Annotated in this window: 31 protein-coding genes and 1 pseudogene; 16 read left to right on the top strand and 16 right to left on the bottom strand. The window is 37.1% G+C overall.

Annotation, left to right across the window (positions count from 1 at the left end; translation table 11 throughout):
- The first annotated feature begins 710 nt into the window (after positions 1 to 710).
- The 3 genes from ptsN (at position 711) to rlmN (ending at position 4,749) form a co-directional block, all read left to right on the top strand.
- A complete protein-coding gene (ptsN, locus tag ACFIK8_RS00595; RefSeq protein WP_012754449.1) occupies positions 711 to 1,175 on the top strand; it encodes a PTS IIA-like nitrogen regulatory protein PtsN in 465 nt (154 codons plus the stop codon).
- Between the two features lie 1,801 nt (positions 1,176 to 2,976).
- On the top strand, positions 2,977 to 3,480 hold the full coding sequence (locus ACFIK8_RS00590; RefSeq protein WP_026500150.1) for an invasion associated locus B family protein: 504 nt from the start codon (positions 2,977 to 2,979) through the stop codon (positions 3,478 to 3,480).
- Positions 3,481 to 3,522: 42 nt separating this feature from the next.
- Positions 3,523 to 4,749 (top strand): 23S rRNA (adenine(2503)-C(2))-methyltransferase RlmN, encoded by a 1,227-nt coding sequence (gene rlmN / locus ACFIK8_RS00585; RefSeq protein ID WP_012754451.1) that lies wholly within the window; start codon positions 3,523 to 3,525, stop codon positions 4,747 to 4,749.
- Between the two features lie 497 nt (positions 4,750 to 5,246).
- On the opposite strand, the gene ACFIK8_RS00580 is transcribed toward rlmN, so the two are convergent.
- Positions 5,247 to 5,894: a LysE family translocator gene (locus tag ACFIK8_RS00580; protein WP_375635368.1), complete on the bottom strand. Its 648-nt coding sequence runs from the start codon at positions 5,892 to 5,894 to the stop codon at positions 5,247 to 5,249.
- Positions 5,895 to 6,064: 170 nt separating this feature from the next.
- On the opposite strand from ACFIK8_RS00580, the gene ACFIK8_RS00575 reads away from it, so the two are divergent.
- The 6 genes from ACFIK8_RS00575 (at position 6,065) to trxA (ending at position 18,748) form a co-directional block, all read left to right on the top strand.
- Positions 6,065 to 7,312, top strand: a complete 1,248-nt coding sequence (locus tag ACFIK8_RS00575; protein WP_375635369.1) for an argininosuccinate synthase — start codon at positions 6,065 to 6,067, stop codon at positions 7,310 to 7,312.
- A gap of 364 nt (positions 7,313 to 7,676) precedes the next feature.
- Positions 7,677 to 9,338, top strand: a complete 1,662-nt coding sequence (locus ACFIK8_RS00570) for a lysine--tRNA ligase (protein WP_375635370.1) — start codon at positions 7,677 to 7,679, stop codon at positions 9,336 to 9,338.
- Positions 9,338 to 10,912 carry a peptide chain release factor 3 gene (locus tag ACFIK8_RS00565; protein ID WP_208438469.1) on the top strand — a complete coding sequence of 525 codons (1,575 nt, stop codon included), beginning with the start codon at positions 9,338 to 9,340 and terminating at the stop codon, positions 10,910 to 10,912. The genes ACFIK8_RS00570 and ACFIK8_RS00565 overlap by 1 nt, the downstream gene beginning before the upstream one ends.
- A 730-nt stretch (positions 10,913 to 11,642) precedes the next feature.
- Positions 11,643 to 14,762: a double-strand break repair protein AddB gene (gene addB / locus ACFIK8_RS00560; protein ID WP_375668846.1), complete on the top strand. Its 3,120-nt coding sequence runs from the start codon at positions 11,643 to 11,645 to the stop codon at positions 14,760 to 14,762.
- A 2-nt stretch (positions 14,763 to 14,764) separates the two neighbouring features.
- Positions 14,765 to 18,241 carry a double-strand break repair helicase AddA gene (addA, locus tag ACFIK8_RS00555; protein ID WP_375668845.1) on the top strand — a complete coding sequence of 1,159 codons (3,477 nt, stop codon included), beginning with the start codon at positions 14,765 to 14,767 and terminating at the stop codon, positions 18,239 to 18,241.
- A gap of 183 nt (positions 18,242 to 18,424) precedes the next feature.
- Positions 18,425 to 18,748, top strand: a complete 324-nt coding sequence (gene trxA, locus ACFIK8_RS00550) for a thioredoxin (RefSeq protein WP_375635373.1) — start codon at positions 18,425 to 18,427, stop codon at positions 18,746 to 18,748.
- Between the two features lie 738 nt (positions 18,749 to 19,486).
- Here trxA and tsaE read toward each other — a convergent pair.
- From tsaE to gyrB, 11 genes are all read right to left on the bottom strand, one after another.
- Positions 19,487 to 19,957, bottom strand: a complete 471-nt coding sequence (gene tsaE, locus ACFIK8_RS00545; protein WP_375668844.1) for a tRNA (adenosine(37)-N6)-threonylcarbamoyltransferase complex ATPase subunit type 1 TsaE — start codon at positions 19,955 to 19,957, stop codon at positions 19,487 to 19,489.
- A 51-nt stretch (positions 19,958 to 20,008) separates the two neighbouring features.
- Positions 20,009 to 22,474 (bottom strand): PAS-domain containing protein, encoded by a 2,466-nt coding sequence (locus ACFIK8_RS00540; RefSeq protein WP_375668842.1) that lies wholly within the window; start codon positions 22,472 to 22,474, stop codon positions 20,009 to 20,011.
- 33 nt (positions 22,475 to 22,507) lie between these two features.
- Positions 22,508 to 23,905, bottom strand: coding sequence for an adenosylhomocysteinase (ahcY, locus tag ACFIK8_RS00535; protein WP_375668840.1), 1,398 nt, complete (start codon positions 23,903 to 23,905; stop codon positions 22,508 to 22,510).
- Positions 23,906 to 24,623: 718 nt separating this feature from the next.
- A complete protein-coding gene (locus ACFIK8_RS00530) occupies positions 24,624 to 25,622 on the bottom strand; it encodes a complex I NDUFA9 subunit family protein (RefSeq protein ID WP_375646948.1) in 999 nt (332 codons plus the stop codon).
- Positions 25,623 to 25,664: 42 nt separating this feature from the next.
- Positions 25,665 to 26,984 (bottom strand): bifunctional folylpolyglutamate synthase/dihydrofolate synthase, encoded by a 1,320-nt coding sequence (locus ACFIK8_RS00525; RefSeq protein ID WP_375668838.1) that lies wholly within the window; start codon positions 26,982 to 26,984, stop codon positions 25,665 to 25,667.
- 4 nt (positions 26,985 to 26,988) lie between these two features.
- Positions 26,989 to 27,909 (bottom strand): acetyl-CoA carboxylase, carboxyltransferase subunit beta, encoded by a 921-nt coding sequence (accD, locus tag ACFIK8_RS00520; RefSeq protein ID WP_375635378.1) that lies wholly within the window; start codon positions 27,907 to 27,909, stop codon positions 26,989 to 26,991.
- A 906-nt stretch (positions 27,910 to 28,815) separates the two neighbouring features.
- Positions 28,816 to 29,535, bottom strand: coding sequence for a sulfate transporter family protein (locus ACFIK8_RS00515; protein WP_375635379.1), 720 nt, complete (start codon positions 29,533 to 29,535; stop codon positions 28,816 to 28,818).
- A gap of 1,883 nt (positions 29,536 to 31,418) precedes the next feature.
- Complete coding sequence (coaBC, locus tag ACFIK8_RS00510) at positions 31,419 to 32,840, bottom strand: bifunctional phosphopantothenoylcysteine decarboxylase/phosphopantothenate--cysteine ligase CoaBC (protein WP_375635380.1); 1,422 nt, start codon at positions 32,838 to 32,840, stop codon at positions 31,419 to 31,421.
- A gap of 68 nt (positions 32,841 to 32,908) precedes the next feature.
- On the bottom strand, positions 32,909 to 34,495 hold the full coding sequence (gene ubiB / locus ACFIK8_RS00505) for a 2-polyprenylphenol 6-hydroxylase (protein ID WP_375644366.1): 1,587 nt from the start codon (positions 34,493 to 34,495) through the stop codon (positions 32,909 to 32,911).
- Positions 34,496 to 34,497: 2 nt separating this feature from the next.
- A complete protein-coding gene (gene ubiE, locus ACFIK8_RS00500) occupies positions 34,498 to 35,280 on the bottom strand; it encodes a bifunctional demethylmenaquinone methyltransferase/2-methoxy-6-polyprenyl-1,4-benzoquinol methylase UbiE (protein WP_375635382.1) in 783 nt (260 codons plus the stop codon).
- A gap of 118 nt (positions 35,281 to 35,398) precedes the next feature.
- A complete protein-coding gene (gene gyrB / locus ACFIK8_RS00495) occupies positions 35,399 to 37,831 on the bottom strand; it encodes a DNA topoisomerase (ATP-hydrolyzing) subunit B (RefSeq protein ID WP_375655576.1) in 2,433 nt (810 codons plus the stop codon).
- A gap of 1,412 nt (positions 37,832 to 39,243) precedes the next feature.
- On the opposite strand from gyrB, the gene ACFIK8_RS00490 reads away from it, so the two are divergent.
- Entirely contained in the window at positions 39,244 to 40,164 is a 921-nt protein-coding gene (locus tag ACFIK8_RS00490; RefSeq protein ID WP_375635384.1) for a transporter substrate-binding domain-containing protein, read from the top strand.
- Positions 40,165 to 40,175: 11 nt separating this feature from the next.
- On the opposite strand, the gene ACFIK8_RS00485 is transcribed toward ACFIK8_RS00490, so the two are convergent.
- Positions 40,176 to 41,708, bottom strand: a complete 1,533-nt coding sequence (locus ACFIK8_RS00485) for a YifB family Mg chelatase-like AAA ATPase (RefSeq protein WP_375668836.1) — start codon at positions 41,706 to 41,708, stop codon at positions 40,176 to 40,178.
- Between the two features lie 406 nt (positions 41,709 to 42,114).
- Between ACFIK8_RS00485 and ACFIK8_RS00480 the strand changes: the two genes are divergently transcribed.
- The 3 genes and pseudogenes from ACFIK8_RS00480 to ACFIK8_RS00470 form a co-directional block, all read left to right on the top strand.
- Positions 42,115 to 44,079: an autotransporter assembly complex family protein gene (locus ACFIK8_RS00480; protein ID WP_375668834.1), complete on the top strand. Its 1,965-nt coding sequence runs from the start codon at positions 42,115 to 42,117 to the stop codon at positions 44,077 to 44,079.
- A complete protein-coding gene (locus ACFIK8_RS00475; protein WP_375668832.1) occupies positions 44,079 to 48,737 on the top strand; it encodes a translocation/assembly module TamB domain-containing protein in 4,659 nt (1,552 codons plus the stop codon). Before ACFIK8_RS00480 ends, ACFIK8_RS00475 begins: the two co-directional genes overlap by 1 nt.
- 307 nt (positions 48,738 to 49,044) lie before the next feature.
- Positions 49,045 to 49,324 (top strand): annotated as a pseudogene (locus tag ACFIK8_RS00470) (integrase arm-type DNA-binding domain-containing protein); the annotation flags it as partial.
- A gap of 1,524 nt (positions 49,325 to 50,848) precedes the next feature.
- Here ACFIK8_RS00470 and ACFIK8_RS00465 read toward each other — a convergent pair.
- The 3 genes from ACFIK8_RS00465 to infC all read right to left on the bottom strand — a co-directional run bounded on the left by ACFIK8_RS00465 (position 50,849) and on the right by infC (position 53,735).
- On the bottom strand, positions 50,849 to 52,621 hold the full coding sequence (locus ACFIK8_RS00465) for an ABC transporter ATP-binding protein (protein WP_375635388.1): 1,773 nt from the start codon (positions 52,619 to 52,621) through the stop codon (positions 50,849 to 50,851).
- Positions 52,622 to 52,685: 64 nt separating this feature from the next.
- A complete protein-coding gene (locus ACFIK8_RS00460) occupies positions 52,686 to 52,871 on the bottom strand; it encodes a hypothetical protein (protein ID WP_375635389.1) in 186 nt (61 codons plus the stop codon).
- Positions 52,872 to 53,216: 345 nt separating this feature from the next.
- On the bottom strand, positions 53,217 to 53,735 hold the full coding sequence (gene infC / locus ACFIK8_RS00455) for a translation initiation factor IF-3 (protein ID WP_026500140.1): 519 nt from the start codon (positions 53,733 to 53,735) through the stop codon (positions 53,217 to 53,219).
- A gap of 195 nt (positions 53,736 to 53,930) precedes the next feature.
- Between infC and ACFIK8_RS00450 the strand changes: the two genes are divergently transcribed.
- The 3 genes from ACFIK8_RS00450 (at position 53,931) to dapE (ending at position 56,885) form a co-directional block, all read left to right on the top strand.
- The gene (locus ACFIK8_RS00450; protein ID WP_375635390.1) at positions 53,931 to 54,710 is read left to right on the top strand and encodes an alpha/beta hydrolase; all 780 of its coding nucleotides are present in this window, start codon (positions 53,931 to 53,933) and stop codon (positions 54,708 to 54,710) included.
- A gap of 31 nt (positions 54,711 to 54,741) precedes the next feature.
- On the top strand, positions 54,742 to 55,488 hold the full coding sequence (locus ACFIK8_RS00445; RefSeq protein WP_375635391.1) for a M48 family metallopeptidase: 747 nt from the start codon (positions 54,742 to 54,744) through the stop codon (positions 55,486 to 55,488).
- 224 nt (positions 55,489 to 55,712) lie between these two features.
- Positions 55,713 to 56,885 carry a succinyl-diaminopimelate desuccinylase gene (dapE, locus tag ACFIK8_RS00440; RefSeq protein ID WP_375635392.1) on the top strand — a complete coding sequence of 391 codons (1,173 nt, stop codon included), beginning with the start codon at positions 55,713 to 55,715 and terminating at the stop codon, positions 56,883 to 56,885.
- Positions 56,886 to 57,671: the final 786 nt, after the last annotated feature.

The raw sequence follows: 57,671 nt of genomic DNA, 5'->3' as shown, positions 1-57,671 counted from the left end.
GATTAACTTGATAATGAGTGATAAACGAAGCTCTCAATAAATGCGTGTGTTATTGAAAGGTAAGAGATATTTATCATATTTTTCTCTGTCGAATCAAATAATATATCGATGATGCTGTTTTAGGTATTTTGATGGGAGCACCGGTTATATATTGCGGTTATTCAATAGGAGTTGTCGTATTTTATTGGTTTATATGGCCTATTTGAAAATAGGAGCTCGGCTAAAGATATCAGGATAAATCTATAAACCTTTCAAAATAATCATTAAATCTCTAAAAACCTTTATATTCTTGTTATAAGGCGATGTTCAAGCTATACAGTAATTTTCAAAGTAAAGGTCCATTTTGCTCAGTATGCTTTTCATCTTAATTTAAGGGCTCATTTTTAAAGAAAGAAAAACTCTGATGGCGAATTATACATCAACTCTTATGACAAGTTTAATAAATTTATGAATAATGACCTTTTCTAGAGTCGTGAGGAAATTAACTTTATGAACAACTTCATTTCTTTGGTTTCTCATGCCGTTAATGATGATCCGAATACTATTTATTGTTGTGTTAGAAGTGATATGAGATGTATTGAGCCATCACCCATTATAAATTGAAAAGTAAAAACACATGCGATGTTGCGAAAAGTGAAAGAACATTAAGTATCTATACCGTTTATAGGTTTATTGATGAGCATTTTAGCGTGTAAGAGGAAAATTAAAGTATGAATTTGAGTGAGTTAATAGCACCGGAAGCGATCATTCCGGCTCTTAAGGCTAATTCGAAAAAACAGGTTCTGCAAATTTTAGCCGAAAAAGCTTCCAAGCTAACAGGTCTTAGTGAGCATGTGATTTTTGATGTTGTTTTACAACGCGAGAAGCTTGGTTCAACGGGTTTGGGTGGAGGTATTGCGATTCCTCATGGAAAATTACCTGATATTAATCGGATCATTGGTATATTTGCACGTCTTGAAAGTCCTGTTGATTTTGAAGCTCTTGATGACGAACCTATAGATCTCGTTTTTCTCCTTTTAGCACCTGAAAATGCTGGTGCAGATCACTTAAAAGCTTTATCACAGATCGCACGTGTTTTGCGTCACACTGATGTTGTGCAAAAATTGCGCAATACGCATAATGCTAATGCGCTTTATGCTTTACTGATTCAAACTTCAGAATCAAATGCAGCTTAGAAGATATTATGAGTGTATAAGTTGCAAGGTATACACCACGGAACGTAGAAAATAATATAATTTTTATCTTAAAAGACTGATAACAAAAGGTTATGTCATGCAATTTTGAGAAATCGTTTCTAAGCGAACCTTCTTTTTAAAGAGCAAGTAACAAAAACGAAGTACTTGTTTTTGTTACTTGCTCTTGTATATTAAAGCATCTAATCATTATGCTTCGTGGGTTAATTTATCCTGTTGTACTGTAAAAAGCCATCATTTGAGGTGTGGAGAGATAAGGCATGTAAGTCTTCTTAATACATTAAATGCTTTTAGAATGTGTGGTAAATATTCTTAAGCAGGACTTGTTTGTAGAGCTTTTGGTTAGGTAAATCACATAAGTGGGAAGACAAGAGGAGACCGCTCGACAAGAATCCAAACTTTTTCAGTCCAGATTGGATTAAGAATCTTTGTCCTTTGAAAGCGGGAAAGAAATCAACAGAAAAATTTATTTGTGCATCGAATTTTTTCGTAAATTGAGTTTGAGTGTTTAGGGATAATATTTTAATGCTCAAGAAGAAATAAGAGTGTATCCTCAGTATAGCAAGATATTGATTTATAAATATAATTCACTATTTTGCATGTTGTAAATGGAATTAGCGTGTGGATAAAAACTGTACAAGAAAGGGTAAAAATGCTTCCTATGAATCGTCTCAAGTATCGAGGGTTGTAGCAAAACATTGGGAGCTGGAAAATAGTGTTATGGTGCCGGTTTGCTTCTTCACAAGTGGAGAGGTAAACTATTTTATAGATATGATTTAGATGTCAGCTGTTTTATAGAGCCCATGCTAAAAAACAATTTTGTACGGTAAAAATGAAAGTTATAGCTTTAGGTTGGGTGAAACAGCTTTGTGCATGGGAAGATTTATTCAGATCCACTTTAATTGATTAAAATGTTGTTAAAAAACGATAAGGTTAAAATTGCTGTAGAAAAAGATTTTATATTTTTGTTGATAAATTACTTAGAAATAAGAGAAGGAAACTTTTCAAAAGAATTCTTAGGAAGTTTTTTATAACAGAAAGGAAAATGTCGTCTAACATATTAAAATAATATGATTAAGCTATTATAAGCTACTAAAATCATTTTAGAAATTAATAATTGGAGATAAAATATATAGGGAAATAAGATCAAAAGAAACAAAGTGGTATGTGATTATTGAGATAGAATCTGAATTCTTTATGTTTTATTATTAATATATTGATAATATTTTATTATTTTTACAAGATATTTTGAAGATTGAGAAAAAGTGTTATCGGGACGATATTGAATACGAAGTATGAATGCACTATAATGGGTGAAAGATGGAGTATTTTGTGAACATAAATGTATTGAATGCATAAAGTCGAGAAGTGATATCCGTAAGGCGATTAAGCTTTTTTGCGGGGAGTATGGGGTGTATTTTCAAAATTTTGCATCAGATTGCTTGTGACATAAAGAGTATGGTTTATTTCTTAACAGAGTGATGGTATATTTTCATCTCGTTTTGAAGTTCTATAGCTTAAAGAAATCGTTTTTTATACAAAAACGAAATGAGTAGCATAAAATGAAGATGTTATTTTTTAATGTGGTTATTGAATAAGAAGTTTATGTTTTGGTAACGATTAAAAGGTCACAATGGAACGTGGAAATCTATTCTGGTTAGTGTGAAAATATTTCGCTTATTGAAGGAATTAAGACAATAACACATGGATATCGAGGAGTTTTTGTTGAATTTTTCCAATGAAGAGAATCTTGTTAGAGACTAAAGAAGTGAGCTAAATGAAGATGTTTGAAAAGACTGTTATTGCTGCATCTGTAATGGTTTTTGTTACAGCGGGCGTGGCATATGCACAAACGCCAAGCCGTTTAAATCAATTTGAAGCGTGGGGAGCCTATTCTTATAAATCGCCCAAAAATACGATTTGCTATGTGTTATCGGTACCTTTGAAGGCTCTTCCAACGACAGTTAATCATGGTGATAACTTTTTCTTGGTTACCAAGCGTTCTCATTCACCTATTTCGTTTGAACCGCAGTTTATGGCTGGTTATACCCTTCAAGAAGGGTCGAGAGTGACAGTGACCATTGGAGGTAAGGACTTTGATTTTTTCACGAAAGATTCCTCAGCTTGGTTGGCTTCATCAGAGCTAGAAAAGCAGCTTGTTTCTGCTATGCGTGCAGGAAGCAATATGACAGTGAAAGCGATATCAAAACGAGGAACGCATACCACTTATACTTATTCCTTAAAAGGGGTTACTGCTGCATTAAATGCAGCTCAAAAGTGCCATTAAGGTTTCGATAATTTCTAAAATAGTGATGTGAATTGGAAAGCAATGGCCATTTCCTATGACCTTAGACCAGTTGGTTCATGTTTTGCGCGAGAAACAGATAATGTGGTCGTGAAGGAGAGTTCTAAGCTCTCTTTAATTGGTTTGTCGCAAGATGAGATGGTGCAGGCTTTAAAGACAGTTGGTGTACCAGAGCATCAAACGCGTATGCGTGTGCGTCAGCTTTGGCATTGGCTTTATGTGCGTGGCGTTTCAAATTTTGATGAGATGCTGAATATTTCTAAAGCAATGCAAGAAACACTTAAGTGTCATTTCTCCATTGCGCGCCCAGAAATTGTTGGAGAACAAATATCAAAAGATGGTACGCGTAAATGGCTCTTACGTTTTCCTGCACGTGGAGCTGGAAGGCCTGTTGAAATTGAAACGGTTTATATCCCTGAAGAAGGACGTGGTACTTTATGTCTTTCATCGCAAGTAGGGTGTACGTTAACTTGCTCTTTTTGCCATACGGGAACGCAGATGCTTGTTCGCAATCTGACTGCGGAAGAAATTTTGGCACAATTATTGGTTGCACGTGATTGTTTGGGTGATTTTCCTGATAAAAATACCCCTGATGGGGCAATAGTTCCCATTGAAGGTCGCAAAATTACCAATATTGTTATGATGGGGATGGGAGAACCTCTTTATAATTTTGAAGCTGTTAAAAAAGCTTTATTGATTGCTTCTGATGGCGACGGGCTTTCTTTATCAAAACGTCGGATTACGCTTTCAACCAGTGGGGTTGTTCCTGGAATTATCCGAACCGGAGAAGAAATTGGTGTTATGTTGGCGATTTCACTCCATGCAGTACACGATACATTAAGGGATATGCTTGTTCCCATTAATAAAAAATATCCGCTTGCTTTACTAATGGAGGCTTGCCGTAATTATCCTGGTCTTTCCAATGCAAAGCGAATCACTTTTGAATATGTTATGCTGAAAGATATCAATGATAGTTTAGATGATGCTAAGCGATTGATTAAGTTATTGAAAGGGATTCCTGCTAAGATCAATTTAATCCCTTTTAATCCGTGGCCAGGGAGCAATTATCAGTGTTCTGATTGGGAGCAAATCGAGCGTTTTGCTGATGTCGTTAATCAAGCGGGCTATGCTTCTCCTATTCGGATACCGCGTGGACGCGATATTTTAGCGGCATGTGGACAACTTAAATCAGCTTCAGAGCGTTTACGGAAATCTGAACGTTTGCGACTTGAAAATGCCATTGGTCATTAGTTAATGCAACTTTCTGCGATATTAAAGCCTATGCTTTTTTTTCAGTAAATCAGCATATAATAGCATGTGTGAGACAGAGATTAAGATGGATAAGTGTTAGACGAACAGTTTCAGCTTTTATATGCTCAATGGGGAGAAATATTGTATATAGCAGTCTGTTTGCGTAATTTCTAAAATAAGGAGGAAACCTCATTTAGAGGCAATATGAAGTCTTAAGGGTCTTAACTAATTTCCATATTATTATCGTACATTTTAATTCTATTTTATGACTTTTAAAAGCATCTACGGTAATATCTTTTAAAAAGTGGAGATTGTGTATTGCCTCACTCTTTTGTTTATTACGTTCTTTAAAAAGATTTCGCTTCACACACGAAAACTCCCGATTCGCTTATAACGTACAAGGGAAAGATATTGTTTGATTCAAAATAAACAGGTTTGAAATGAGAGAATCCTACAATATTTTGGTTCTCATTTAAATTAAAAACGATAAATTACATTTATAAATCAATTTTTGTAACTATAAGGAGATGGAGGGCAAAGATAGTAAAAGTACCAGCAATAAGCCAGTCGAGAAAGCGAATATAAAGAGGTTTTTTCTTGAGAATTTTGGTAAGTTTATGCGCTGTAAAAACGATAGAAATTGTAATGGGAAAAGAAATAGGGATATAAGAGAGTCCTAAAAAGAGTAGCTTTTGTGTTGCCATAGGATCATCCGCATTGATAAATTGTGGTAAGAATGTCGCGTTAAAGAGTATAACTTTAGGATTTAAAAGATTGATTCCAATACCAGCAAGATAGTTACGTTTAGCGCTTTGAGATTTAGAAGATGTCTGTTCGAAGGAAAAAGTTGGATTTCTCCGTAACGCTTGAAAAGAAAACCATAAAAGATAAAAGGCGCCAGCAATTTTTAGAAGAATAAAAGTGTGTGGCGCAGCAAAAATAAGCGCTGATAAGCCAAGTGCTACAGCGGTAACCTGAATGGCAAACCCTGTTGCACTACCCAAGGCGCACATAATTCCAGCTTTTTTGCTTTGTGTAATGGTTCGTCCTACAGAAAGCATCATATCAGGTCCTGGAATAAGTGCTAAAATCAACGATGCTAAAGCAAATTGTACAACAATAGACCACTCCGGTAGAAATGACACGTAAATCTCCTTTTATTTTTAAGCAGTATTCATTATTTACACTCTAAAGCGTTTTTATTTACGTTTTTTGCGTCTTTTTAATGTTGCTTAAAGAGAATTTATTTTTATATTTGTTGCATTGTTTTGATTTCTAGGTAGAGATAAAAGAGCAGCTCATATAGAATTTTGAAATGAAGAAGTGGCAAAATATTAGAAAAGTTGTTTTGGCTTATTCAGGGGGATTGGATACGTCAATTATTCTCAAATGGTTGCAAAGTACGCTAGGCGTTGAAGTTGTAACTTTTACAGCGGATTTGGGGCAGGGGGAAGAGCTAGAATTTGCTCGTCGTAAAGCTGAAATGTTAGGTGTTAAAGAAATCTATATTGAAGATTTGCGCGAAGAATTTGTGCGTGATTTTGTTTTTCCGATGTTTCGAGCCAATACCGTTTATGAGGGAACTTATCTTTTAGGAACATCAATTGCACGCCCACTTATTTCAAAACGCCTTATTGAAATTGCTAAGGAAACAGGAGCAGATGCAATTGCTCATGGGGCAACGGGCAAAGGCAATGATCAGGTACGCTTTGAGCTTTCCGCTTATGCTCTTAACCCTGATATAAAGATTATTGCTCCATGGCGTGATTGGGATTTTAAGAGTCGGACAGATCTGTTTGAATTTGCTCGTATACATCAAATTCCTGTAGAAAAGGATAAGCAAGGCGAAGCACCTTTTTCAGTGGATGCAAATTTATTGCATTCTTCATCAGAAGGAAAGATTTTAGAAGATCCAGCACTTCCTGCTCCTGAATATGTCCATATGCGTACTCTTTCGGTGGAAGATGCTCCAGATCAAGCAACCAGAATCACTCTTGGCTTTAAAAAAGGTGATGCTGTTTCAATCAATGGAAAAAATTTATCTCCTGCAACTTTACTTGCAGAATTAAATCATTATGGGCGCGATAATGGTATTGGTCGGTTAGATTTGGTAGAAAATCGCTTTGTGGGTATGAAATCGCGGGGTATTTATGAAACACCAGGGGGGACCATTCTTTTAACGGCTCACAGAGCTATAGAATCTTTAACGCTAGATCGTGGTGCAGCTCATTTGAAAGATGAATTGATGCCACGTTATGCAGAACTCATTTATTATGGATTTTGGTTTTCGCCGGAACGTAAGATGCTGCAGGCAGCTATTGATTTATCTCAAGAACATGTTGAAGGTGAAGTCACGTTAAAACTCTATAAAGGAAACGTAATTGTTGAAGGGCGCCAAAGTAAAAAATCACTTTATTCGAGTGAGTTGGTAACTTTCGAGGATGATCAAGGTACTTATGATCAAAGAGATGCAACTGGTTTTATTAAATTAAATGCTTTACGTTTGCGTACATTAGCAATGCGTCATCAAGGTGACAAAAAAAGAAATAGAAAATTACAGTGACAAGTGTAAAGTAGGGGAAGTACTTTTGTATGGAATGCCTAACTTAAGCATTTTTATCTGTTGGTTTTTGCAGTCCTTTCATTCAATGTTAGAGGCTTCGCTTTTGTACTAAATCAGTATAATAAGCAAAATTCATGATAATAATAGCAATGAAGGCTCTGATAATCAAAACAAGTCAATTTTGCTTTATAATATTGAATGTTTTTGATTTTTATCAGAACAAAATATGTTTATAGCGAGGGCGATTTTTGTATTGTGACTTAAGAGTATAAAGAAATTTTCATCTTTTTGCTTGCTATTATTGACGAATAAATTCAAGAACCATACACCCTATTTTGAAAGAGTGTAATTTTTAGGACAAATAATGATGCGTGATCAGTGTGATACCCTTAACCTTGCGCCTGAATTAAAAGATGCGGCTTTTCAATCGAGAACTTGGCCATTTGAAGAAGCACGTAAGATTATCAAACGGTATGAAAAGACGGGTTATCCAGACAGTGTGATATTTGAAACAGGTTATGGACCTTCTGGTTTACCGCATATTGGTACTTTTGGGGAAGTTGCACGTACAACCATGGTGCGTCATGCATTTCATATTCTTACGGAGAATAAAGTAAAAACAAAATTGCTTTGTTTTTCTGATGATATGGATGGTTTGCGCAAGGTTCCTGAGAATGTGCCTGATCGCGAGAGGATGGAACATTATCTTGGTCAACCGTTGAGCCGTGTACCCGACCCTTTTGGAGATGACTATCCTTCTTTTGGGGCAGCAAATAATGCGCGGCTACGGGCTTTCCTTGATCGTTTTGGTTTTGATTATGAATTTGCAAGTGCTACGGATTATTACCATTCTGGTCGTTTTGATGAAACACTTTTGAAAATCCTTGCCTGTTATGACAAGGTTATGGCAATTATTTTACCAACATTGGGTGCAGAGCGGCAAGCGACCTATTCGCTCTTTTTACCAATTTCTCCCTTTTCTGGAAAAGTATTACAGGTACCGATGATTGAGCGTAATGTTGAAAAAGGTACAGTTACTTATATCGAACCAGAAACAGGAGAAACCATAGAAACAGAGGTTACGGGGGGCAAGGTTAAATGTCAGTGGAAGGTGGATTGGGCAATGCGTTGGACAGCACTTGGCATTGATTATGAAATGGCAGGAAAAGACCTTATCGATTCCACAAATCTTTCTTCTAAAATTTGTAAAGTATTAGGTGGGAAGTCCCCAGAAGGATTCAACTATGAGCTATTTTTAGATGAGAAAGGGCAGAAAATTTCCAAATCCAAGGGAAATGGCTTAACCATTGATGAATGGCTTACTTATGCCCCAACAGAGAGTTTAGGGCTTTATATGTTTTCAAAGCCTAAAACAGCAAAAAGGCTTTATTTTGATGTCATTCCTAAAGCGGTTGATGAATACTATGCGCATCTTTCAGCCTATGGTCGCCAAGAATGGAAAGAGCGGTTGAATAATCCTGTATGGCATATTCATAATGGTTGTCCTCCGCAGGTTGATTTGCCTGTTTCCTTTGCGATGCTTTTAAATTTGGTAAGTGCTTCAAATGCGGAGAATGCAGAAGTTCTTTGGGGTTTTATTTCTCGTTACGCTAAAGGAGCAAATGCACAAACTTATCCAGAACTTAATCAATTAGTGAAGTTTGCCATTAGATATTTTGATGTTTTTGTTAAACCAAACAAAAAATTCCGGCTCCCTGATGATAGCGAACGAGCAACATTAGCACAAATTGATGAAAAATTAGCTAATTTACCTGAAACTGTTGATGGCAATATGCTACAAAATATGCTTCTTGATGTTGCGCGGTTAACGGAACGCTATCAAGATCATAGCAAAAAAAGCCCTGAAGGTGGGCCTGGTGTTTCCAATGTTTTTTTTCAAATGTTGTATGAAGTCCTTCTGGGACAAGAGCGAGGTCCACGATGGGGATCATTTATAGCGCTTTATGGGATTAATGAAATGCGTGCACTGATTGCTGAAGCGCTTGCACGTCCTGTGGAGGAATAATGGAAAAGAGAGTGCAGGAAGTAAAGCGACGCCGTACATTTGCAATTATTGCTCACCCAGATGCTGGGAAAACAACATTGACAGAAAAGCTTTTATTGTTTGGTGGTGCTATTCAACTTGCAGGAGAAGTAAAAGCCAAAAAAGATCGTATTCAAACCCGTTCTGATTGGATGAATATTGAGCGTGATCGTGGTATTTCCGTTGTAACTTCGGTGATGACGTTTGAATATGAAAATCATATTTTTAATCTCCTAGATACTCCAGGACATGAGGACTTTGCGGACGATACCTATCGCACACTCACAGCTGTTGATAGTGCTGTCATGGTTTTGGATGCGGCACGGGGAATTGAGCCTAGAACATTAAAATTGTTTGAAGTGTGTCGGATGCGGGATATTCCTATTGTTACGTTTATCAATAAAATGGATCGTGAGGCACGTGATCCTATAGAGCTTTTAGATGAAATTGAAGAAAAGCTTGCTCTTGATACTGCGCCTATAACATGGCCAATTGGTACGGGTAAAGATTTTGTTGGTACCTATGACCTTTATCATAATCGTTTTCGTCAAAAAGATGATGAGATAACACAGCAGATAGTTTCAAATCCCAGAGAGGTTGTCCATTTACTTCCTGAATATCAACATTCAACTTTTATTGAAGGGGTAGAACTCGCTCAAAGTGTTTGCAAGAATTTTGATCTTCAAGCTTTCCGTGAAGGTCATATGACTCCGGTTTATTTTGGTTCAGCTTTGCGAAATTTTGGTGTTCGTGATTTGATCAATGCGCTTATTGATTTTGGTCAAAGTCCTCGTGACCAAAGTGCAGATCAGCGCAATGTCATAGCCATGGAACCTAAAATGACGGGATTTGTTTTTAAAATTCAAGCAAATATGGATCCTAATCATCGTGATCGTATTGCATTTTTTCGGGTATGTTCGGGAACACTTGAACGTGGTATGAAGACAAAGTTGGTTCGAACAGGAAAACCAATGACACTTTCGGCTCCACAATTTTTCTTTGCGCGTTCACGCCAAATTGCTGATCAAGCCTATGCCGGTGATATCGTAGGGATTCCTAATCATGGAACATTGCGTATTGGCGATACTTTGACTGAAGGAGAAGATATCCTCTTTAAGGGAGTACCAAATTTTGCACCAGAGATTTTGCGTCGTGTTTGTTTGGGCGATCCAATGAAAGCAAAAAAGCTCAAAGAAGCTTTGCAACAAATGGCTGAAGAAGGGGTTGTACAATTGTTTATTCCTGATGATGGGTCGCCTTCTCTCATTGGTGTTATTGGTGCTTTGCAAATTGATGTTTTAAAAGAACGATTAAAAATAGAATATTCTTTGCCAGTGAATTTTGAGTCTGCGCGTTTTAATTTATGTCGTTGGATTTCAGCGCAGAGCAAAGATGAGTTGCAAAAGTTTCTCAGCAATCACCGCTCTGCTATTGCGTATGATTTAGAAGGTGATCCAGTCTTTTTAGCGGAGAATCATTTTTCATTGAATTATGAGGCAGAAAGAGCTCCTAAAATAAAATTTTCTGCTTTTAAAGATTACCAAGTACGCTCTTAAAATAAAGAAAAATATTTTCTACAATAATTTGATTTATAATGATAATTTATCATTTTTTATATTGGGTTAAAAATCTGAATATTATAAGTTTCTTATATTGAAACAATCAAAATCGTTTGTTTGCATGTCATAAGTAGGATTGATGTGTGCGTAAAACACTGGAAGCAAGAAATACAAAGCCTCTTATAAATCTTCTCCATAGCCAAGAGCTTTCAAAATATTGGGTGAGGGTAAAAAAGTGATGATGGTGGTTTGTAGCGTTATGATGTAACGATGGTGGTGTGTGGTGTATCTTATCCCATTCACGGAAGTTTAAGTTATACTATTCATTTATATTATTTACGGGACGACATTACGAGGTAAGCTCAAGTACAATGAAAGATGTCTCTTTAAAAACAAACATATAAAATTGCAACATAATGATATTTTTGGGCATTCTATTTTGCATAAGGGATGTAATCCTAGCAAAATAGAGGCTTGCACGATAAACTTTTGCAAAACTCTCTCCATCAAAGTAATCTATTTTCGCTGTGAAGGGTGGAAATATTATTTTTTTTCCCAAGCTTTTTATGGGAAAATATTATTTATGAAACTGATTTTTTAAATCTAAAATAAAAAATCTGCTGTATAAATATAGCTTTTCAGTTTTTCCTTGTATAAATATTGTATACAGTCAAAATAATACAAATAATCAATAAGCTGAAATTTGTTATCCCAAATATGAGATCATATGACCTATAAACCGCGTGTCTTTTCTATTTCTCCGGGAACTGCTTTTTTGCCTCACTTTGTTGATGCACTACTCTCTGGTAGCCTTATTGATAATTTCGCTTCCAGTGGAGATATTCAAACTGCCCTTGCCGATAGCCTTATTTATGTTCCGACACGTCGTGCTGCTCGCGCTTTGCGTTTAGCCTTTGTTGAAAGAAGTGATACACAATCAACATTCTTGCCAACCATTCGTGCTCTAGGAGATGTAGATGAAGACAGTTTCCTTTTTGTTGAAAATCATACCAGCACTCTCGATCCGCCTATTGGAGAAAGCGAACGTCTTTTACTTTTAGCACGCCTTATTCGTCCATGGCGTGAAAATTTACCTGCGCATCTGCGTGCCATGTTTGGCACAGAAGATGTGCTTATTCCGGCTCATAGTGCTGATGCGATTTGGCTTGCGCAAGATTTAGCACACTTGATGGACGAAATTGAAACAGAAGGAGCAGACTGGTCAAAACTTAAAAATATTGCACCTGATATGGTCGCTGAATGGTGGCAAATAACGCTCGATTTCTTGACTATTGTTACGCAAAATTGGCCAAAAATCTTGACAGAAAGACAACGAAGTAATCCCGCTGAATGGCGTAATCAAGCACTCACAATGCACGCAGAGACTTTACGACGTATGCCGCCTGATAAACCGGTCATTGCAGCTGGTGTGTCAGGTTCTATGCCCGCAGTTTCTCATCTTTTAAAGGTTATAGCTTCTCTGCCAAAAGGGGCTGTTGTTCTTCCTGGCCTTGATCTTCATATGGATGAAGAACAATGGAATGCACTATGCACAAGCCATAAAGAAAAAACAGCTTGTGATTTTTTTGATCCTGCAGAAAATGTTTTTAGCCATCCTCAATATCATTTAAAAAAACTTCTAACTCTCATGGAGTGTCAACGTCATCATGTTTGCGAAATTGGCCAACAAAGTATAACAAAGAAAAGACGAATGGCTCTTTTATCAGAAGCACTCCGACCAGCTTCTACAACAGATAAATGGATACAAATTGTCCGTGATGATTATGAAAATCTTTGTGCAGATTGGTCATTTATTGAAGCTATAAATGAACGTGAAGAAGCTCTCGCTATAGCTGTTACCTTACGTAAAGCTATTGAAGAACCCCAAAAAACTGCGGCCCTTATTACAAATGACCGTAATTTAGCACGCCGTGTTGCTGTGGAATTACAGAGATTTGGAATTGAAGCAAATGATTCAAGCGGAATACCACTTGCACAAACATTGCCTGTAACTCTCTTACGGCTTATTTTAGAAAATGTGTTGCAACCCGATGATCCCATTGCTTTTCTTTCTCTTCTTAAACATCCTCTGACAACACTCCAACAAAACCGTCATCGTTTACGCGAAATGGCAGAAAATTTTGAACTTTTTATTCTTCGAGGGAATACAGGGCGCATCAATCTTTGCGAATGTGATCAATTTCTTGAAAAATGGATTGAAACGCACTTTCATAATAGTTCTGAAATCAACGCTCTTGATCAGCAGAAATGTGAAGAAGCACGTTTCCTTTGTCATCTTTTGAGGAAAGCTGTTGAACCTTTAACATCTCTTATGAAAAAAGAGAAAGAATGCACCATCACCGAAGCTGCGATAGCAACTGTTGAGGTTTTTGAAAATTTTGGTCGCAATGAAGATAATTCTCTTGCACATCTTTATCAACACGAAGCAGGACAAGCCCTATCAAAATTTTTACGTGAATTGGTCAGTGATCAATCAGGATTAACATTTCATCTTTGCGAATGGCCCGCTATGTTTTCTGCCATAATAGTAACCCGTTCCGTCACACCTTCGCCTGGAGGACATCCACGTTTATTCATCTGGGGTACCTTGGAATCACGTTTGCAAACAGTTGATACAGTGGTCATCGGCGGTCTTAATGAAGGGTCATGGCCGATATCAACCCGAAATGATGCTTTTTTATCGCGACCGATGAAAATGATGTTAACTCTGGAGCCACCAGAGCAGCATATTGGTCTTTCCGCGCATGATTTTCAATGGGCGATGGGAATGGATAAAGTGGTGATGAGTCGCGCATTGCGCGTTAATCATACACCCTCCATTCCTTCACGCTGGCTACAACGCATGGAAACAGTTGTAGGGAAACAGGTTTGGAAAAAAATCCGTGAACGAGGTGAAATACTACGCCATTGGGCAAAGATGCTTGATCATACAAGCATAACTTCTGAGGTGGAACGTCCTTGCCCTGCTCCACCTCTTGATATACGTCCGCGTCATTTTTCAGTCACTGAAATAGAAACATTGCGGTATGATCCTTATGCTATTTATGCTAAAAAAATCTTACGGCTCAAACCACTTAAAGAACTTATTCATGATCCTAGCGCTTCAGAACGTGGAACACTTTATCACGCTATTCTTGCAGCTTTTTGCACACAAATAAAAAATCCAAATGCTGCAAATGCACTCAATGTGCTGCTTTCTATTGGACGTAAAGAGTTTGATAAATTCAATTTTCCACCCGACATTGAAGTAATTTGGTGGAATAGTTTTGAAAATCTTGCTCCACGCCTTATTCAATGGGAACAAAGTTTAGGACTGCGAGAGCGATATTCGGAAGTGGTATCACAAAAAATCCCTATAGGAACAACAGGGGTAACCCTTTCAGGACGTGCTGATCGTCTTGATGTTTTGCCAGATAAAACAGTTGAAATTCTAGATTTCAAAACTGGTACCCCTCCTTCATCAAAACAAGTTCGTGAATTATTATTTCCGCAATTGGCTTTAGAAACAGCTTTACTCATACAAGGGGGATTCCCAGATTTTCAAGATTTTACTCCCTCAAATTTATTTTACATACCCCTTAACAAAAAAGGTGAAATTAAATCCCAATCAATTCTTTTAAAGAAAAAAGACGGAAAAACTCACCTAAGTGCTGTTAATCTTGGTGAAAATGCATGGGAAAATCTTATCGCACTCATAACTTATTATCAAAATCCACAACAAGGCTATCTCTCATATGCTGTCCCCATGTCAAAACGATATGAAGGCGACTACGACCATTTGGCTCGGTTGTGGGAATGGTCAAGTGGTTTTCATAAAGAAGAGTAATCATGACGATTTTTTCTATTCCTGAAGCCGCTCTTGATGCACAAGCAACGGCAACACATCCCCAAAAAAACGTGTGGGTTTCTGCAAATGCTGGATCTGGAAAAACCCATGTTTTAAGTGAACGTGTTATCCGTTTGCTTTTAAACGGTACGCCTCCAGCACGTATTTTATGCCTTACTTATACAAGAGCTGCTGCTGCTGTTATGCAATCACGAATTTTTCGCACGCTTTCCAGTTGGAATGAACTCGATGACGCACAGCTGCAAGAAACCTTAACACGGTTTGAAAAAAAAACTGTTAATGCGCAAAAACTAACTTATGCACGACAACTCTTCGCGCGTGCTCTCGAAACGCCTGGTGGCTTAAAAATCCAAACGATTCATGCTTTTTGTGAATCTCTCTTGCATCAATTCATGTTAGAAGCCAATATTGCAGGGCATTTTGAACTTCCCGATGATATCAGTCGAAAAAAATTACTACAAGAATCTCGTCGCCAACTTTTAGCTCGTCGTGATGTACAGCCTGCTTTACAACAGTTATTTAAAGTTATTAGCGAACATACTTTTAATCAATTGCTCTATGAAGCAACGGAAAAGCAACATAAATTATCTGATTTTTTATCTTCTCTTCTATCTGAAAATGGAGAAGAAAAATTGCGTGCACTTTTTAACTTAGCGCCAGATGAAACAAACCAATGTCTATTGGAACAAATTAAACAGACAGCGCGCCTTCCTCTTTATGCTCTTAACCATTGTGAAACCAATGGTAGTCAAAGCTGCAAGGATATGGTGGAAAAACTTTCCCAATTAGAAAAGGTGCATGATGAGACAAATATTCTCAATATTATTTCTGATATTTATTTTACAATAAAAGGTGAGCCACGTAAGTTTTCACATTTATCTCGTAAAAAGTCAGACCAAATTTGGCCTTTTATTCAACAAATGCTTGAAGATAAACAAAACAAGCTTTCTATTCTTTTAGAGAAATATCAATGTGCAAAAGTTGCTACTCTCAATATGGCTGCTTTTCAGTTATGTGCTGTTTATCTCAAAATCTACACGAATCTAAAAAAGGCTAATGGCTTCTTAGACTTTGACGATCTTATTGAGCGTACACTTCATTTATTACAGCGTAAAGGTGCAAGCCAATGGGTGCATTATAAACTTGATCGTGGTCTTGATCACATTCTACTTGATGAAGCACAAGATACTAATCCTGAGCAATGGCAAATTATTCAACTGTTGGCACAAGAGTTTTTCTCAGGTTATAGCCAACGAACAAATATACGGACTCTTTTTGCTGTTGGAGATGAAAAGCAATCTATTTATTCTTTTCAAGGCGCAGCTCCAGAAAATTTTGCTGAAAATGGACGAATCATTCAAAAAAAAGTGCAGCAAACAAATCAGCAATTTGAAAAAATACAACTGCATTACTCTTTTCGCTCTACAGCGGATGTTCTTAAAAGCGTTGATATTGTTTTTGAAACACCAGAAAACTACAAAGGACTTTCGGCAGAAAATACAAAAACGGTGCATGAAGCTATTCGTGTTCATAGTCCCGGTGAAGTTGTTATATGGGATGCTATTTCCCAAGAGACGAGTGAATTTCCTCATGATTGGCATTTAAGCGTTGATCATTTAGATACCCCTGAAGTTCGTTTAGCAGAAAAAATTGCTGAAACTATTGCCAACTGGTTACAAAAAGGTGAAATGCTTCCAGCAAAAGGACGCTTAATACGTGCAAGTGATATTATGATCTTGGTTCGTAAACGTGATCAATTTGTCTCAGCTCTTTCTCGTGCTTTTAAACACCGCAATATTCCCGTAGCAGGGGCTGATCGTTTACAGCTTACCAAACATATTAGTATTCGTGATTTAATGGCGCTTGCACGTTTTATTTTGCAGCCACAAGATGATCTTTCTCTTGCTTGTGTTTTAAAAAGCCCCCTTTTTGCTCTTAGTGAAGAGGAACTCTATCAGCTTGCTGCACACCGCACCGGCTCTCTTTGGCAAAGCTTATTTACGCACGCATCATCGCAGGCATCTTTTAAAGATGCTTTTGAAAAGCTAAACCATTATCGCGCTTTAGTGGATAAAATACCGGTTTTCGAGTTTTATAGCCATATTTTGAATAATGATAAGGGAAGACAAAAAATTCTGTCTCGTTTAGGATCTGAAGCAAATGATGTGCTCGATGCTTTTATGGATTATACGCTCACTATTCAAAAAACAGGATTACCAGGATTACAAGCTTTTTTAGAAACATTAAGTGCAAGCGAACCAGAAATTAAACGTGAATTTGAACAAAATAATGAAGAAATCCGCATCATGACTGTTCATGCTGCAAAGGGACTAGAGGCTGCTATTGTGTTTTTGGTCGATCCTGGTAGTGCGATTTGGCATCCTCAGCATGCGCCTCACTTGCTTAAAGTTTCTTTAAACAATGCACAATGGAATGGAAAACAAGCCTTTATTTGGCGCCCCAATGAAAATTTTGATACAAAACCCTCTAAACAAGCAATTTCACATTTAAAAGAGCGTGCAGAAGAAGAATATAGGCGCCTTCTTTATGTAGGAATGACACGTGCTGAAGATCGCTTGTTTATTTGTGGATATAAAGGCCAGAAAACGCAATCTCATACATGGTTACAACTGGTAAAAAAAGCCCTCGAACCGCATGCTCTTGCTATAAAAGATTCTGCGGAAGATATTGCAGCTTGGCGTTATTGTATTACATCTCCTTCCTCTGCTTCTATAAACCCAAAAGTCCCTTGCGCTGAATGCCAAACCTTACCACCTTTGCCTGCTTTTTTCTCCCATAAAGTACCAGAAGAACCAGTGCTACCAAAACCGTTAAAACCCTCAGTCGCGAGCCTTTCCATTGAAGCTGATACAGAGCTGTCCTCAAGTCCAAAACAGCTTACCACCTCCCCTGTTTTAGGAGCAACAAATACTAACAGAGCTTTTTCCATTGAATATGGTAATATCGTTCACCGATTGTTACAATATTTACCCGATTATCCCCTACAAAAACGTCGAGACTATGCTCGAAACTATCTCAATATCAAAGCCTCTCATTGGTATGAGAGCCAAAGAGAAGATGCTCTTCGCCATGTTTGGAAAATATTAGATCACGTTTACCTCAAGCCCCTTTTTTCTGAGCATTCACGTGCTGAGGTCTCCTTAATGGGTATAGTGAAAATTCGTGGAAAAGAACAAGCAATTTCTGGTCAAATTGACCGTCTCTACATCACGCAAAACAGCATTATCTTTGCTGATTTTAAAACAGGAACCCCGCCAGAAAATGAAGCTGCTATTGCTTCCCATCACTGGTTGCAAATGGCTCTTTACCGAAAATTGTTGCAAGCTATTCATCCCGATAAAGATATCCAAGCTCTGCTTATCTACAGTAAAGAAGCCAAAATTTTTAAACTTTCTCCAGAAAAACTCGAGGCATTTCTTGGTGAAGTTGCCTTATAAGTTAATAAGTTACTCCTTTCCTTCAAAGTATCCTTACACTTTTTTACTTTCATAAAATCGCCCAAACAAACACAATACACAATCTCTGGTGTAAAAAAGTCCTTTAATAATTTATCTTTGCAATAACTTGATATGAATTGTTATCATACCAATCTATAAAAAGTGAATATAAAGGATAAATCAATGACGTGTATAAAAGTTGATAAGGACAATTTCGAAAGTGAAGTTCTAACCTCTTCCACCCCTGTTGTGGTTGATTTTTGGGCAGAATGGTGTGGCCCTTGCAAAATGATTGCTCCAATTTTGGATGAAATTTCAATAGAAATGCAAAATCAAGTTAAAATTGCTAAGGTAAATATTGATGAAAATCCAGAACTGGCTACCCAATACGGAGTACGTTCTATCCCTACATTATTAATGTTTAAAAATGGAAATATTTCATCGAATATGGTTGGCGCTACCTCTAAAGGACGTCTTTCTGAATGGATAAAAGATGGGCTTAGTTAATTCCACATATAATCACTATAAAGGAGAGAAGCTTTGTCTCTCCTTTTGATTTTTAAACATTCTTTTTTGCATTATACTATAATAAAAAGATAATAAAATCAAAATGTTAAATGAATTTAAGAATTCATACTTTTATGCATGATTCAATTGACTATTTTTTATAAAAAATTGCCCTGTATGAAGAATATAGGCAATTCTTTCCTTATATGCGCGTCAAAAATATTGGGTGAATGATAATTTCATAGAGGTATTTTCTTCTTGGATAAGACTATTGAGATAGATAGTGCTTTCAACACATAAAAAGGCAATATCAATCTAGAAATAAGGAGATTTTAAGAAAAAACTTTGCAAATTACTTTTCTGAAGTTCACAATTTTTAAGCAGAAAGAAGTAAGCAATTCACTACAGATTATATAATGCTCTTCTAAAGGGTTACCACTTCAATTTAAAATTCTCTTGTACTATTCTCTAGAATCAAAAGATTTTTTTGGAGCCTTTACCAAAAATATGAAAGGCAAAAAACATTCTCTAAAATAAATTGATAAATTCCTATAAATTAACGGATGTCCTTTGCAATTTATGTCATTGTTATATAAAAGAGTCAGTATTTCGTCTCATCTTCATGGTTGATCCGCCATGAGGGACTTCTTTATGTTGTTCATCATTTCAAATTTCGGTACGTATTAGAGGTATTATCAATTAAAAAATGATGAGGTCCATGCTCATGTCGATGTTTTTTTAAAATGTACGAATTGCAAAAGACTGTTGCAAACGTTCAATGGAATGTTGTGCTGATCTGAGTGTTACATGACGCCCATGTTCTTTATAGTGTAAGGTGAGTGCAAAAGTGGCAAGCTCTAAAAGAGCTGTATTTCTTTCTGGCCATTCAACAAGCAAAATATTTTTCTCACGAGCTTCATGAAGCCCTAATTCATCAATTTCTTCTGCCATAGAAAGGCGGTAAAGATCAGCATGAATAATTTCAAACTGTGGAAGTTGATAGCTTTGCACAAGAGTAAAAGTAGGGCTTGGAACATCCATAGTGTTATCATTCGTAAGTGTTTGGATGATTGTACGTGCAATAGTTGATTTTCCAGTTCCAAGATCTCCTTGCAACGTTACAAGATCCCCCGGCTTTAAAGAAAGGGTTAAATGTTGTGCAAAAAGCTTTGTTGCCTCTTCATTTTCAAGAAAAAAACTAAAATTCATTAAGAGTTCCATGAAATGGATGAAAAATTTTTGTTACAATAAAGATTGAAATTAAAAAATCTTATCTCCTTTGGGAAGTGGGAAAAAACATTTAACTGTTGTTCCTTTTCCAGAACCGGTAAGAATCTCAACATGCCCGCCGTGTAGTTCAACGAAACTTTTCACAAGGGAAAGGCCAAGACCCGCTCCTGCACGCCCCCCATGGTGTGAATGAGAAGAAAAACGTTTAAAAATACGATCAAGGACGTCTTTTGGAATATCAGAGCCTTCATTGTGAACGCTAAAGACAATGTTATCATCTTGTTCATCGACGCAAAATTCAATAGTGCTCGCCTCCGTTGCAAAATTAATAGCATTACTCAGCACATTCACAAAAATTTGATGCAAGCGTTTTTCGTCAGCAGAAATGGAATTTAAGGAAGGAGAAATTTGTTGTAAAAGCGTAATATGGCGTCCATTAAGGCGATCTTCTATACGTGTTACTGCTTGTATCATAGCATCTGCAATATTAACCGATTTTATGTCCAACTCCATAATGCCTGCATCAAGGGTAGCAAGATCAAGAATATCGTTAACAATATTTAAAAGAGTTCCTGATTCTGAATGAATATGCCCAAGATATTCTTGTTGACGTTTATTGATAGAGCCGAAAATTTGATCACGTAAAATATCCGAAAATCCAATAATATTGGTGAGAGGTGTACGCAATTCATAGGAAACATGTTGAACAAATTCATTACGCAAACGATCAGCACTTTCTAATGCTTCATTTCTTTCTTGAAGAGCACGCGCAACATGGACAGTGTCCGTAACATTCACAAAAGTAAGCATCGTTTGTCCATCGGGAAGAGGGACCAGAGTATAGTCAATAATCATATCATTTTTAAGATCTATACGACCTGAATATGTTTCACGTTTTTCAGCAAAACCGGTAATGAATTTGGTAAATTGATCCCATTCTTGTCCTAAGGTTAAGGCTGAACAATGGCTTTGTAACTGTGTAATATGGGTCCCTTCTACCAGTAAATTATAGGGAAGCGACCACAATTTCGACAGGGCAGGATTCGATAAACGAAGGCGCCCATCAGTACCAAAAACAACCACGCCTTCGGAAAGTTTATCAAGTGTTTCACCTTGTATTTTAATAAGTGTATTATAACGGCGTTCAAGATCAATTTTTTCTGTAAGGTTTTCGTAAAGCCAAGTGACACCTCCTTGTGGATGAGGGTTCGAGATAACACGCACCGTACGCCCATCTGGAAGATTCCAAATTTGTTGGTTCGATTCTGTTTGTCGATAGGCTTTAAAAAGTTCTTCTTTCCACGCGCGCCAATCGGGGTGTTCAGCAATGAGCCCTTTTTCACGTAAACGTTCAAGAAATAATGTATGGCTTGGTTCACTTTCTAAAAAGGAAGTCTCCAACGGCCATAAAATTTTAAAAGCATGATTACAGAATTTTAATTTTTGGTTTGTATCAAAAATAGCTACAGCTGTTGAAATTTGGTCAAGTGTTTCACAATGGCTTTGAAGAACATAACTTAATTCATGAGCAAGATTTTCATATGCGCTGTCATCACGCGCAAAAGCTGCCATCCCTTCGGCTGTTGTAATACGTGTGAGATGAAAACGATGTCGTTCTCCATCAATAACTGTGTGAACATGTTCTTGAAAAATTGTTTCTGTTTCATCTGTTTTACGTTGTGTATTTTCATTGAAAAGATCCCCCACTTCATCACTGTCTTCACGAAAGTCTGTCATTTCTCTAAAGGCGCGATTTATAAAACAAACTTTTCCTTCACAATCTTTTATCCATACGGGCTCTTGAATAAGATCAAGAAGATTACGCTGCATTCTCAGTTCAGTAAGAAGGCGGGCGATATCTTTCTGTAAACGAGCATTTTCACTCTGTTGTTTTGAGATATCTTGAAAACGAGCAATAGCGACTGTTCCTGCGATGACTCCTGTAACTTGCAGCAATACATTGTTTGTGGTGGTGATAGAAAGATCAAAAGGGTGACATTTACAACGTAGTTGAGTCAATGCATAATCAAGTTCTCGCAGAGAATTTTCTTCAACCCAGAGCTCAAAACGCTGAAAATCTTTCTGGTCGATTCCTATTTTTTGCAATGCAGAAAGGGCACCAACGACACGGGGTAAGGTTGTTGGATTTTCCCAAATAAGAAGGAATTGCTCGGTTTCTTCCAGAAGCCATTCATAATATTTAAGTTTTTCAGAAAAATTTGCCTGAATTATATTCAAAGGCTTCTGTGCAGTTTTTTTTGCACGCATAATAACAGCCAAGCACGTGAGAAGTGAAGCACAAGAAATCCCTCCACACAGTGCTAAAAGCAGCCATGGACCATCTAGTAAAATGAAGAAAAATGGTAAATAACCTTCCAGTGGCTGAGCAACAGCGCATGTTGGAGAAAAAAAGAAAAAAAGGCAAAATATATACGCATAGATTCGAATCATTTTTTGAGCTTTTTCTTTGGGGTTATAGTCACCAAAGCTGCGCACGACATCTTTCCCTTTTTTAACCCAAGGAAATGTTTAGTAACGGTAATGGTTTGGTTTATAAGGTCCTTGTGGTGTGACTCCAATATAAGCCGCTTGTTCTTCTGATAAAACACTTAATTTTATTCCTAACCGATCAAGATGTAGACGTGCAACTTTTTCATCAAGATGTTTAGGCAAAACAGTGACTTCATTTGTATAGTGTTCTGCACGGGTAAAAAGTTCAATTTGCGCTAAAACTTGATTAGTAAATGAGGCTGACATGACAAAAGAAGGATGCCCAGTCGCATTCCCGAGGTTTAACAAACGCCCTTCAGAGAGCAAAATGATGCGTTTTCCATCGGGAAAGGTGATCATATCAACTTGTGGTTTAATATTTGTCCATGGCAAATTTCTAAGGGCTGCGACTTGGATTTCGTTATCAAAATGACCAATATTTCCAAGAATACACATATCCTTTACTTGTCGCATATGGTCTAAACGAACAACATCTTTATTGCCTGTTGTCGTGATGATAATATCAGCACTGGAAGCAGCATCATCCAAATTAACAACTTCATAGCCATCCATAGCTGCTTGAAGAGCGCAAATAGGATCAATTTCTGTTACTTTAACACGAGCCCCAGCACCAGAAAGAGATGCTGCTGAACCTTTTCCTACGTCACCATAACCACAGACAATGGCAGTTTTACCAGCGATCATCACGTCTGTTCCACGTCGAATACCATCGACCAATGATTCTTTACATCCATATTTATTATCAAACTTTGATTTAGTGACGCTATCATTGACATTAATAGCAGGAAAAGGCAGAAGCCCTTCTTTTTGTAACTGATAAAGACGGTTTACACCTGTTGTGGTTTCTTCGCTTACACCTTTAATTGTTGCACGCTGTCGTGTAAAAAATCCTGGCGTTGCATCCATACGCTTTTGTATTTGTTTGAAAAAAAATTCTTCTTCTTCTGTTTTGGGATGCGATAGGATACCTTTATTTTGTTCTGCACGACTTCCCATTAAAATATAGTTTGTGGCGTCAGCTCCATCATCTAAAATAAGATTGGAAGGATTACCATCTGGCCATTGGAAAATTGCATCTATATAAGTCCAATATTCTTCCAATGTTTCACCCTTAACGGCGAATACAGGAATACCAGTTGCGGCGATAGCTGCTGCTGCATGGTCTTGCGTAGAAAAAATATTACTAGAGCTCCACCGTATATCGGCGCCAATAGCTTTTAATGTTTCAATTAAAACAGCTGTTTGAATTGTCATGTGCAATGAGCCAGAAATACGCGCTCCGCGCAAAGGTTGATTAGAGGAAAACTCCTTACGACAAGCCATCAAACCAGGCATCTCAGTTTCAGCAATATCAAGTTCTTTACGACCATAAGCGGCAAGTGCAATATCTTTGACAACAAAATCTTGAGCTGCCATTCTTTATCCCTTTAAAATAAGTTTTTCCAAGACGGTAGGAGAAATTAAAAAAAAATGCAAGACAAGAAGAGGACTTCTTTATGTGAAAAAGCTCTTTTAAAATCTTCATAAATTTGTGCAACAAATATGCATTTATGAATCTGAGTGATGATGTTACTGACAGAATAAGAGATCTCCATGATAAGTCTTATTATATAAACAAAACTCTATCCTTTTCACGTAACGTTAAAGCTTTTAAAAATCTCCAGAGAGAATACCTTTTAAATAATAAAAATTGTGCATTGCTTCATAGTTTTTATATCGATTTTTTATGGGATAATATCGAAAGTAGTATACGAGTATTCTACTCGCTTATGCGGTTGTTGAAAAAGGAAGTATTACCTTACTTTAATCTCATTATTAAGCTTTCTACCAAAATAATATAATGCAAAGCCATAGGTTATCATATTTATGAATAGGCAATTCAGAATCGGTTCTTTAGGATTCCAATGTTGCATCTGTTCTTGGATAAAGACAGTTTATAGGGAGTGCTTTTCTCCTGTTTTCAACGATTTTTATCAAAATACTATAGATATACGATTAAACATTTTTTGTGATACTGAATAGAGCATTAAAAATGCAAAGACATTACTCTATTGAGCACTCTGATTTTAAAACCGCTAACAACGAGCTATAAATTATAAATCAAATAATTAACTCATTTCTGGAAAAATTTATTCTAGACGAGTAAGTTTTTGGAAAATTGACCATGTGGACGAAATCGCCAAAGATAACTTGGCAAGAATGCAGCCATTGCTCTGGGGGTAATTCCCACACCTTCTAGAGTATATCCATTCTCTATAGCCTCTTTAGAAACAATGTTATCCATTTGCAAAAAACGTATTTGATTGGCTGTTACGAGTGTTGGTACAAAAGGAAATTTACCGATAGTTCCCAAAATTCCTCCAATCAATAGACCAGCAGAAAGAGGCATGGATAGGATTGTTTTTTTACGGTGAATAATTTTGAGTATATTTTCAAGAGTATTTTGGAAAGTGATAATCTGGGGACCACCAAGATCATAATTTTTTCCCCAAGCAACCTGTTCATCTAAAGCGCGCGCGATAAACTCAGCAACGTCACCAACATACACGGGTTGCAATTTGCTTTGCCCACCCCCAAAAAGAGGCATAATTGGTAAAAAACGTGACAAATCTGCTAAGGTGTTAAAGAAACAATCCTCTGGTCCAAAGATAACGGATGGACGGATAATAATTGCTTGAGGATGCTTGTTATGAATGATTTGTTCACCCATAAACTTAACACGTGCATAAAGACATGAAGCATTCTCGTTAGCCACAAGTGCTGACATATAGATGAGTGGAATAGCAGCTTGTGCTGTTAATTCAGCAACATTGTAAGCACCATCAATTTGTGTGTTTTTAAAATTCGATTGATTTGCTTGTTTTAAGCTACCAGGTAAAAACACTGCCGCATCAGCTCCAAGCAACGCGCGTGCAACAGAGGCACGATGCTTGATATCCGTTTTAAGCATTTGGGTTTGTCCTACTTCTCCTATTTGGAGCATGTAATAAGCTTTTTGTGGATAACGAACAGCGATACGAACGCGATATCCCCGCTTAGTCAAAGTTTCAACGACATGTCGTCCTACAAAACCAGATCCGCCAAAAACAGTAATAAGTTTAGGATGTTGATAAAGTGCACAATCAAGTTGCATGATTAAAAAGTCTATCTTTCAAAGCTTTAAAATAATCAATTTCTAGCATGGAGGTGTTTTATTGTCACGTAAAATATCGCCCGCAAGATAAAGGGAACCACTAATAAGGACAATTGCCTCTTTATATTCGGCTCTAATCTTATGCAAAGCATCTTGTAGATGTGCTTGTGGAGTAGCAAAGATTCCTGCTTTTTGCGCTGATTCAGCTAATTTTATTGGAGAGATACTGGCATTATTGTTAATCAGCGGTATCGTATATATTTTATCGACAAGGTTCGCTAAGGAACGAAAATAACCGACAGCATCTTTGGTATTGAGCATGCCAGCAATCATAATAATGGGACGATCTGTTTTTTCTCTCCATTGTGTAAGTTCTGCCGCAATAACTTTTCCAGCAGCAGGATTGTGACCACCGTCTAACCATAAATCAATATTAGGAGACAGTTGATCAACCAAATGTCCTTGGATAAGATGTTGCATCCGTGCGGGCCAATAAATATTTTTCAAAGCGTCATTTATGGTTTGTTCTAAAAGTTGAAAACCTGCTTGACAAACTGCTTCAAGAGATGCGCCAGCATTGGCAATTTGGTGGTCTCCAATAAGGTTAGGAAGTGAAAGATCCATGAGACCTTGATTGTTTTGAAAAACCATACGTCCATGTTCTTTATAACTTTGATAATCTTGATCAAATAGAGAATAAGGTGCTTTATTTTTATCGGCAAGGGGTATTAAAGTAGCAAGAGTTTCTTCATAATTTTGCTTCCCGATGACTACTGGAACATTTGGTTTGATAATTCCCCCCTTTTGAAAAGCGATTTGAGCAATTGTGTTTCCAAGAAAGTTCTCATGATCATAATCAATGGGCATAATAAGCGATACAGCTGGTTTGTTAATGACATTGGTAGCATCAAAACGCCCTCCCAACCCAACTTCTAAAATGACAACATCAGCTGGATGTGTACTAAACAGCATAAAGGCAGCGGCTGTAAAAATTTCAAAAATAGTAATCGGCTCTTGACGATTTACTTTTATAATTTCACGGATTGTCTCAGCCAATTGGTTTTCTGTAACAAGTTGACCACCTCCTTTTTGACCTAACCGGCAGCGTTCATTCCAGTTGACGAGATGAGGTGAGCTATAGACATGAACGCAGTATCCTGCACTTTCTAAAAGAGCACGGCAAATCGCTGAGGCAGATCCTTTGCCATTTGTTCCAGCGATGTGAATAATAGGGGCAAGTTTTAAATGTGGATTACCAAGACGCTCTAAAAGGTGAATAATACGCTCTAAAGAAAGATCAAATTTTTTCGGATAATTTTTTAGTAAATCATCCACCACCCTTTGTATCTGGTTTTGTTGCATAAATTTAAGCTGCTTTTGTTGTAGAAAGCGATGTTTGAGAGTCTGTTGGGGATGGATCGGAAGGGTCAAAAACAGCAGGGCGTTTCATCATCAAACGTAAAAGACGCGCAATTGTTGTTTTCATTTCTAAACGTGATACAACCATATCAATCATACCATGTTCGAGCAGATATTCACTACTTTGAAAACCTTCTGGTAGGGTTTCGCGTATAGTTTGTTGAATCACACGTGGACCAGCAAAACCAATCATAGCGCCAGGTTCAGCAATGTGAATATCACCAAGCATGGCGTAAGAAGCAGTAACACCACCGGTGGTTGGATTAGTCAGCACAACAATATAGGGAAGTTTTGCTTCTTTCAACATTTCAATCGCTACGGTTGTACGAGGCATTTGCATCAACGAGAGTGTTCCTTCTTGCATGCGTGCGCCACCAGAAGCAGAAAAAAGAACTAACGGGCGCCTTTCGGCAATGGCAGTATCAAAAGCTTTAATAATAGCTTCTCCTGAAGCCATACCGAGTGATCCACCCATAAAGGCGAAATCTTGAACGGTCGCAATGATTGGTAAGCCTTCAATCGTACCACGTGCACTTAAAATATTATCATCAACACCAAGTTTAGAACGATAATCTTTTAACCGGTCAATATAGCGTTTTTCGTCACGAAATTTTAAAGGATCTGTTACAACTTTTGGATTTTCAAGAGCTGTATAAACACCATCATCAAAAAAATGCATGAGACGATTTTTAGCGCTGATACGCATATGATGGCCAGAATTGGGAGCTACAAATTGATTAGCTTCCAGATCTTTATGGAAGATCATTTCACCACTGGTAGGATCTTTAATCCATAGATTTTCTGGAATTTCACGGCGCCCCAATATAGAGTTAATTTTAGGACGAACATAATTTGTAATCCAGTTCATCTTTATAACCTTCCTTTAAATATTACACATCTTTCGCATGATTTGAAAGAATATGAACCTAAGCAGTCACATTTGCTTTACCGGTGGAACAAAGGAGTCTATTTAATACTTTTATCTGTGTACGTATAGCTTGTTTTTTAATTTTTATTTTTTTACTTTGGTATTAAAATTCACTCCTTGCGATGGTTAACAAACCCCTTATTTTTTAATAAAAATGAAAATCCAATTAATCATTCGTATCAACAGTTTTTAAGAAAAGAAACCTTATAATATAAGGCTTTAACAAGGCTAAAATAATCCATTTAAGATAATGTACATGATAACACCATATTAGCGAAACGTTATCATCAGAGCAAGATTTTTTTCAAAAGGTTTCTTTAAAGCGCGCGCTTTTCACAATTAAAATTGAATACCCTCAAAAATGCTATTATATTACTCATTCATATGCTTGTTTTACAAAGACATTTTTCAATAATCACCAAAACTCTCTTAATGACTATCCTCAGAAGAGTATATACTCTCCGTAAATGGTATAAAATACATTATGCTCTTCATTTTTACTGAAATAGAAGGTACAAATCGATACCATCATACTCTTTTCCAGTTTTAATGTGACGATAATGTTTGCATTGAGAGGATTCATAAAAGATATTTCACGCCTTTTTGAAAGTACCTTTATCTACACACCACCTCCGTTTATGACATATTAACAAACGATTTCAATTAATCCAATATGAATAGGATTAAAATGAGAAAGCCTCATGATATTTAGGTTTTTCACTCATGTTGTGAAACAATAAATTATCGTTATAAATCAATATATTACTTTAATAAAAGATAAAGCATAAAATTTTATATTATGCTTTTTTGGCTGGCAAGTTTTATTAGCCTTAAAGTCAAGTAACATTATTTTTGTGTAATGCGTGCCATGGTCTTTTGGGAAAGCATTTTGTGTAAATATGTCATAAAGGCGGCTGCAAAAAGCGGTGTTGTTAAATTAAGAATTGGAATCGAAACAAAAAGCGCTATTAATAATCCTGCACCAAAAACCGTTGTGTAATGAGTATGTAAAAAAGCACGTGCATCTTGCTCTGTTCGAAAACGATAAGCAGCAAACAAGAAATATTCATGACCAAGCAAATAACCATTAATAACGTAAAAAGCGATTAAATTAATACCTGGTATGAAGAATAAAATAAAAGCAATTCCATTACCAAGAAGGCTTAAAATAACAAATTTAAAGGAAATGATAAGAGAACGCTGAAACGGCAAAGCTTGTCCAATAGGCTCGTTTGGGTAATCCTCTTTTTCAATGATTTCAGCAACAGAGTCAATGAAAAAACCACCAATCATAGCTGCGATTGGTGCAATCAAAAAAGCCAACAAAAGAGCCAAACCAAGATTAAAAATGATAAGCATGCTAAAACCAATCCATCCCGCCCAACTAGGGAGTTCAGGAAAAAACTGAGCAATCCAAGGCCAAAAGTAAGACATAAAAAGTTGGTGCACACATAACCATAAAATGGCGAGAATGAAAAAAGTAATCCCTAATGCTTTCAGTATCATAATACTATATTGCGAGGTCAGAAGACGTTGTAAAGCACGATAGGCAGCAGTAAAAATCATAAATTAATAAACTAAGGAAAGAAGCAAAAAAAACAAGAAATATATTTAAAGAATGTACGGTGTAGTTTTTTCTTTTTTGAATTACAAGATTTCTTTTCAAGAACATTATAAAAAACGGCTAAGGCTTCTTTGTTTAAAATAAAGTTTGAATAGATAGAAATTTTGATTTTTAAAAATCAAGAAGAATTTAAAAAGCAGCTGTTGTAGAAGAAATTTTTAATATTTTTGTACAGAGTGTAGGTTATTGCGTTTATATGATATATGTAAAAATTAAGGAATAAGAACTATTTGGGAGGAAAGTTGTTGACTTCTATTTATTCAGTAGAGTTGTCTAATTTCGTTTATCTACGTGCTTAATTGTTTTGCACAATTCCTAATGCTCTGTACTTTTATACTATTTGGCGGCATGCTTTTGCCTCTCGCTTTTATTCAAAACATATTGAGTTCAATGGAATAGGAGTAACGTAGTAGCTTGTAGATATTCTGATTTGGGCAACAGAATGATTAATATGATAGAAGTGGAAAAAATAAGCTTAGGCGATTGACTGTCCATATCCCATGGAAGGGTAATTTCTTGAGAAGAAGCAAAGAGTGGGAGACACCACTGATGATTAAAAATGATGAGATTTTGAATTTTAAAAGCTATAAGTGCAATGAAGTAAGAATTCATTGAAGCACTTTTCATATAAGTGGTGCACTGTATCAAATAATTTTTAGATAATAACACCACTAATTTATGAAGAGAATTGATCATTTTCAACTTGAATAAGAATCCAAAATATAGAAATATTCTTTAATTTCAAAGCCTTTATTCAACATCAAAAAATTATTTACTTGCACATTATAGGCGAGACCAGTGTATGGATACAAAGCTTTCGATAAAGGACTAAAAATGCTTCTCATGAAACATCACAATGTGAGGATATCATGGATCAAATCCTAGTCTTTGTGGTCTTGGTATGCTGGAGAGAGGACACACACATTTAATTTTAAAGACCGATCACTGAGGAAAATAATAAAGGCGTCAGTTTCATAAACTTATAGACAGTGGTGCAATGAATTTTGTTTACATTCTTTATGAGCATCAGTGTGAGATATGCTTCAAATTGCATTGAGATGTTATAATACATTGATTTATACATTATTTTTCATAGTGAATAAGAGCCCCAAGTAAAGTTGTCATATTTTCTTATTAGCTGCTCTCATCATGAAACAATCAAAAGCATTTATTTGCACATCATAAATAGGACTAATATGGGGATAAAAACATTGAAGAAAGAAAATGCTTTTATAAACTCTATCCAGTGCAAGAGCTTTCTCAAAATTGATGGTAGGCAAAGTAAATAATAGCTTGTTTTTTATAAGCTGGGGAAACAGAGGTGCAATAGATCCTACTTTTTATGATGGCTATGGGTGAAATAGAATTTTTTAAAGAAACATTTCCCAACGCTCGTCACACCCATTTCCCAACAGTGCTTGTGAATGGTATAAGGGTAAAGCTCTCGTGAATAATATAAAACTTATAGGGCACCACTATCTTTACACTTAATAAAAGAGCACTGCGGGCACCATCATTCTCTCAGTATTGCTCGACAGCTCTGTTCTTGAGACGGTCCATTATAAGCGTTTTTAGTTCTTTCTTAAACGTTTTGTATTCATACGGCTATCCTTCTTTGCAACGTGCAAGAAAATGGTTTTTATTGATTCAACATGAGAGAGAGTTGAAATGAGAGAATCTTACGATATTCAGGATTCTAATTTAATATGAACAACGCTAGATGATCATTATAACTCAAAATATTGTATACTAATCGAGATAGATAGACACCTATTGTTAGTTCTATTTTATAAGGTGTTTTAATATGAATGCATTTGAAGAGTTATTATTTGAAATGGGGTATATTTTCCTCATGAGGAGTAGGTGTCTGGGGGGCAAAAAATGATACAATCATGTTTGCTAATTTTTGCGCTACGTGTTGTTTACTCATATGGGGCCATTGTTCAACTTTTTCCTTACTCACGAGATAAACTTGATTTGTATCAGCACCCATGACACTTGTGCCATCTAGTTGAAGAGAAATATCATTAGCAAGAATGAAATCAGCTCCTTTTTCAACACATTTTTTTTGCGCATTGGCAATAATATCACATGTTTCAGCAGCAAAACCAATGACCAATGAGGGGCGATTTGGAGCGTGTCCAATCATTGCTAAAATGTCAGGATTTTCGACCATATGAAGGGATGGTGGTATTTTATGAGCATTCTTTTTAATTTTGTGTAAAGACTGCGTTTGACTGCGCCAATCACAAACAGCGGCGACAAAAATGGCACCATCAGCAGGCAATGCGGTTTGAACGGCTTGTAACATCTGTTGTGCTGTTTCAACATGAATGGTTTTTACTTCTTGTGGGTCTGCAAGATTAACAGGTCCACAAATAAGTGTTACTTTTGCACCCAAATGCGCAAGAGCAGTTGCGATGGCATGACCTTGTTTACCTGAAGACCGATTAGCAAGATAACGCACTGGATCAATTGGTTCATGGGTAGGGCCAGAGGTAACGATGAAATGGCGGTCAGAGAGAGGTTTTTCATGCACATTCAAAAGAGCCTCTATGGTAGCGACAATCGTTAAAGGTTCGCTCATGCGCCCATATCCTATCTCGTCACGTTCAGCCATATTTCCGATTTCTGGTCCAATGATATGAACGCCATCTGCGCGCAGTTGTGCAACATTGCGAATAGTGGCTGGATGCGCCCACATGGACGGATTCATAGCGGGTGCAATTAAGAGTGGACAGCGTGCCGCTAAAAGGATGCAATCAGCCAGATCATCTCCTATGCCATTGGCTATTTTTGCAATGCGATTGGCTGTAGCAGGGGCTAAAATAATAAGGTCAGCATTACGTGCTAATCGGATATGTCCAATATCGTGTTCTTCTTCGCGTGAAAATAAATCAGTATATACAGTACCACTGCTTAAAGCTTCAGCAGCTAAAGGCGTAATAAATTTTTGCGCTGCTTTTGTCATCACAACTTTTAAGTGTGCTCCACGTTCTTGTAAACGGCGAATCAAATCAAGTGCTTTATAGGATGCAATACTTCCCCCAATAATAAGAAGGAGAGATTTTGATTTCAATGATTGCACTTCAACAGCACTAGTATGAGAGAGTTGTGTGGTGAGAGGAGTGGGATTGCTTAAAAGGCGTCGGACTTCTTCTTCCATAGAAATACCATTTTGCGCGGCACGTATGCGCAAAGCTTCTTTGGTTTCAGGAGACAGGTTACGAATAGTAATACTGGCCATAAAATACCTCCAAGAAATAAAATGATTGCAATGATTTCATCGTTGATATTTTTAGCATATTAAGGAAATTAGAAAAGATGAAAAAAGTAAAAAGTGAGACAAACGCAACAAAGCGCAATGATGAAAAGACTATAACGACCATAACGGTTTCTACGACTTTGTTCGACAGCAAGTTGTTTGATGGTGGCAGGAGAAAGATTAAAACCTGTTTTTCTCATTTGATCGAAATCTTCTTCTATCCGTTGGAAATTTTGAACCAATTGTGGTGTTTTGCGTGCCAGCGAAAGGAGAGCTTGCGCTCCTTCACTAAAGTCTTTTGCAACGCCTACAGGTCCCAAATTTTTACTAATCCATTCTTTGACAACAGGTTCAGAAGCTTTCCACATATTAAAAGTGGGGTCTAATGTGCGGGCAACACCTTCCACGACAACCATCGTTTTTTGCAGCAATAAAAGTTCAGGTCGCGTTTGCATGTCAAATAATTCAGTGACTTCAAACAATAAAGTGAGCAATTTAGCCATGGAAATACTTTGTGCTGATTGTCCATGTATTGGTTCGCCAATAGCGCGGTTGGCTTGCGCAAAGCTTTCAATGTTATGGTGTGAAGGAACATAACCGGCTTCAAAATGGGCGCGTGCAACCCGATGATAATCACGGGTAATAAAGCCATAAAGGATTTCAGCAAGGAAATGCTTTTCTTTTTTGCCAAGCCTTCCTGTAATGCCTAGATCAACAGCAACAATACATCCTTTTGCATCTACAAATAAATTACCAGGATGCATATCAGCGTGAAAAAAACCATCACGCAATGTATGACGAAGAAAAGATTGAATAAGCGTAATGGCAAGCGCCTGCAAATCAAATCCTGCTTCTTTGAGTTTGGAAATTTCGGATATTCTGATACCATCAATCCATTCCATTGTAAGAACATTACGTCCTGTCCGTTCCCAGTCAATACGTGGAACCCGAAAGCCTGTATCATGTTGAATATTTTCAGCCATTTCAGATATAGCCGCTGCTTCTAAACGTAAATCCATTTCAATGCGTGTTGTTTGTGCTAAAGTATCTACCACACGAACAGGACGAAGCCTTCGAGAGGCAGGGATATAGCGCTCTTGTAAGTGAGCAATGAGATAGAATCCTCTAAGATCTTTAGAAAAACGTGCTCTGATATTAGGACGAATAACTTTTACAGCACATTTTTTCGTATGACCAGTTTCATCACTGTATTCAGCTGGATGAACTTGAGCAATAGAAGCTGCAGCAATGGGGGGATAAAAATTTATGAATAAATCATCGATAGAGCGACCAAGAGAACTTTCAATTTGAGCAACAGCAGCAGTGCAAGAAAATGTTTGGACACGATCTTGTAGTTGTGACAAATCTTCCGCAATATCACGCCCAACAATATCAGGTCTTGTGGCAAGAAATTGACCAAGTTTTATGTAAGAGGGTCCAAGCTTATTAATGGCATACGAAATATTTTCAGATCGCTGTTTTTTTTTCGTTTTGCGTCGTGCTAATGCACTCGCTATACGATGACATAGCGCTGGAAATCCTTGAAGATCATCATGAGGAAGAGCACTTAAAACACCTTCACGTGCTAAAACCCATCCTGCATGCATCAATTGAAGGTAAGGGGAAATTTGCACCATTTTTAAATTTTCCAACCTGAATGCAGCGCTGCAATCGCACCGGTGAGATTGCGGTACGATACCCGCGAAAATCCTGCATGCTTGATCATATGGGCAAAATCATCTTGCTTAGGAAATTTGCGGATAGATTCAACCAAATAACGATAAGCATCACCATCATTTGCAATAAATTGACCAAGCTTAGGGATAGCATGGAAAGACCAAAGATCATAAATTTTATCCAGCAGAGGCGTCTCGACATTTGAAAATTCTAAACATAAAAAACGTCCACCGAGCTTTAAAACACGAAAAGCTTCTCTAAGAGCTTGATCAATATGAGGAACATTGCGAATTCCAAAAGCAATAGTGTAAGCGTCAAAGCTTTGATCTTCAAAAGGTAGATTTTCTGCATTGGCTTCAACAAAATCAATCAGAGGGGCAAGACCATTTTTTTGTGCGCGCTTTTTGCCAATGTTGAGCATTGAGCCGTTAATATCAAGCACTGTAGCATGGGCTTTTTGGCGTGAAGCATTGAGAATACGAAAAGCAATATCACCTGTACCGCCAGCGACATCAAGAACTTTCCAATGAGAAAGTGCTGGTGGGGAAAGCCAAGCAATCATGGAATTTTTCCACACACGGTGTAACCCTAATGATAAGATATCATTCATCTTGTCATAATTTTCAGCAACAGAATGAAACACACCATCCACCATGGATTGTTTTTGTGTTTCATCTACTCTTGTAAAACCAAAAGAGTGCTCCATGCCACCCTTGGCTCCTACACGTTCTGTTTCAACTGCCATGTGTATGACCTTCCTTATTTTTCTTTTATCGTAAATGAAATAAAGAGGGAATGTTCAAATACGAAAAAACAACGTATAAAACTGCGACATTTACACAGCTAAAAACAGAAGAGTACCTTTAGATATCAAGATTGGCAACGCTTAAGGCATTGTCTTGAATAAAAATACGTCTAGGTTCAACTTCATCACCCATGAGACGAGAAAAGAGTGAATCTGCATCGGTTGCATCATTAATTTTTACTTGTAAAAGAGAACGTGCATTAGGATCAAGCGTTGTTTCCCAAAGCTGTTCAGCATTCATTTCCCCAAGACCTTTATAACGTTGAAGAGTAATACCTTTTTTACCGTTTGTAAAAATGCTCTCTAAAAGGCTCATAGGACCAAAAATACGCTCTGTTTTATCTTTGCGACGTAAAAGAACAGGAGGATGATATATGTCGATAAAATTTTGGGAAATGCGATCAATTTGGCGTGCGTCAGTTGAATTTATAAGTCCCACATCAAGCGTAACAACATCTTTAACACCACGCAAAATACGCTCAAAACATAAGTTTCCATCTGCTGTATATTGTCCACTCCAACCTTGTTCCATATCATCAGCAATCAGATTAAGGCGGTGTGCTATAGTATCTGCTATTTTTTGCGCTTTTTCTTGTGTTGCAAAGACTTCAAGATTAAAAGCGCCAACGATTGCTGCTTGTTCAACGATATTACGGTCATAACGGGTATGAAGACCATCTAAAAGTTGACGTAATATACGAGCATCTTTAGCGAGTTGATACAAATCAGCCCCTGCACGAACTTCTCCCGTTGAAAGCTCAAGCGTTGTTTCTTCTAATCCAGTATCGATCAAGAATTCTTCAAATGCTGCTTCATTTTTAATATATTGGGAAGATTTTCCACGCGATACTTTATAAAGAGGAGGCTGAGCAATATAAAGATGCCCACGTTCAATCAACTCGGGCATTTGTCTAAAAAAGAAAGTGAGCAGCAGAGTACGAATATGGGCTCCATCAACGTCCGCATCTGTCATGATAATAATCTTATGATAACGTAATTTATCCGGTGAAAATTCATCTTTACCGATAGACGTTCCAAGAGCTGTAATAAGTGTTCCAATCATATCAGATGAGAGCATGCGGTCGAAACGTGCTCGTTCAACATTGAGAATTTTACCACGAAGGGGTAAAATTGCTTGATTTTGACGTGAGCGCCCACTTTTTGCTGAACCGCCAGCCGAATCCCCCTCGACAATAAAGATTTCTGATTTTGCAGGATCACGTTCTTGGCAATCGGCAAGTTTTCCTGGTAAAGAAGTGATATCAAGCGCCCCTTTTCGTCTTGTGAGTTCACGTGCTTTGCGTGCTGCTTCACGTGCTGTTGCAGCTTCTACCACTTTACTAATGAGAAGTTTTGCTTCATGAGGATGTTCTTCCAGCCATACTGAAAGACCTTCATTGACCAAATTTTCAACAATAGGACGCACTTCAGAAGAGACTAACTTATCCTTTGTTTGTGAAGAAAACTTTGGATCAGGAACTTTCACAGAAAGAATAGCTGTTAATCCTTCACGGCAGTCATCACCGGTTAAGTTTACTTTTTCTTTTTTAGCAATACCTGAAGATTCAGCATAGCCATTAATTTGGCGCGTAAGGGCACTTCTAAAACCTATCAAATGAGTTCCACCGTCACGCTGAGGAATATTATTGGTAAAACACAGGACCTTCTCATGATAGGAATCATTCCACCATAGGGCAACATCAACGCTCATACCATCTTTTTCACTTGCAATGTAAATAGGATTATCAAGCAGAGCTTTTTTTGATTGATCAATATATTTGACAAACTCCGTTAATCCACCTTCATAATGTAATTCAATTGATTTAGTATCAGCATGACGCTCGTCAACAAGGAGAATATAAACGCCAGAATTTAGAAAGGCTAATTCCCGTAAACGGCGCTCCAAAGTTTCAAAATCAAACTCAACCATAGTAAAAGTTTCAGAACTTGGTAAAAATCTGATTTCTGTTCCACTTTCTCTATCGCAATCGCCAATAACTTTTAATGGAGCATCAGCCACTCCGTGGGTAAATGATATTTCATGAATTTTACCATTCCGTCTGATTTGCAATTTAAGCCAAACGGATAATGCATTCACAACAGAGACGCCAACACCGTGTAATCCACCTGAAACTTTATAAGAGTTTTGATCAAACTTTCCGCCGGCATGAAGCTGTGTCATAATAACTTCAGCTGCAGAAACACCTTCTGTTGGATGGATATCTGTCGGAATTCCACGTCCATTATCACGAACAGAACAAGAACCATCAGCATGGAGTGTAACGTTTACAAGAGTAGCATGACCGGCTAAAGCTTCATCGATAGCATTGTCTACAACTTCATAGACCATATGGTGTAAACCCGATCCATCATCAGTATCACCGATATACATACCAGGACGTTTGCGTACAGCATCAAGGCCTTTGAGGACTTTGATAGAAGAAGCGCCATAATCATCACTTTGTGCCGCTGAGGTTATTTCATCACTCATAAGTTAGTCCATTCCTGTGTTCAATTTACAATATTCTATCTGCTTTTTTAAAGCTTAATGTTCTGATCAGTTATTTATGGAATAACCACATTAAACATTTACCGTATATCAGAACTAGATTCAATATCTGTCGATATATAATGAAGAGAATGATGAAATGAGATTGTACTGTTATGTCGTAAAACTCCGTCATTTAGGGCGGTGATATGGTGATATAAGGAAAGTAAGCACTACCTTGATACATTAAGTATTTTTAAAGTGTGTGGTGAATATTCGGAGCAGGGTTTATTTGTATAACCTTTAGTTAAGTAAATTGCATGAGTGGATAGCCCCAAAGAATTAGTCGAGAGAAGCAGGACTGTCTAGACGTCAACGCTAGTAGGAATCCTTTTCCTTTGAGGTGTGGGAATGAGGTCAATTAAGCTTTACAATAATGATGCTATTTATTTTGTTTATTTTTGCATATGCGTAATGTTTCAAAATTAGTTATACATTTTTGTGTTAGACTAACAAAGGTCTTACTTGTTTTATCCATAAATCAATTTTCAATTCTAATGCTGCCGTATATTTAAAACAAAGGTTACGAGCTCTCTAAGCAGCTCAAATTTTTATATATTAGATTGAGGCGAAAATATTGGGTATATTGGTTTGTGGCATCTTTAAAATGTGGAAAATATAAAGGCGTAAATGTAAAAACACGTTTCCACTATCGTTCTTTTATTCAGTTTTACAACTTTTAAAAACGTCTACGGCGATGTTTTTAAAGAATGGGGGTGATGACGCATTGTCTTACGCTTTTGTTTTTCTCATTCCTGTAATGGAGGTTACGTCCCTTATTTAAAACAAAGCCCCATTGCGCTGTTATTCACGCGCTTTTTTAAGAAACATCTCTCAATGTTCCTAAACTCATTTTACAACGATGTTTAAATAGTATAACGCACAATACCCTGTGAATACTACAAGATTCATGTCCCCTATCTTGCCCATATTGACAATAAGGTGCAAACCAGCGGCATCATTTTATTTTCCAGCTCTTAAATGTTGACACAACCTTAATGTTGAGAAACCCCTCGGCATTTGAAGGGTATTTTTACTCTTTTCTTTAATAGTGTCTATATACTCCCTCTGGTTGTGATACGCAAGAAAATGGTTTTGATATTTTGATAAAATGGAGTGTGCCACTAAAGTATGTACAGCTTATTTCTTATATTTAAAAAATCAAATCGCCTTTCTCTAAAATTACATTTTTTTATATATTCATTTGGGAAAATTAACACCAAAAGCTTAGGCATTTTCAATGGTTTTTAAAAATAGCAAGAATTTTATTTATTAAACGCCAGATATTTTGGTGAAGAGCGTTAGATAATAATCGAGAAGAGTTGCATCTTAGCTTTAAAAATGGGGGAGAGATTTTGAAAATAAAAAAATCTATATATATAAAACATCTTCAATTGCGTTTATGGTATTTTTTATTCAATAATCCATACAATATTTTTATTCGTATTATTTTTATTCGTATTTTATTTGTAGCAGGGGGGGGGCTATTTTCCTCTTACGCAGAAGCTGAAAGGTTGCCTTCTTTTTTTGATTCGCATGAACATTTGGTACAACCTGATACGACGGATATTCTTCGTTTGCGTTTTGTAACAACTTTTGATTTTCCTCCTTTTAATTTCCTTGATCAAACGGGGCATCTTGCAGGTTATAATATCGATTTATTGCGCGCTATTTGCTCAAAATTAAAATTAGAGAAGCTTTGTGAAGTAGAAGTAATTCCTTGGAAAGAGCTTGTAGAATATGTTAAAAATGGTGGTGCAGAAGTCATTATTGCGGGTTTAAAAGAAACAAGTAAAACCCAGCAAGATCTTGTTTTTACAAAGTCATATTTGCGCTTTCCAGCGCGATTTGTTGCTTCTCGACTTTTAGATCTCGATGAGCCAATAAGCGATCAATTGGTACATTTAACCAGTGGTGTTTTGTCTAAAAGTATTCACGAAAAGCTCTTTCATCATTATTTTCCTAAAGCAAAATGGCAAGAATTTAAAAAGAGAGAAGAGCTCTATAAAGCATTACAAGAGCGTAAAATTGACCTTATTTTTGATGATGGATTTGCTTTATCGTTATGGTTCAAAAAACAAAAATCTGTTGATTGCTGCCATTTTGTTGGGGGGGCATATATGGCGCCACAGTTATTGGGACAAGGAATGCAGCTTGCTGTTGCAAAAAAGAATGAAAAATTGGTTGATATACTCAATTATGCGCTGAAATCTCTAGAAGAGGATGGTAAACTTACAGAACTTTATTTGCGTTATTTTCCAATAAGTTTTTATTGATGAATAGTTTTTTAGTTAAGGGCTGTTAATCTTTCTGCGCCTAGTCGATAGGAAATAGCTTCTGCGAGATGATAGCGTGAAAGATTATCTGATCCGTCAAGATCAGCAATTGTGCGTGCAACTTTGAGAATGCGATGATAAGCGCGTGCAGAGAGGTGCATTTTTTCACTCACATCTCGTAAGAGTATGGTCGCACTTTTATCAGGAATGGCAATCTGTTCTATAATTTTGGCAGGGCAATCGCCATTGGTGCGAATATGATCAAACCCCATTGTTGCAAAACGTTTAGCTTGAATGGTACGGCATCGTGCGACGCGTTTGGCAACATCGCAGCTTTTTTCTGATTGTTCTGGTTGCATAAGGTCCATAGCTGTCAAAGCAGGGACATCAATCCGTAAATCAATTCGGTCAAGCAGAGGACCAGAAATACGGGACTGATAATCGATTTGGCAGCGTATTCCTTTAGCGCAAACATGGTCTTTTTCGCCTGCCATACCACAACGGCAAGGATTCATTGCGGCAATGAGTTGGAAGCGAGCAGGATAGCTAATATGGTGATTAGCGCGGGCGATAACCGATTCCCCACTTTCTAAGGGTTGACGAAGAGAATCAAGAACCTGCGGAGAAAATTCAGGCAATTCATCAAGGAATAACACACCATTATGGGCAAGAGAGACCTCTCCCGGTCGTCCTTTAAGTCCCCCACCAATCATTGCGGCCATGGAAGCAGAATGATGTGGGGAACGAAAGGGGCAATGAAGTGAAATGGTATTATGAACCGTTTCTCCTGTAATAGAAGCAATCAGAGAGACATCTAAAAGCTCACGGCTATCAAGAGGTGGCAAAATGGAAGGTAAGCGTTGCGCTAACATAGATTTCCCAGCACCAGGAGGTCCTACAAACAAAAGGTTATGGCGTCCAGCAGCACAAACTTCTAAGGCACGTTTGGCTGTTTTCTGTCCTTTGATTTCGCAAAGATCTGGGAGTTCAGTTTCGATAGTATATTGGCGTGGTTGTGGAGGTTTTTGAATTTGGGTTCCTTTGAAATGGTTGACTATAGTGAGCAGAGTCTCTGGGGCAAGAATATTTATTTCTGCATTTGCCCAAGCAGCTTCAGGTCCACATTGGAAGGGACAAATCAGTCCTTTATCGAGTGATAAAGCTGTCATGGCAGCTGGTAAAACACCATTAACAGCGGTAAGTGAACCATCCAGTGATAATTCTCCCAAAATGATATAGTCTTGTGCTACTTCAGGAGGGAGGATTCCCATAGCAAGCATTAAGCCTACAGCGATTGGCAAATCATAATGCGAGCCCTCTTTAGGCAAATCAGCTGGTGCAAGATTAATCGTAATCCGTTTAGTAGGCATAGAAAGTCCACAAGCGTGGAGGGCTGCTTGCACACGTTCACGGCTTTCTGCAACTGCCTTATCAGCTAATCCAACAATAGCCATTCCTATTTTACCAGACGAAATCATAACCTGTACATCGACAGGGACTGCTTCTAGACCGCGAAAAGCAACAGTTGTAACACGTGCGATCATTTATTTATTTTCCCCTTTAGACTTTGTAGAGACAATCATATCTATGCATAAAAATCAAGAAGCATCTCTATGGTTTTTTTTATAGAGAGATCTATATACATAGGCAGTTTTTTAGCGTCCTCATGGAAAGTCATTTGTACAAATTTAACCATGATAGTATGGGACGCAATAAAACATTTATAATAAGCTAAATAAATATGTTAAGGAAAAAGAATGAGGCTGTTCGTGTTATACAACAGTGCAAAATTTTATGAAAATATAAGGGGAGGGTGACGTTATGTATCGCAGAGTGTTATTTGATGTGATAAAACGTGTAAAATGTGCAAAGTAATTACATTTACCTTTCTTATTTTTATATTATTTAAAGTATAGTAGATGCAAAGTGTATTATAAGGTATCTGATTTTATGGTATACCAGGCAAGAATTTTGTTAAAATCAGGGACTGTGCGCTGTGTATTTATAGGCTTGTGTTTCGCTTTTGCTTTTCCACAGCCACTTGCTGCATTTGATTTTTTCGGCATACCTTTTTTTGGTCAAAAGAAAACAAATTCTCCTTCAAATTATGCCAAAAGTACAGAGAGATTTTATAAAGTTGATGTTGTTGCACCGCCAGGCGCGCCATTAGAAGGTATAAAAATAGTTAAATCTGTTTCTTCTCTTGTTGCTGATAAAGAGAAAGCATCCGCCAGTTCTTCTGGTTTGCTAGCCAAGGCGCGCTCAGATTATCGAGCAATTCTTTCTGCTCTTTATGCTGATGGGCGCTACGGTGGTGTTATTAGTATTAAAATTAATGGCTTAGAAGTCGCTGATTTAAGTCCGGTAACTCAACTTCCAGCACAATCCAATATTGCTATTACAATTAATGCCGGTCCACAATATGTTTTTAGTATTGCAGATATTGATAAAGTAGCTCCGTTTGAAAAACGTAAAGCGCATAAAATGCCCACAATTGAAGAATTGGGCTATAAAGTTGGGGCTATTGCTAAATCTGAAACCATTTTGAAAGCAGAAAAATGGGCGATAGAAGGATGGCGTCAACAAGGTTATGCTAAAGCTAAAATTATGAAAAGTGAGGTCGTGGCTGATCATGCTGCGTTGCGTGTTGAAGGACGGATTGTTGTTGATCTTGGACAAAAGGCTCATTATGGTCCTTTAAGTGTGCGTAATATAAGTAATAAACCACGTGTAGATTCAGCTTATATCGCATGGATGACCGGATTGAAGCAAGGTCAGAAGTACGATTCCGATGCGTTAGCAAAGGCAAATGAACGTCTTGCGCGCCTTGGTGTTTTTCGCGCTATCAATATACGTGAGGCTGATACCATTAATCCAGATGGCAGTTTACCGCTTTCACTTGTTGTACAAGAACGTAAACCGCGCCGTTTTGGTATAGGCGGTAGCTATTCAACATTAGATGGTGCTGGTTTTGAAGCTTATTGGATGCATAACAATCTTTTTGGTCATGCAGAGGTTCTTAAAATTGAAACAAAGATAGGCGGTGTTGGTAGCAATAAAAAGCAATCGTATAATTTTAAAAATTTTGATTATCTTTTCGGTGGCACGTTTATAAAGCCTGGTGTACTTACGCCAGATACAGATCTCAGGTCAGAATTAAAAATACAACAAGATGTTCTAGAAAATTATACGACAAAAGCCATCAAAGGAAGATTAGGGATTACGCATATTTTCAATGGTAATCTATCGGGACAGGCTGCTGTAGAAGTTTCAAATGGTTATTCACGTGATATTTATTTTGGGAGCCGTAATTTTACAACAATAGGTTTTCCTAGCGGTTTGATTTACGATAGTCGTAATAATAAGCTTAATGCAACAAAAGGTTTATATGGTGAAGTTTTCATTGAGCCTTTTTATGAGATGCGTTTTAGCAACTTTGTTGCAAAAGTAACAGCAGAAGGTCGTTCTTACTGGGCGTTGGATGAAGAGAATCGTTTTGTTTTTGCTACGCGGGCAAAGCTTGGTACAATTCTTGGGAATGATACAGCACAAATCCCCGCGAATACGCTTTTTTTTGCTGGTGGTGGGGGCTCTGTTCGTGGTTATGCTTACCGTAATATTGGTATCAAAACAGAAAATGATGCGGTTGTTGGTGGACGGGCAGTTGTTGAGGGATCGGCAGAATTGCGTGTTTCTTTAAATGACAAAATAGGGTTTGTCGGTTTTCTTGATGGAGGTTTAGTAGGGGAAAAGGCGAATTTTGATTTTTCTCAAAAAATTAAATGGGGAGCCGGTATAGGAGGTCGTTATATGACGGGTCTTGGTCCTTTACGCGTTGATTTAGCCTTTCCTTTAAAGAGAGAGAAGGGTGATCCTCGCATTGGTTTTTATGTGGGTATAGGGCAAGCATTTTAATGAAAAAAGGTGTACATTTATCAGCTTTCTTCTTTGTATTTTTGTTTTTTGGGGTGGGTGGTTTTGTTTTTGCGCAAAGAGGAGATACTCTTCCCTCTAGCGAAATGAAAACAGATGATCGCTCATGGTTTGTTTCTTTAATTGAACGAAAGCTTTCAGCGCCCAATCGTCAAGTTCGTTTACACAATATGCAAGGGACACTGTCTTCTCAAACATCAATTGATGCTATTACGGTCAGTGATAAAAAAGGGGTTTGGCTTAAAATTACCAATGCTAAAATGAATTGGAATCGTCTAGCGTTGCTAAGAGGGCGGATGGATATTAACCAGCTTTCGGCAGAACAGGTTACATTTTTACGCAAACCGCAAGGCAATTCTTCTTTTGTTTCTTCCCTTGAGACGGGTAAGTTCTCTTTACCAAAATTGCCGCTTGCTCTTTCTATCAATACGCTTACAGCTCAACATGTGATATTTGAACAGAATCTTTTTGGTTTTTCTGCTGATATGTCCCTAAAAGGCAATTTCACTTTAGCTAGTGGTAATTTTGATGTCGATATAGCGGCGCATCGTTTAGATGCACCGGGTTCTTTTTCTGTTCTCACCAAGATATCTGATAGTAATCGTACAGCTCAAATTGATATTTCTGCTAACGAACCACAAAATGGTATTTTGGCGAATATTTTTAACATTGAACAACGTCCAGCACTAAATCTCGTCGTGAAAGGTGATGGTACTTTTGATGATTTGGTTATCAAACTTTCTTTAGAGTCTGATCATCATTCTATTTTAGATGGTAATGTTATTCTTGCAAGTGTTCCAGAAGGACACAGTTTTTCTACAAAACTAAAGGGAACACTGAGCCCTTTAATACCTTCTCAATATCGTAGCCTCTTCGAATCTGATATAACATTAAAAGCAAAGGCAAGAAGAACAAAAGAAGGTGTGACACACCTTGATCAGATGGTTATTCAGAGCAAAGCAATGAATGTTATAGCCAATGCTGAAATAACTGCCGATGGATTTTTGCGGCGGCTTTTTGTTGATGGCAAAATGGCTCTTGATAACGAACAGGAGTCTGTTCATTTACCTGTATCAGAAGTGCCAAAACCTGCCAATACTCTTGCTCTGAACATTGACTATGGTCGCGAAGGGCAACAATCTTGGAATGGGCGGTTGGTTGTAGGTAATTTAAGCAATAAAAATATTTATATTCGCGATGCAATTTTTGATATGGGAGGAGTAAGCGAAAATCTTGATAATTCAGCTTCTCGTCATGTTGGTGTTCAGGTTAAAGGGACGCTTCAAGGGGTTAAAAAGATTAAGGGAGCGTTAGTAGAAAATTTAAGCCAAGCGGTTCATGTGCATTTAGATACGGATATTGTTTCGAATAAACCAATTTTGATTCATGATTTGAGTGTTACGGCTCAGGGTTTTTCTTCTTGGTTAAAAGGGACAATGGAGGGTTTTGTTTTTAAAGGCGACCTCGGTTTAAAAGCTCAGACATTAACTCCTTTGGAAGCGTTCAGTAAACAATCACTTTCTGGTAGTGCAGATATTAAAGCCAAAGGAACAATCAATTTATTGAGTGGCATTTTTGATCTCCAATTATCAGGAATGGCTGACGATATGAAAATAGGCGTGCAGTCTTTTGATCGTTTATTCAAAGGAAACATCACTCTTTCAGGTGGTGCTACTCGAAATACGAAGGGTTTCATTTTTCGTCATTTTAATTTGAAAAATCAATATACAAACATAAAGGCTAATGGTTATTTTTCAGATGAAAGCGCTAAAATGGATCTATCTGCTGAAATATCTGATTTGTCCAAATTAGATCCAAAGATAAGCGGTGCGCTTACAATTGAAAGTACGGCGAGAGGGCGCAATAGCCATATAAAACTAAATACACGTGCCCATATTGCTGAAGCATTAATCGTAGGGAAGAAACTTCAAAATACAACATTTAACATAGATGCACTTGTAGATAATACAGCACCAGTTACTGCTTTAACGGGGGTGATAAAAGGTGAAGGGATTTTTGCTAAGAAACCTTTGCATTTATCGGCCTCTTTTAAAGATTCTCATAAAATTCGAAAACTTGAAAATATCGATATTAGAGGGGGAAGTGCAAAAATAACGGGTGCTCTTTCTCAACAACTTGGCGGTTTTTTGAAAGGAGCGCTGCATATTGATGCCGATGATATTTCCGTACTGTCAACGTTATTTTTGCAGGATGGTAGTGGAGAAGTAAAAGGAGATTTTATTTTTGATGAACAAAATGGCAGACAAAAAACCAATGTGAAGGCGCATATTAACCATTTGAATTTTTCCAAGAATAAAATAAAAAAATTGGCAATAGATGCTGATATATTCGATCCTTTTGGCATGACACAGTTTGAAGGAGTTATCAATGCAGAACATATTCAAACACCTTTGATAATGGTCAATCGTTTAAATGCTCACGCTGATAGAAATAATGGACAAACGGTTTTTACTGTCCAAGCGATGTTGCATGATACTCTCAATGCACAGCTTTCTGGTCGTTTAATGGTTGAGGAACTTCCAGAAAGTATAAAACGAGAAGTGCAAATTGAAACTGTGGATCTAAAACAACACACTTTTCATGCAAAATTGCTGAAACCATCCATAATTGCTTTTGATAAAGATGGAATGGCAATCAATGAATTAGGAATTGCAATAAATGGAGGCAACATCATCTTAGCAGGGAATATTCAAGATACCCTGAATTTGCAACTTACAATGAATGCGCTTCCTGCTACTTTAGTTAATCTGTGGAAAGCCGATCTTGGAGCAGCAGGGAGTGTAACAGGGCAGGTTATGATTCGTGGTCATTTAACAAAACCTGATATAACTTACGATATAAAAGGTGAGGGACTGACAACCGTTGCTTTTCAAGATAAAAAAATTATGCCTTTTTCTTTTTCTGCTACGGGGAAAACCTTAGATCAAAATCTTACTTTGAATGCAAATTTAACAGGAGAAGGAGTACAAGCACAAGCTCAGGGGCATGTATCTCTAGAGAAAAATAAGCTTGATCTTCATATTAATTTGCAAAATTTATCTGCACATTTGGCAAATGGTTTTATTGCAGGACAAGCGCTTGATGGGACAATGATAGGCAAAGTTGATATTGATGGAACAATGAAGGATCCATCTGCTCATTTTGAGCTTTCTAGTCAAAATTTAACCGCTATGACGCATAAAGGACCGATGTCAATCAATATAAATGCTCGTGGTTCTTATAAAAAATCGACTTTTCATATTGAAAATATGATAGCTACAGGAGATAAAGGATTAGATCTTTCCATCCATGGGCCTGTATCTCTTAATGGTTCAGAGGCAAAATTAAACGTTAAAGGGATAATGCCTCTTGATTTTGTTAATCTCTTATTAGCTAAGCGTGGTGCACATATAACGGGTACAGCAAGAATTGATACAACTCTTAATGGGGCGTTATCAAAGCCACAATTGATAGGAAATATTTCTATAGGCGACGGTAGCTTTTTTGATTCACAAACAAATGTAGGGTTGAATAATATAACGCTTGAAGGCAAATTGAACGGTGATCATATCCTTATAGAGAAAGCTTCAGCTTCTTCGTTTGAGGGGGGGAGAATTTCTGCTTCAGGTCGTATCTCTAATGATCTAGAGACAGATTTGATATTTCATCTTGATAATGCCAATTATAATGATGGTTCTATGATTCTGGCAACATTATCAGGTGAGATGACAATGACAGGTCATTTTTTAAATGATCTTGTTCTTGGTGGTGATATCATCGTTGAAAAAGCTGAAGTTTTTGTTCCTGATCATTTTAAAAGTGCTAAGTTTCTTGATATCAGAAATAAGAATTTAACTAAATCGATTCAAACAACACTTGAACGTGCTGATGTTAAGAACACGAACAAAAGCAAAAGCCGGATTGTTACACAAGAATCTTCATCTGTTGTGCTATCAAATATGCGTATTACAGCACGCAATCAATTTTTTGTACGCGGAAAAGGGTTAGATGCTGAACTGGGAGGACTCATTAATCTAGCAGGTCCATTGAATGATGTGCATCCAGTTGGTGAATTTAGAATGATTCGTGGACGTTTTGATATTCTTTCGCAACGTCTTAATTTTGATCAAGGACAAGCGAGTTTTAGCGGTAATCTTAATCCTACGGTTTATTTTGTAACCAACAATAACAGTGGTGATATTCAAGTCACTGTAACTGTAAGTGGGACGATTGATAATCTTGATATTAATTTTTCTTCACAACCGAACTTGCCTCAGGATGAGATTTTGGCGCGTTTGATTTTTAATCGCTCTCTTAATGAATTATCACCATTTCAGATTGCTCAACTTGCAGCAGCAGCGGCTGATCTTGCAGGTGCTGCTAATACATCTTTGTTGAATACTTTACGAACTAAAATTGGGCTTGATGATCTTGATGTTATCGTTAATGAGAAAGGTAATACAGGCTTACGTATTGGACGCTACATACACAATAATATTTATTTGGGCTTTGAAGCAGGGTCCGATGGAACGACGAAAGGGACAATTAATTTAGATATTTCGCGTCATCTCAAAGCTAAAGGTGCCATAGGAAATGAACAAAATTCTAGTATTGGTCTCTTTTATGAAAGAGATTATTAAAGATTGAATCTAAAAAACAAATTCTTCGTTTTTTGTCTCTCATTTCTAAATCTGAGGAAGAAAACATAGGCTAAAAGTCCTATAAAAAAAGAAGCTTTTTGTTGAGGCGTGAAGAAACATATCTAAAATACTCAATTTTTGTTTATACTATCCTCTAAAGGGATAAAATCTTCACGAAAGACAGTATGTTATTTGCTGTTATATATTTATTTTATAGAAATACTTTACCTTGTTCTCAAAACCATTCGCCTTGTATGTTACAAGCGGAGAATCCTGTGTGGATAAAACTATTGAGAAATGATTAAAAATGCCTCTTATGAATTATCTTGAGAGCTAAGAGCTGTCGCAACATTAGGGGCTAGCACTATAGTGTAAATGGTGCCGGCTTGTTACTCCATAAGCGTAAAGATGAGGGGCTTAATGGATTTATCGTTATACAATTCACGAACGTTATCGCGAAATGGACTTGGGGAGGACTTTGAGAGAGGTCTCTTTAAAACAAGCACCTGAATTTGCAATACAATGGCATTCTGTTCTTACGTGAAGGGCGTGATTCCATTAAAGAACGCGATAAACAAAAGCATGAGATAAGCGTAGAATTTATAAAATATCGATTTTATTTTCAAACGCATTTAAAGCAATATTTTTTAATAATAAAAATTATCTATTATTTTAGATTTTTGTTTATTGTGTTTTTGAATTAGATCACTTTTCTTATAACGAACAGCTCCCCAAACAGAACACTCCAAAATATAACACTATTGTGTTGCAAATTCATGTGCTTGTTTTAAAGAAACATTTCTCAGTGTGCGCTTGAGCCTATTTCATAAGATTGCTTGTGAAATGATATAAAGTACCCCTTATGAATGGTATAAAATCCATACTACCATTGTTAATAAAGGTATAAGTATTTATTAAAGATATAAGCCGGCATTATCATTCTATTTTCCAGCTTCTCATGTTGCCGACAATCTTTTCACTTGAAAATGTAGAGGTATTTTTATTGCTTATCTTAAGAGTTTTTATGCATACACCAATATCTCTTATGACGTACAACAAGTGCTTTTGATTAATTCATCATAAATATAAAGAAAATTTGCAATAAGTAAATTACATCTTATCTTTTATTTAAGATGTAAAGTAATAAATTATGATTATAAATCAAAGTATTAAAATGCAGGTCAAAAGATATTTTTTGTAAAAATGTTTATCAGAGTTATATGTCATATTTTTCTATTTAGGCGGTTAAAAGAAAGAGGAATGTCATTTTACTTTTCATCTGTTTTTTTGCATGTTGAAATCATAGCCTTATATAAGCACTAACGTTGTGCATTTATAAACTCTTCAAGAAGTTAAGGTATTGGAGGAATATCACTTTAGTTTCTAGATATAGAAAAAACAGCAAAGCTTGCTTTAAAGCAAGCTACAACAGTAAAAAAGTTTTATAATAAATCTTCTCTTATTTTTTCAATGTTTTTCTTTTATGCTGAGTGTATCTATAATTTGCAGCATAATTATAATTGTCAGCCTATCCTGTTGTACCATAAAAGACCGACATTTGAGGTGCGGTAATGTAAGGCATGTAAGTCTTTTTGACAAAGTATTTTGAAAGCACGTGGTGAATATTTAGGGTAAGCCTTGTATAAGTGAATCACATAAGTTGTTATCAAGTGGAACGAACTCAATAAAAATCTGGATTGTTTACAGATCCGATTGGGTAGAATCTTTGTTCTTTAAGATGTGTGGAGAAAAAAATTGTCAGTGCAGGGATAAACACGGATAAAGATTGTATTAATCCAGATTCATCATCATAATCCGCGGCAATTTTTTCAAACCTTGATGCTCTATCTTTTAGGATTCGCAACATTTATGAATGTTTCAACACTTATTTGAGGAAGGGAAGGGGTTTTTGAAGTTTCATTGTTAAAGTCAATTGCATTCAACAAAATGACGAGTAAAGTTTTCATCTAAATCCAAGAAGTTTATTTTCAATAAACCATAAATTCTTTGCCAATTCTTGATTGAAGTAATACTTTTGCTTGGTAACAAGACTTTTTTATAAATGGAGCATTACCTTCTATCCATTTTTATTTCAAATCTTATTTAAGAATCTAGAAATTAGGAGGTATGTTTTTGAACTGGATATTATGAAGTTTTTTATAAAACCCATGTTCTTTTGCTAGCAATTCTTTCTGAGTACCTTGTTCAATCAGTTGTCCATTTTGTATGACCACAATTTTATGAGCACGAGCAATCGTTGAAAGGCGATGAGCAATAATGATCGTTGTGCGTCCTTTGGTAAGGTGTTGAATGGCTTCATTAATTTGTGCTTCGGTGTGTGAATCAAGCGCACTCGTTGCTTCATCAAGAATCAGAATTTCGCTATCGTGAATCATTGCTCTAGCGATAGCGAGTCGTTGTTTTTGCCCCCCTGAAAGGTTACAGCCATTATCACCTATCTGTGTATCATAACCATTTGGCAAACTCATAATAAAGTCATGAGCATTTGCTGCTTTTGCTGCTTCGATAATTTCGTCATCACTAGCCCCTTCTTTTCCAAGCCCGATATTATATTTAACAGTTCCTTGAAAGAGAAAAGTATCCTGTCCTACATAGGCCATCAGGTTTCTCAGAGAGCGAAATGTTGTGTAGCGAATATCTTGATCATTAATCAATATGCGTCCTTTTGTGGGGTCATAGAGGCGCATAATAAGGTTGATAAGGGTTGACTTTCCCGAACCGGATGGTCCCACTAATGCTGTCATTTTTCCGGCTTCTATTTCTAGGTTGATATCTTTCAATATCATTTTGTTATTAGTGTATGCAAAAGAAACATGTTCGAAACGAATAGTTCCTTGCGTTTTACTCAGATCTTTAGCTTCTTTATGTTCTATAACTGTAAGGGGACAATCGAGTATTTCAAACATCGTACGGATATTGACCAAGCCAGATTCAATTTTGACACGTACATTTGCTAGCCTTTTTGCGGGTTCATACGCTAAAAGTAAAGCAACAATAAAGGACATAAATTCACCTTGAACACCTGCGCGTTCGGTTGCAAGATAACCGGAAAAACAAATAATACCTGCAATGGCAATACCCGTGAGTGTTTCCATAATCGGACTGGTAATAGCTTCGAGTGTTGCAATATTGTTTGTTTGTTTTTCAACATCACAAATGGCTTTGTCCATTCGTTTTTTCATGACTTCTTCTAGTGAAAAGGCCTTTATGATTCGAATACCAACAGCCGTTTCCTGTACGATTTTGATAATTTCACCAAGTGAAAGGAGCTCTTTTTCCATCAGGCGGCGAACGCGTTTTAAAGCCATTCGAACGCCTAAAAAAGCTAGTGGTCCTACGATTAAAGTAATGGAGATTAACACAAAGTTTTGAATGAACATGACAAGCAACAGACCACTAACGGAAAGCAAATCACGTACAAAAGTTGTGATAATAGTATCAATTATATTACGTACAGCTGTCGCATTATGAGTTACACGAACAAGAAGATCAGATGAAGTGTTATTATGATAAAAAGAGACTCCTTGTTCCATAAGTCGTGCAAAAATTTTACGCTGTTGTTCAGCAATGATACTATTGCCTGCTTTGTTTAGAAAGTAAGTTTGGGAAAAAGTTGCAACTCCTTTGAGAATAAAGATAAAAGCAATGAAGCTAGAAATCAAAACAATTATAGGAAAATTTTGTGCATCAATAATCTGATTAACAACATCACGCATAATCCATGCACTGGTTGCTGTGGTACAAGAAATGATGATCATTGAGAAAATAGCCGCACTGTACCAACGCATATGTTTACGAAAATTTTCTCGCAAAAGGCGGATAATAAGATGTTTATCAAAAGAGGAAATTTGTTTTTTAGCCATGAATTGCTTCCATATTCTCTCATTATTTTATGCAAGATTGAAACATTCTTAATTAAAAAGCCCCTTAATCTTTTTTACAAAAATAGCCTTTTCTTTCAAGGTTCATCACATCAATTTCACGACGGCGAGAGTGAAAAATGTAGTGCAAAGTTTCTGTAAAAGGTATAGTGAAAATTCGTTGTTCATCATTATTTTTAATTTTCAATAAAAGGTAACGGCGAGTTTCACCATTGTATTTACCAATTTCCATATTGTGATAGCCTTTGGCACTTGAAATAGCTCACAAAAAACATTTCTGCTTTTTTAATAATTTTTATGTATCATCTCCGTTTGTGATGTGTAAGCAAACAATTTTGCCGCATTGCATGATAAGAGAGCTTGAAATAAGAAGACCTTACGATGTTTGAGCTTTCTCATTTAATATGCAAAATAACGAATTCTTCTTATAAATCGATAAAGCATTATTAAACTCTTAAAAGGATTTATACACATTTATAAAACCTTAAAAGCACCACAAAAACTCTATGTGGTGCTTCTAAATAATGCCATACGCCTATTTTGATGAGTTGCATGCAAATATTATTCTAATGCAAAACTATTTAGGTGCTATCACCATCATCATTTGCCGGCCTTCAAGCTTTGGCTCCAATTCAATTTTGGCAATTTCACTTGTATCTTCTTTCACACGCTGAAGAAGCTTTAATCCAAGATCTTGGTGAGCCATCTCACGACCACGAAAACGCAAAGTAATCTTTACTTTATCACCATGATCAATAAAGCGATGAACAGCCTTGAGTTTGACTCCATAATCATGGACATCAACATTTGGGCGCATCTTAATCTCTTTGATTTCGATGACTTTTTGCTTCTTACGTGTTTCAGCAGCTTTTTTTTGGGTTTGATATTTTAATTTGCCCAAATCGATGATTTTACATACGGGTGGCTCCGCATTTGGTACAATCTCAACCAAATCAAGCCCCGCATCTGCAGCCATAGCAAGAGCTTCTTGTATCGCAACAACCCCCTGATGTTGTCCCTCATCATTAATAAGCTGAACATGAGGTACTCGGATATCCTGATTTGAACGTGGTCCGTCTTTTTGGGTAGGTGTCATTTTAAACGGTTTACGAATGGTTTATGCTCCTTAATTTTGATTCAACTACAGTTAATTTAATATACAATTATGCACCTAAAAACAACTATAATTCGTGTCTTTTTCATTATTTGATTTATTACTTTTGGGAATGATTTAGATTATAAAAGTTTTTCTCTTAATTTAAAGGAATTGTTTTATGGAGGATAAAGAATCATGGATCAAAATATTCCTTGTCAGTTTTTTTCGTTTGAGAACACCGCACTTGCAGTACGTTATCGCAAAGGCAGCCATTCTCTAGGTTTAGTTTGGCTTCATGGCTATCTGTCCGATATGTCAGGGGATAAGGCGATGTTGGTTGATAGTTTTGCTCAGAAGAATGATTTGTCCTGCTTACGTTTTGATTACTCTGGACATGGAGAATCTGAAGGTGATTTTTTTCAAGGAACGATTTCACGCTGGGTTAAAGAAAGTTTAGCGGTTTTTGAAAATTATTGTGAGGGGCCACAAATTTTGATTGGCACCTCTATGGGCGGGTGGATTGCGCTAAAGCTTGCTATGATGCTAGCACAGAAAAATAAGAAGCTTGCTGGCATGATATTGATTGCTCCAGCACCTGATTTTACACAAACATTGGTGGAACCAAAATTAGGCCCAGAAGAATGGAAGATTTTGGAGGAAAAAGGCTATATTGAACGACCTGCAGTTGATGATACAGAGCCAATGCCCTTTACAAAAACATTGATTGAAGATGGACGCGAAAATTGTGTTATGAAAGGATGCATTGATGTTGGGTGTCCAGTCCATATTTTACAAGGGATGGAAGATGAAGATATTCCCTATCAGCATACATTGACTTTACTTGATCATTTACCTCTCCATGATGTAACATTGACACTTGTTCGTGATGCAGGTCATCGCTTTTCTCGTCCGCAAGATTTAGATTGCCTCGAAACGGTATTGAGATCTTTTATTAATCAGATTAATGCAAAATAAGGGGTACATTTATTGATGAAGATAAAAATATATGAGCATTTCTAAACAGCATTTTATTTTTTCTGATCGCTCTGTACCTGTACGGGTGCGGGAAAATAAGTGCGCGCGCCGTCTTACCTTACGTATTGATGCGAGCGGACGGAGGATTTGTGTAACAACACCACCAGCGATAAGTCTCTGTACGATTCAAAGTTTTATTGAAAAGCATCGGTCTTGGATTGAGGCACGTCTTGCTCGTGTACAAATCTCTCATGAAAATGCTTATCTCAAAGAGGGGGCAACGATTCCTTTATTGGGTGTTTGCCATTCCATAAAGCATAGAGAAGGACGTGGGGTGACGGAAATTATTGCAGGAGATGCAGAACAAGACCCTCAAATTATCGTTTATGGTCAATTAGAATATTTGCCAAGGCGTGTTGCTGACGTTTTGAAAAAACAAGCAGCACGTATTATAACACCTTTGGTGGCACATTATGCCCATAAAGTAGAGCGTAAAGTCAAATCAATTTGTTATAAAGATACGAGAAGTCGTTGGGGGTCTTGTTCAATAGATAAGCGTCTTTCTTTTTCTTGGCGCCTTGTTATGGCACCAAAAGAAGTTGTGGAATATGTTGTTGCTCATGAGGTTGCTCATCTTGTTGAAATGAATCACGGTCCAAGATTTTGGGCTCTTTGTGAAGAACTATGTCCTGATAGTAAAACGTATCGTGCTTGGTTGAAGGAAAATGCTCATAGATTGCACGCAATTAATTTTGATTCATATAATTTAAAGGCGTAAAAAGCTTTCCAATGAAGGCAATATTTAACGGAACTTTTTGTCGAGTGTTTTGTTGTGTGTGTACTTGCTCATGCATAATGAGGAAGCCATTGAAGCTCTCAGCACGATTGTTCTCCCCTGCTTGGTTTGCTGAGTGTCTTCAATGTTTTTGCTTTATCTTTTTTGTAATTCAGCGTAATAACCTTAAGTTCCGATAACTTATAAAAAAATGGGAAGGGGAGCTTATGCCTGTTCTTACAGATCCACTTCAGCTATTACAAAGACTTATCCGTTGTCCTTCTGTTACACCTCATGAAGCAGGGGCTTTATCAACTTTGGAACAATTTTTGAAAAAAATGGGATTTCATGTTGAGCGCCCTATTTTTACGGATAAAAATACAGATAATGTTGAAAATCTTTATGCAAAAATGGGAAATGAAGGACCCCATCTTATGTTTGCAGGTCATACAGATGTCGTACCACCAGGCGCATTGGATGAATGGACCTATTCACCTTTTGAAGCTGTCATAGATCAGGGAAAATTATATGGGCGGGGTGCTGTTGATATGAAGGGCGGAATCGCTTGTTTTATTGCGGCGTTGGCTCGAGTTCTAGAAAAACAGTCTATTAAAGGAACAATAAGCCTTTTGATCACTGGTGACGAAGAAGGTCCTGCACTTAATGGTACGGTAAAACTTCTGAAATGGGCAGAGCAAAAAGGGGAAAAATGGACTGCAGCTCTTGTCGGAGAACCAACAAGCGTAAAAACTGTTGGGGATGTCATCAAAATTGGTCGCCGCGGATCGATTTCTGGTATCATTACCGTGAGAGGTCGCCAAGGTCATGTTGCTTTTCCTGAGCGGGCAGCCAATCCATTGCCTTTAGTAAATAAGCTTATTCAAGCATTGACACTAAAAGCCTTAGATCAAGGTACAGAAAATTTTCAACCCAGTAATTTAGAGCTAACAACCATCGATACGGGGAATCCCGCGGTGAACGTTATTCCAGCGCAAACAACAATCCGTTTTAATATACGCTACAATGATCTTTGGACAAAAGAAACGCTTATGACAGAAATTGAAAAACGCCTTGCTTTGGTGCAGCCAAAAAATAAGAATGATCAATTACCCTACTATCAGCTTGAATGGATTCCAAGTTTGGGAGATGTTTTTTTGACCAAAAATGATAAACTCGTTAAAACTTTATCCAATGCTATTGAAGGTGTGACAGGGAATATACCAGAATGTTCAACTTCGGGGGGGACTTCGGATGCGCGGTTTATTAAAGATTATTGCCCAGTGGTTGAATTTGGCTTACCAGGGCAAACGATGCATATGGTAGATGAGTGTGTAGCCCTTGATGCAGTGGAAACGCTTACTACTATTTATGAGCGTTTTATTGTTGATTTTTTTGCATGAAGAAATGATTGCTGGTTCAAAAATACCTTTATCTTGTTGTGCCATAAGATATTGCCATTTGAGGTGTGGTAATATGAGACACGTAAGACTTAATATATTAAGTGGGTTTAGAATAAGTGATGAATATTCTTAAGTTGTGATTCTTGCCTGTAGAGTCTTTCGTTAAGTGAATTACATAATTGGAAAGCCAAGTGGGACCTGCTTTAAGAAGCAGAACTGTTTACAGTCCATATTGGATTAAAAATATTCGTTCTTTAAAGTGTAGAAAGGAAGTCAATACGCAATCATATATGGAAAACAGTGAATATTTATATCATAATTGTGTGATGACAGGTTGAAGCCATAAAGACACACAAAAACATGTTGCTATTGTAAAAAATTCGTACAGCATAAATGCGTTCATTCACAGCTCATGCCTTAATATGGTTTCTGCACTCTCATAAAAGGCACTTCTTGTTTCAATTAGCCTCTCTTAGAGTAAAGCCCATAGAGATGCGCTTTAAGTTTGTTTTATTTCATATATTTTCCCCTTCTTTTTTGTCCCCAAAAACTTCCATTGCAAAATCATTACGAGATAGAAGGTGAGCTTATTTAATCAGCTTTAATATTGGTTATGATAAAGATACACAGAAATTCTTTTGTAGCAGCACGTTGACCTCTTTAGACAAGGATTTTCCTAGTGTTATTCTCAATTTTTTAATAAAATAACCTTAAAGGACGCGTACAGACACTCATAAGCATGTACGCAAGTAAGATCATATGGGATTACTATCATTTCGCTCGCTA

Source organism: Bartonella sp. MR168JLCBS, assembly GCF_042194175.1.
This window is presented reverse-complemented; position numbering and strand designations above follow the sequence as displayed.

Coding starts and splice junctions, on each gene's coding strand:
- ptsN (WP_012754449.1), top strand. CDS start 711: ATGAATTTGAGTGAGTTAATAGCACCGGAAGCGATCATTCCGGCTCTT.
- ACFIK8_RS00590 (WP_026500150.1), top strand. CDS start 2,977: ATGTTTGAAAAGACTGTTATTGCTGCATCTGTAATGGTTTTTGTTACA.
- rlmN (WP_012754451.1), top strand. CDS start 3,523: ATGGCCATTTCCTATGACCTTAGACCAGTTGGTTCATGTTTTGCGCGA.
- ACFIK8_RS00575 (WP_375635369.1), top strand. CDS start 6,065: ATGAAGAAGTGGCAAAATATTAGAAAAGTTGTTTTGGCTTATTCAGGG.
- ACFIK8_RS00570 (WP_375635370.1), top strand. CDS start 7,677: ATGATGCGTGATCAGTGTGATACCCTTAACCTTGCGCCTGAATTAAAA.
- ACFIK8_RS00565 (WP_208438469.1), top strand. CDS start 9,338: ATGGAAAAGAGAGTGCAGGAAGTAAAGCGACGCCGTACATTTGCAATT.
- addB (WP_375668846.1), top strand. CDS start 11,643: ATGACCTATAAACCGCGTGTCTTTTCTATTTCTCCGGGAACTGCTTTT.
- addA (WP_375668845.1), top strand. CDS start 14,765: ATGACGATTTTTTCTATTCCTGAAGCCGCTCTTGATGCACAAGCAACG.
- trxA (WP_375635373.1), top strand. CDS start 18,425: ATGACGTGTATAAAAGTTGATAAGGACAATTTCGAAAGTGAAGTTCTA.
- tsaE (WP_375668844.1), bottom strand. CDS start 19,957: ATGAATTTTAGTTTTTTTCTTGAAAATGAAGAGGCAACAAAGCTTTTT.
- ahcY (WP_375668840.1), bottom strand. CDS start 23,905: ATGGCAGCTCAAGATTTTGTTGTCAAAGATATTGCACTTGCCGCTTAT.
- ACFIK8_RS00530 (WP_375646948.1), bottom strand. CDS start 25,622: ATGCAACTTGATTGTGCACTTTATCAACATCCTAAACTTATTACTGTT.
- ACFIK8_RS00525 (WP_375668838.1), bottom strand. CDS start 26,984: ATGCAACAAAACCAGATACAAAGGGTGGTGGATGATTTACTAAAAAAT.
- accD (WP_375635378.1), bottom strand. CDS start 27,909: ATGAACTGGATTACAAATTATGTTCGTCCTAAAATTAACTCTATATTG.
- ACFIK8_RS00515 (WP_375635379.1), bottom strand. CDS start 29,535: ATGATTTTTACTGCTGCCTATCGTGCTTTACAACGTCTTCTGACCTCG.
- coaBC (WP_375635380.1), bottom strand. CDS start 32,840: ATGGCCAGTATTACTATTCGTAACCTGTCTCCTGAAACCAAAGAAGCT.
- ubiB (WP_375644366.1), bottom strand. CDS start 34,495: ATGGTGCAAATTTCCCCTTACCTTCAATTGATGCATGCAGGATGGGTT.
- ubiE (WP_375635382.1), bottom strand. CDS start 35,280: ATGGCAGTTGAAACAGAACGTGTAGGAGCCAAGGGTGGCATGGAGCAC.
- gyrB (WP_375655576.1), bottom strand. CDS start 37,831: ATGAGTGATGAAATAACCTCAGCGGCACAAAGTGATGATTATGGCGCT.
- ACFIK8_RS00485 (WP_375668836.1), bottom strand. CDS start 41,708: ATGATCGCACGTGTTACAACTGTTGCTTTTCGCGGTCTAGAAGCAGTC.
- ACFIK8_RS00480 (WP_375668834.1), top strand. CDS start 42,115: ATGGTATACCAGGCAAGAATTTTGTTAAAATCAGGGACTGTGCGCTGT.
- ACFIK8_RS00475 (WP_375668832.1), top strand. CDS start 44,079: ATGAAAAAAGGTGTACATTTATCAGCTTTCTTCTTTGTATTTTTGTTT.
- ACFIK8_RS00465 (WP_375635388.1), bottom strand. CDS start 52,621: ATGGCTAAAAAACAAATTTCCTCTTTTGATAAACATCTTATTATCCGC.
- ACFIK8_RS00460 (WP_375635389.1), bottom strand. CDS start 52,871: ATGGAAATTGGTAAATACAATGGTGAAACTCGCCGTTACCTTTTATTG.
- infC (WP_026500140.1), bottom strand. CDS start 53,735: ATGACACCTACCCAAAAAGACGGACCACGTTCAAATCAGGATATCCGA.
- ACFIK8_RS00450 (WP_375635390.1), top strand. CDS start 53,931: ATGGATCAAAATATTCCTTGTCAGTTTTTTTCGTTTGAGAACACCGCA.
- ACFIK8_RS00445 (WP_375635391.1), top strand. CDS start 54,742: ATGAGCATTTCTAAACAGCATTTTATTTTTTCTGATCGCTCTGTACCT.
- dapE (WP_375635392.1), top strand. CDS start 55,713: ATGCCTGTTCTTACAGATCCACTTCAGCTATTACAAAGACTTATCCGT.